Below are 41,076 nucleotides of genomic sequence, written 5' to 3'. Positions count from 1 at the left end.
TCTCTGGGGGAGTTACGCCGCCCGACGCCACCACCCCGCCCTACACGCCGGGCGGCGTAACTCCCCCAGAGAAGGACGATGCCGCCAGCCCGGCCGAAAAGACCACTCCGCCAGACAGCTACCCACCCAAACGGACGCCCTGACCAAAAGCAGCCGGTGAAACGCGGCGGCGGCGGAAGCGTATCGTGCCGCCGCGGTCATGAATCGGCGGTGCAGACTCTCCGAATTGCGACAGCATCCGTTCGCAGCTTATTTTCAGGCTTGCGGCGCTTCTTTTGTTGCGCAAGCGATGACATTCGCATTCCTGTGGCTCTATGCCGCATCTGCGAAGATTGCACTGCGCCCATTGTGTTTTCTACCCTTTCCATGAGGAACGCATGATGGACGCATCGGATGGTGACAGGCGGGAAACGCCGCGCCATCCCTGTCCACGCAGCCGGGAGCGGCGGTCCGTGTCCGCCCCAGCCTTCGCCCCGGACCGAAGGCGGGCGCGAACCACGGGCCCGTTGACATGGACGACTTCGGACGACTGCTTCCCGACGATTACCAGTTGGCCGGCCAGGTTCACCACCGCCTTCGCCGCGCCCATCAGCGTGCCTCGGCGATCTTCATAGACCTGATCGGCGATCAGCTGCTGACCCCCACCCAATGGGGGGCACTGGCCACGCTGCATGCCGAAGGCCCGCTGTCGCAGAACCAGCTTGGCCGCCTGACCTACATGGATCCCGCCACGACCCAGGGCGTGATCCTGCGGCTGGTGGAACGCAATCTGGTGGAACGCCAGCCCGACCCGCAGGACCGCCGCCGCACCAGCGTCCGGCTGACCCGGATCGGCCAGGCCCTGGTCATCGACCTGATGGCGAACGCCGCCGCCGCCCACGAACAGACGCTGACCCCGCTGAGCGAGGAGGAGCGGGTGCAGTTCATGTCGCTGCTGGCCCGCCTGATGTAGGCGGCACCCAAGGGAGCACCTGCGGGAAAACCCCGATCAGTCGGTGACTTTTGCGCCGGGTTTGCTATGAACGCGGTGTGTTGCGTCGCACCGCGACCGGACACGCCGCTGGTCTCTTACGAACCGGGGTCCCCGCAGGATGAAGCACCGCCACCCGACCGCCTCGCCGCTGGCGAAGCTCCTTCGCCCCGCCGCTCTGGGCGCCACCCTGTCAGTCGCACTTGCAGCGGCGGCTCTCACTGCCGGCCCCGCCGCGGCTCAGTCAGCGAAAGAGCCGGTGAAATTCTCCGGCGCACCCGTGCGGGTGGGCGAGATCAACAGCTACACCGGCCTGCCCGCCTTCACCATTCCCTACCGCCAGGGCTGGCAGTTGGCGCTGGAGGAGATCAACGCCGAAGGCGGCGTGATCGGCTGCTGCGAGCTTCAGGTCGTCTCGCGCGACGATGCCGGCAAGCCTGACGACGCCGTGCGCGTTGCGCAGGAGTTGGTGACGAACGAGGCGGTCGACGTGCTGGCCGGCACCTACTTCTCCCACATCGGGCTGGCGGTCGCCGACTTCGCCGCACGCAACAAGATGCCCTTCGTCGCGGCTGAGCCGTTGACCGACGCCATCACCTGGTCGAAGGGCAACCGCTACACCTTCCGCCTGCGCCCCAGCACCTACATGCAGGCGGCGATGCTGGTGGAGGAGGCGGCGAAGCTGCCGGCCAAGCGCTGGGCCACCGTCGCCCCCAACTACGAATACGGCCAGTCGGCGGTGGCATGGTTCAAGCAGTTGCTGAAGGAAAAGCGTCCGGACGTCGAGTTCGTCGCCGAGCAGTGGCCGGTGCAGGGCAAGCTGGAGGCCGGCCCGACGGTGCAGGCTCTGGCCGCCGCCAAGCCCGACGCCATCTTCAACGTCACCTTCGGCGCCGATCTCGCCAAGTTCGTTCGCGAGGGCGAGGGCCGCGGCCTGTTCCGCAACCGCAAAATCGTCAGCCTGCTGACCGGCGAACCGGAATATCTGGAACCGATGAAGGACGAGGCGCCGGAAGGCTGGATCGTCACCGGCTATCCCTGGGACCAGATCGACACGCCCGCCCACAAGGCCTTCGTCGCCGCCTACACCGCGCGCTTCAAGGAGTCGCCCAAGGCGGGTTCCATCGTCGGCTACATCACCATGAAGGCGGTGGCCGCGGCGATCACCAAGGCCAAATCGGCCAATTCCGAGCCGATCGTCGATGCGCTGGCCGGCCTGACCATCGACAGCCCGGTTGGCCCGGTAACCTTCCGCGCGTCCGACCATCAGGCGACCATGGGCGCCTATGTCGGCACCACGACCGTGAAGGACGGCCGCGGCACAATGAAGGACTGGCGCTACGCCGACGGTGCCAACTACCTGCCGCCCGACGACGCGGCGCGCAAGATGCGGCCGGCGGAGTAAGGCGCCGGGCTTCCGGCGCCTCACCCCCCATGTCCTTCCTTCTCGTCCAGGCCCTCAGCGGCCTCGCGACCGCGGCGACGCTGTTTCTGGTGTCGTCGGGGCTGACCATCGTGTTCGGCGTGACGCGGATCGTGAATTTCGCGCACGGCTCCTTCTACATGGTCGGCGCCTATGCCGGCTGGTCGCTGATCGAACGGTTCGGCGGTACGCCGGCCGGCTTCTGGGGTTCCGTCGCCGCCGCGGCGCTGGCGATGGGCGTGTTGGGCGCGGCGATGGAGGTCGGGCTGCTGCGCCGGCTCTACCGCTCGCCGGAGCTGTTCCAGCTGCTGGGCACCTTCGGCATCGTGCTGGTGGTGCAGGATCTGACCGCCTGGGCGTGGGGACCGGAGGATCTGCTGGGCCGACGCGCGCCGGGGCTGAAGGGCTCCATCGACATTCTGGACCAGCCCTTCCCGCTCTACGACCTCGTGCTGATCGGCCTCGGGCCGCTGGTGCTCGGGCTGTTGTGGCTGCTGTTCAACCGCACCCGCTGGGGCACCCTGGTGCGGGCGGCGACGCAGGACCGCGAGATGACCAGCGCGCTCGGCGTCGATCCGGCGCGGTTGTTCACCGGCGTGCTGTTCCTGGGCTGTGCGCTGGCCGGGCTGGGCGGCGCCCTGCAGGTTCCGCGTGAGTCGGTGACCTTGCAGATGGACATGGCCATCGTGGTCGAGGCCTTCGTCGTCGTCGTGGTCGGCGGCATGGGCAGCCTGACCGGCGCCTTCCTCGCCTCGCTGCTGATCGGGCAGTTGCAAGCCTTCGGCATCCTGGTCTTCCCGCAGATCACGCTGGTGCTGGTCTTCCTGTTCATGGCGGTGGTTCTCGTCCTGCGCCCGCACGGCCTGCTCGGCCGGGCCGAGGAGGTGCCGCCGACCGCAACGGCCGCGGTGACCGTGCCGCTGTCGGCCGGGCGCCATGCCGGGCCGTGGGCGCTGGCGCTGCTGGCACTTCTCGCCGCGGCACCGCTGGTCGCCGGCGATTACGCGCTGATCCTGCTGACCGAGGTGGTGATCCTCGCTTTGTTCGCTGCCAGCCTGCATCTGCTGATCGGGTTGGGCGGGCTGGTGTCCTTCGGCCATGCGGCATGGTTCGGGCTGGGAGCCTACGGTTCGGCCCTGCTGGTCAAGCATCTGGGCGCACCGATGCCGCTGGCGCTGGCCGGAGCGCCGGTGCTGGCCGGGTTGGGAGCCTTGGTGGCCGGCTGGTTCTGCGTGCGGCGCTCGGGGCTGTATTTCGCCATGCTGACCCTGGCCTTCGCCCAGATCGTCTGGTCGATTGCCTTCCAATGGTATGCGGTGACCGGCGGCGACAACGGCATCCTCGGCGTCTGGCCGCCGGGCTGGGCGGCGGGCAAGGCGACCTATTACTGGCTGACGCTGGGCCTGTGCGGCGGCACGCTGTGGCTGCTGCGCCGGGTGGCCTTCGCCCCCTTCGGCTATGCGCTGCGGGCCGGTCGCGACTCGGGATTGCGGGCCGAATCGGTGGGCATCGACGTGCGCCGCTTCCAATGGATGGCCTTCGTGCTGGCCGGCACCGCGGCCGGGCTGGCCGGCGGTCTCTATGCCTTCGCCAAGGGCAGCGTCTTCCCCACCCTTCTGGCGGTGCCGCAGTCGGTCGACGCGCTGGTGATGGTGCTGATGGGCGGCATCCAGACCGTCGCCGGACCGCTTGCCGGTGCGGTGGCGTTCCACCTGCTGGAGTCGGAGGTGATGAGCCTGACCGACTGGTGGCGGCTGGTGCTGGGCCTGATCATCGTCGCGCTGGTTCTGATCTTCCCCAAGGGGATCGTCGGCTTCCTGTCCGGCTTCAGGAGGCGGGCATGAGCGAGCTGGTGGTGCGCGACCTGCAACGCTCCTTCGGCGGGGTGCAGGCGGTGGGCGGCGTGTCCTTCACCCTGCGTTCCGGCGACCTGCTGGCGCTGATCGGTCCGAACGGCGCCGGGAAGAGCACCTGCTTCAACCTGCTGAACGGCCAACTGCGCCCCGACTCGGGATCGATCAAGCTGGACGGCACCGAGCTGGTCGGGCTGCCGCCCCGGCGCATCTGGGCGCTGGGGGTCGGCCGCACCTTCCAGATCACCGCGACCTTCGCCTCGATGACGGTGGCGGAGAATGTGCAGATGGTCCTGCTGTCGCGCGCCCGCCGGCTGTTCGGGCTGTGGCGCCCGGCCGCCGCCCAGTTCCGCGAACCGGCGCTGGCCCTGCTGGAGCGCGTCGGCATGGCTGCCCAGGCCGACCGTCCCTGCGGCGTGCTGGCCTATGGTGACGTGAAGCGGGTCGAACTGGCGATGGCGCTGGCGAGCGAGCCGACGGTGCTGCTGATGGACGAGCCGACCGCCGGCATGGCGCCAGCCGAACGCCTTGCCCTGATGGCGCTGACGGCGGAGCTGGTGCGCGAGCGCGGCCTCGCCGTTCTGTTCACCGAGCATGACATGGATGCCGTCTTCGGCCACGCCACCAGCGTGCTGGTGCTCGACCGTGGCCGGCTGATCGCGGAGGGCTCGCCGGATCGGGTGCGCGCCGACCCGCGCGTGCAGTCCGTCTATCTGGGAGGCGAGGCGTGAGCGACCCCCTGCTGACGGTGGACGGCCTCCAGGCCTGGTATGGCCGCGCCCACATCCTCGACGGCATCGCTTTGACCATCGGCCGCGGCGAGGTGGTGGCGCTGATGGGCCGCAACGGCGCTGGCAAGACCACCACGCTGAAGGCGATCATGGGACTGGTGGAGCGGCGTGCCGCGACCCTGCGCTTCGACGGACGCGACCTGTCCGCCCTGCCCGCCCACCGCATCGCCCGGCTCGGCGTCGGCTATGTGCCGGAGGACCGCCGCATCTTCGCCGATTTGACGGTGGAGGAAAATCTGGAGGTCGGCCGCCAGCCTCCCCGCCCCGGCGCCCCGGCCTGGACGCCGGAGAAGCTGTTCGCGCTGTTCCCCAACCTCGCGGAGATGCGCGGCCGCCGCGGCACCCGGATGAGCGGCGGCGAGCAGCAGATGCTGACCCTGGCCCGCACGCTGATGGGCAACCCGTCGCTGCTGCTGCTGGACGAACCGTCGGAAGGGCTGGCGCCGCTGATCGTCAAGCAGATGGCCGAGGCGGTGCGGCGGCTGAAGGCGGAGGGGCTGTCGGTGCTGCTGTCCGAACAGAGCCTGTCCTTCGCCTCATCCGTCGCCGACCGCGCCTGCGTCATCGAAACCGGCCGCCTGCGCTGGACCGGCACGATGGCGGAGTTGCTGGCGGATGACGGGGTGAGGGCGGCCTATCTGTCAGTCTGACCGCCCCGCCCCTTCTCCTCACTGCCCGGCGATGCTGAGATCCATCACCGACTTCGGATCCAGCGCCTTGTCGACCTGACCTTCCGACTGCCAGAACTTCACCTGATTGATCACGTCGTCCACCAGCAGGCGGGCCTGCGGATCGACATAGGGCAGACCGGCGGCGGCGATGTCCGGCTTCTGCTTGGTCGCTTCGGCGATGATGGTCAGCAGCTCGTCATAGCCCGGCCCCTTCACCAGATTGCCGGCGGCGTCCTTGCCGTTGAAGGCGGCATGGTATTCGGCGAGCGCCGTCTTGTAGGCGCGGACGAACTTCTCCACCAGCGGCCGGCGGTCCTTCATCGTCTTCGGCGCGGTGAACAGGGCGCCGAGCTGCCAGGGCGTCTCGTCGCCGACCCAGCCCAGCATCTTGCCGGCGCCGTCGGCCACCAGCTGCCGCGACACGGTGGAGGGCGCGATGATGGCGTCGACCTGCCCGCCCTTGAAGGCGGCGACCATCTTCGGCACATCCTGCAACGGCACCATGGTCACGTCCTTGACCGTGAAACCGTGCTTCTGCGCCAGCAGCCCGATCATGTAATGGAAGGTCGAGCCGACGGTGGTGATGGCGACCCGCTTGCCCTTCAGGTCGGCCGGCGCCTTCAGCCCGGCGTCATAGGCGGCGTTGGTCGCGAGATAGGCGCTCAAGGGAAAGCCCGGCTCGTCGCGGCTCTGCGCGGCAATGATCGTGACGGCACCCTTGGAGGCGAGGTTGTAGAAGCCGGCGGTCAGGCCGGTGACACCGAAATCGACATCGCCCGAGGTGACGGCGACCGGCACCTGCTGGGCCGAGGTGAACATCTTCAGCTCGACGTCCAGCCCCTCCTTTTCGAAATAGCCCTTTGCCTTGGCGATGAAAATCGGCCCGGAGGAAGACAGCGCCAGCACGCCGACCGTCGCCTTCTCCAGCGGCTGCGCCAGCGCGGCGGACATCAGGGTACCGGCGGCGAAGGCGGCCCCGGCGGCCAGGGACACAGTGGCGATCACGGCGCGCCGGGTGAGGCGGGCCACGGTCATGGCGGCGGTCATGGACGGAAATCCTCCCGATGTATGGTTCAGTTTCTTGGGAAAAAGCCGGTCAGCGCCAGTTCAGCAGGCGCCGTTCAAGCTGCGACAGCACCGTGCCGATGGCGAGCCCGAGCAGCGACAGCACCAGCACGCCGGCCAGCAACGTGTCGGTCTGCATCAGGTTGCCGGCCATCAGCACGAAGGCGCCGATGCCGTACTCCGCCCCGATCATCTCCGCCGCCACCACCAGGATCAGTGCGATCGACGCGGTGATGCGGAAGCCGGCCAGGATGCCCGGCAGCGCGCCCGGCAGGACGATGGAGCGCAGGATCGACCGCCAGGGCAGGCCGAAGCTCTGTGCCATGCGGATCAGGTTGCGCGGCACCGAATCGATGGCGCTGTAGGTGGCGATGACGGTGGGGAAGAAGACGCCAAAGCCGATGGTGGCGAATTTCGACGGCTCGCCGATGCCGAACCACAGGATGAACAGTGGCAGAAGCGCGATCTTCGGGATCGGGAAGAAGGCCGAAACCAGCGGCACCCCTACCGCGCGGGCCGTTGAGAAGATGCCCATGGCGAAGCCGACCAGCATGCCGCCCGCCGTGCCCAGCACCCAGCCGACGGCGATGCGCCCCAGCGACGCCTTCAGGTTCATCCACAGCGATCCGTCCGTCACCATGCCCGACAGCGCATGGGCGACGGCACTCGGCGGCGGCAGGAACAGCGGGCTGGCGAGGCCGAGACGGCTCGCCCCCTCCCACACCGCGATCAGCACGGCGAAGGCCGCCAGCGCCGCCCAGGGATGGCGTTTCACGGTAAAACCGCCGCCACGGAAGCGGACGGGCTGGCCCATCGTGGACGCGGCGGCTGCGGTGGGCGGGTTCAGGCTGTCAGGCACGGGCGATCTCCCGGTCGGCCATCTGGGCTTCGGCCTTCATCAGGTGCCACAGTCGGTCGCGCACTTCGGCAAGATGGGCCTGGGCCGACGGCTCCTGCCGGCGCTCCCGCGGCTCCTCGATGGTGACCAGTTCGCGGATGCGGCCTGGACGGCGGCTCAGCACGCAGACCCGGTCGGCCAGCCGCAACGCCTCGTCCAGATTGTGGGTGACATAAAGGGCGGTGGTCTTCTCCCGCCGCCAAAGTTCGAGGAAATCGTCCATCAGCAACTCGCGCGTCTGGGCATCCAGCGCCGACAGCGGCTCGTCCAGCAGCAGCATCGCCGGGCGCACCGCCAGCGCGCGGGCGATGCCGACCCGCTGGCGCATGCCGCCGGACAGCTGCTTGGGCAAGGCCTTGCGGAACTCCCACAACCCTATGCGGCGCAGGCCGCTGTCGATGCGCTCGCGCCGCTCGGCGGCGGACAACTTGTGGTGTTCCAGCACCAGGGCGACATTGTCCTCGACCGTGCGCCAGGGCAGCAGGGCGAAGTCCTGGAAGATGAAGGTGATCGGGTTGAGGCAGCCGTCCGGCACCTCCCCCTCCACCCGGATGCTGCCGGAGGTCGGGGCGACGATGCCGCCGGCAATGCCGAGCAAGGTCGACTTGCCGCAGCCACTGGGGCCGATCACCGCCAGGATTTCCCCCTCCGCCAGGGTCAGGTCGATGCCGTCCAGCACGGTCAGATCGTCATAGCGGTGGGTCAGATCGGAAACGAGAAGCCTCATCGCGCCCTTATCAAGCCTGCAGCGTTGTCGGTGAAGTCCGACTGTTCGTTGGGCCTGCCACTATAGCGCGGCGTTCCTTCGGCCGAGAGGGGAAAGGCGTTCCGCATCCCAGCCATACGGCAGTATGGTAGTGGCCGGAAGGCGTCAAGCCGCTGTCGGTTTCGCGACAGCAGTCGTCAGGCGGTTCCGCTGACTGGGCCACCACCGACCGGCAGGTCGAGCACCCGCAAAGCGGCGGCACAGCGGCCGACCGCCGCTTCCGCCAAAGCATGGCGCTCGCTCAGTCCCGCCTCGTCCACCTCGTCGGGGGTCATCGCCTGCAACAGGACACGCAAAGTGCGGACATAGGTGCGCAGGAGCGTGGCTTCCTCGGCATAATCGCCCAGCAGACCGGCCTGTCCGGCGGTGCGCAGAGCGACAAGCTCACCGTCCAACGACGCGGCGGCCATCTCAATGGCGAGCAGGGCCCGGGTCAGGCGGACATGCTTCAGAACGACGACATCGGCCATGCCCACCTCCCTTGCCGGCTGGAATGGCGAGGTGAAAGCAATGGCCGCGCCAGCGGCTTCGCGAGGCCCGTCAACGCCCCCGCATCGATGGATGCCAAGCCGTCGTCACGCGCTCCAGCAGCGCCAACGCGCCGTAAAGGCCGGAGCCGGTCAGCGCCGCCACGGCGATGGTGGCCCAGACGATGTCGAGATTCATCCGCGCCACTTCGGTCGAGATGCGGAACCCCATGCCGACCACCGGCGTGCCGAAAAATTCGGCAACGATGGCGCCGATCAGGGCCAGGGTGGAGTTGATCTTCAAGCCGTTGAACAGGAAGGGCAGTGCGTTGGGCAGCCGCAGCTTGACCAGCGTGCTGCCATAGCCGGCGGCATAGCTGCGCATCAGGTCGAGCTGGATGCGCTCCGAATTGCCGAGGCCGGCCAGCGTGTTGATCAGCATCGGGAAGAAGGTCATGACGACGATGACCGCGGCCTTCGACTGCCAGTCGAAGCCGAACCACATCACCATGATCGGCGCGATGCCGACCACTGGGATGGCGCTGGCGAGATTGCCGAGCGGCAGTAATCCGCGGGCAAGAAAGGGCACGCGGTCGGCAAGGATTGCCACGAGGAAACCGGCACCGCAGCCCATGACATAGCCGCGCAGGACGGAGGTCAGCACCGTCTGGCGGAAATCGTCCCACAGCACCGGTGCGTTGGCGGCCAGCGCCGCAGCGATGCGGCTGGGCGGCGGCAGCAGGATCGCCGGCACCTGGAAGCCGCGGACCAGCACCTCCCACCCCACCAGCAGGCCGAGCCCGAACAGGCCGGGCACGATGACGGAGCGGGTCCAGCCCGGCACGCCGGCCAGCACCCCCATCACCCGCCACAGCAGCAGCGTCGCCGCGGCCAGGAACAGCCACAGCCCCCAGCCGGCCGAGAGATCCAGCCCCTCGTTCAGCAGATGCAGCGGCAGAAGCCAAGCCAGCGCCACGCCGGCCAACTCCGCCCAGGCGCCCCAGACCCGCTTCGGTGCCGAGGCACCGGCGACGACCGCCAGCACCACCCCGATCAGGAACAGCGGCGCCATGGTTCCGCCGAACCAGCCAAGGACGGCGCCATTCCGGACGCCCACCGGCAGGGCCAGTGCCGCCAGCGTCGGCAGGGCGATGGCGACCAGCCCCCAATCGGCGGCCGTGCGCAGGCTGGTGCGGTAGGGGTCCGTCGTCAGATCGCTCATCGCGCACCCGCCCGGCCAAGCAGGACCAGCTCAAGACCGCGCACGACGGCGATCAGCGCCACCGACAGCAGAGAGGCCATGATCAGCGCCGCCCAGATCTGCACGGTCTGGCCGTAATAGGACCCCGACAGCAGCCGCGCGCCCAGCCCGGCCTGCCCGCCGGTCGGCAGCTCGCCGACGATGGCGCCGACCACGCTGATGGCGACCGACACCTTGAGACTGGCGAACAGAAAGGGCATGGAGGCCGGAAGCCGCAGCGACCAGAAGGCGCGCATCCCGCTGGCCGAATAGGTCCGCATCAGGTCGAGCCACAGCGGATCGGCGGACCGCAGCCCCTTCACCATGCCGACCGTGATCGGGAAAAAGCAGAGATACATGCAGATCACCGCCTTCGGCAGCAGCCCGGTCAGCCCGATGTTGCCGAGGATGACGACGATCATCGGGGCAATTGCCAAAATCGGGATGGTCTGCGACGCGATCACCCAGGGCAGCAGGCTTGCCTCCAGCGTCCGGGTATAGACGATGCCGGCGGCCAGCAGGATGCCGAGCCCCAGCCCCATCGCCAGCCCGGTCAGCGCCGCCTCCGCCGTCACCCAGGCATGGAACAGCAGGTTGCGCGGGCTAGACGGTGCGTAGCCGGTCAGGGAATTCCACAGTTCCACCACCACCTGATCGGGGGTGGGCAGGATCGGCCGCTTCATCGTGTAGGCCTGGGCCAGCACGTCCGCGAAGCCGGCCGGTTTGCTGGCGCGCGCCAGCGTCTCCGCCGCCTGCGGCCAGTTCAGCCACGCCGCCCCGATGTACCAGGCCGCCAGCAGGAGCAGCGTCATCACGGTGACGGGAAGCGCGCGCTTAGTCATCGTAGCTGTGCCCTTCCTTCAGCCCCTCGCGCACGCGGTGGGCGATGGCGGCGAATTCCGGCGACTCGCGGATGTCCAGCGTGCGCTCGCGCGGCAGGCTGTTGCAGTCGATGACATCGAGGATACGGCCGGGGCGCGGGCTCATCACCACGATGCGGGTGGACAGGAACACCGCCTCGGCAATCGAATGCGTGACGAAGACGCAGGTCTTGCCGGTCGCCCGCCACAGCTGGGTCAGATGCAGGTTCAGATGGTCGCGGGTGATCTCGTCCAGCGCGCCGAACGGCTCGTCCATCAGCAGCAGGTCCGGCTGCAAGGCGAGAGCGCGGGCGATGGACACCCGCTGCTGCATGCCGCCGGAGAGTTGCCAGGGAAACTTGCGCTCGAAGCCCGACAGACCGACGCGCTCCAACTGCTCGCGGGCCCGTGCCTGCCGTTCGGCGCGGGCGATTCCCATGATCTCCAGCGGCAGCATCACGTTGCGCTCCACCGTCCGCCACGGGTAGAGCGCCGGTGCCTGGAACACGTAGCCATAAAGCCGTTTCAGCCGTGCCTGCTCCGGCGTCATGCCTTCGATGGCGATCTGGCCGGAAGTCGGACGTTCCAGATCGGCGATCACGCGCAGCAGCGTGGTCTTGCCGCAGCCGCTGGGACCGATCAGCGACACGAAATCGCCTCTGGCGATGGTCAGGTCGACCTCGCTCAGCGCCGTGACGGGCTTGTCCGCCGTGGGATAGACCAGAGAGAGCTTGCGTGCCTCGACAACCACCGGGGACTTGGCCGAAGGAGCGGCCCGGTCCGAGCCTTGCCTGGAAGCGGTCGCCTCCCGGACATCGAGCGGATTTGGGAAGGTCACGGGCGGCGGTCCTTCACAGGGCGGATATGGGGCGGATTTGGAAAATGGATCTGACGGTTTGGTCAGAAATCATCCACCCCGCAAACTATCACCACCCCGATCAGGGCACCAGGGTTGCAAAAGCCCAACCTTCTCGTCCGAGGGCATCGGACCGCAACTTTGAGGGAAATTTCCACCGCGGCGAGATTGGCACGCACATGCGTGCCCTGTATTCTCGCGCCGCCGGACGCGCACAACGCGCCGATGGCAACCGAAAGGAGGTGACGCGAGTGAGAAAATTCCTGAAGTGGCTCGGCCGCTTCTGGTTCAAGCTGAAGTTCGAGTTCGAAGCCGGCTTCAACACGGACCAGGACAGGTAAGCCAACATTGGCGGGGCTGGGAAACCGGTCCCGCCATTCAGGAAAATGGCTCGCGTCACCTCCTGCCCCGCAGATTACCACGTCCCCCGCCATTTTCAAGGCACGGGCGAGGAGCCGACCCGCCCGGACACGCAGCGCGGGTGCGGATAAGCGGTGGAACGGGCAGGGCGAAAGGACTGGACGGGCGGCACCCCGCCGGAACAGGATCACGCCCCGTTCACGACCGCCCCAGCGACATGCCCGCCGCCAAGCCGCCCCCCAGTCTGGAAGTCACGCGCGAAGACGGCGCGGCCGGCGCCGTGTTCATGGCGACGCCGGTGCTGACGCCGGTGATCCGCACGCGCTATCTGCTGATCGCGGGACTGCTGGCGACCGGCTTCATCGCCGGAGCCGGGCTGGCGCCGGACGAGCTGTCCGGCATGCTGCAATGGCTGGCCGCCTTCTGCGCGGTGCCGGTGCTGCTGCTGTGGGTGGTGACCCTGTCGGAGACTGTGCAGCGCCGCGCCGTGCGGCTCGGCGTGACGGAACGCGGGTTGACGGTGGACGGCGCGCGCATCCATCCACACGAGACGATTCGGGATCTGGCGCTTTATCCGATGGTGGGTGGCAAGCCGCTGTTCGTCGCCTGGATCGATCCGGCGCACGACTACCGACACAAGGCGGAGATGACTCTCGTCGCCGGCAACGTGGCGCCCAACGATGCGGTGAAGGCGGAATTGAAGGCTGCCGGCAGCCGCAATGTGCGGCTGGTCATGCACCGGCGCGGCGGGCACAAGGCGATTGTCCTTGTCCGCGGCCTGACCCTGTCAGGCGGGCAGACCCTGCTGGCTGCCCTGGCAGCGGAGCTTCGCGCTCGTAGCCGCTAGATCGGATCGCATAAAATCGGACCCGATTTGAAGCGTGAATCCGATCGCCACACATAAAGCGACAGCGTCGTGCGTTTCATATCGAACGCACGACGCTATAGGGCGCCCCAGGGCGGAAAGCCGGAGAAGACCGGGAAATCAGCGGCGCGGAATGGCCGGCGGCTCCGGCAGGTCCTCTTCCAGAATGACGACGTTCAGGGCATAGGACACCTCGCCCTCGTCCTCGTCACGGTTCAGCGTGCCGAAAAACTCGCCATCCACCGTCACTTCGGCCGACTGGCCGGGCTTGGCCGGCGGCTCGATCACGATCTTGGGATTGCCCAGCGTCTTGCGCAGGTACATCTGCACGCGGGCGATTTCGGTGTCGGACATCCGGACGGCGGACGGCTTGGCGGGCGGCATGGCGAACCTCGTTGTCTGCGAAGGAGCGTCATATAGGCGGCTTCGCCGCGAAGGGAAAGCGATACATCGCCGGAACTGCCGCCGCCGCCGGAGGTGTGGCGCGTGCGCCAGAGCCGCCCCAGACCTACCTCGCCCACGCGGGGTAACGCCGGCACAGTCCGACGCTCCGAATGAGCGGCGCTCCCGACTGACGGAAAAGGCTATGCTCCCCGCGGCGGTACGCTTCCCGGCAACGGGCGGCGCCCAGGGTCATGTCCTTGGGGTCATGCCCATTGCCATGGCAAGAGGCTGCCGCGATTACGAAGGATGGAACGCCGTGACGAAGACCGCACTCCCGACCGCAAGCCATGCAGACCGCCGCCCGGCCGGCCGGTGGAGGCGCCGGCTCGAGGCGACCGTCCTGACGGCTGCACTGCTGGCCGCCCTGCCCTTCGGCGGTATGCAGGCGGGCGGCGCCCAGGCGGAGACCGGCAAGCGCGTGGCGCTGGTCATCGACAACGGCCGCTACATCGCGCTCGACGGCCGGTCCGATCAGGCGGCCGCCAACGCCTCGGCCATGGCGTCGGCCTTGCGCAGCGCCGGCTTTTCGGTGACGCGGGCCGACAATGTCGGACGGGTCGCCATGGAATCGGCGCTGGAGCGTTTCCGCGAGGCGCTGTCGGGGGCCGACCTTGGTTTCGTCTATTACACCGGCCTCGCCGTCGGGTTGGGGGAGCGGGAGTTTCTGCTGCCCGCCGATGCCGCCCCCACCGGAGCGGACGACCTGCCGCGCAACGCCCTCGACCTCGACAGCGTGCTGAGCGACCTGCGCGACAGCGGGCGCAAATCCATCGTGGTGATCGATCCCGGCGTCGCAGAGGCGCTGGCCCAGCGGGTCGGTGGCGGTGCGCTGGGCACGCCGATGGAGGCCGACGGCCTGTTCGTCGTCTATGCCCACCGTCCGGGCGTGCCGCCGGTGCCGCCGAAGTCGGGCAAGGGACCCGATGCCTTCACTGCCGCGCTGGCGCGCGAGATGGTCAGGCCCGGCGTCGCCTTCCGCGATTCGCTGGCCGAGGTCGCGCGTTCGGTCGCCGAACGCAGCGACGGCCGGCAGTTGCCCTGGCTCCAGGATAGGCTGGGCAGCACTCTGGTGCTGGTGCCAGCCGTCGCCGCCGCCCCTGCCAAACCACCGGCCACCCCGCCAGCCACGCCTCCGGCAGGGGCCGCGCCTTCCGCTACCGCTCCGGCGAAGGAACCGCCGGCGGTGACCGGTTCCAGCCTTCCGCCCGGCAATTATGAGATGGCGAAGCCGGGCGTCCTGTTCGACCGGCCGGCGGTCGGCGCCCGCGGTGTCGCCCAGTTGGCGGCGGGCAGTGCCGTGACGGTGCTGGAGGCGGTGCCGGAAGGAAGCTGGCTGCGCGTGCGCGACTTGGCCGGGCGAACCGGCTATCTCACCGCAGGGGCGTTGTCAGCCCGTTGGGCCGACCCGTCGCCGCAGGCTGCCCGTGGCCGTGGCCCGGTGGAAGCCGGACCATCCTTCGGCGATCCCGGTATAGAGCAAGGCGGCGAGCCGCCTGCCGCGGGCACATCCGACCCGGTCCTGACCGGGCAGCGCAGCTTCTCAACCCCGGACGGCCCGGCGGTGGAGGCGGAGCAGCAGGCGATGCGCGCGCTGGGCGATGCCCGCACCGCGGCGGAGCGGGCGCGCAGCCGCCCCGACAGCCGGTACTGGAGCTACGGCTTTTCTGGTGGCGACCGCTATGAAGGCGGCTGGGCACAGCCCTCGTCGAATTCGGGAAGCAACACAGCACTGGGCCGCCCAATCCGCCAGGGAACCGGCGTCTACCATTTCGCCAACGGCCAGACCTATGAAGGGGAATGGTCGGGCGACCTGATGTCCGGCTTCGGCGTGATGACTTTCAACGACGGCAGCCGCTTCGCCGGACGGTTCCGCAACGGCCAGCCGGACGGCCCCGGCATCTTCCACTACGCCAATGGCGGACAGAGCGCCGGGATGTGGCGCGGCTCCGTCCGCCTCGACCAGTAGACGCTACCGGGGGGATCCGCCGGTAGAATCAACGCGGCTTCGATCAGCGCGGCTTCAGGGCCTCCACCACCTGCACATGCCCCTGCAATGCGCCCAGCGTCAGGGCGGAGTTGCCGTTGGCATCCATGCGGTAGGGGTTCGCCCCGCTGTCGAGCAGCAGCTTCGCGACCGCCTCGTGCCCGTTGTTGGCGGCGTACATCAGCGCCGACCAGCCATAGGCGGTGGTGCGGTCGACCATCACCCCGTGCTGGATCAGCGTGCGCGCCACCTCCTGGTGGCCGCGGGCGGCGGCTGCCATCAGCGCGGTCTTGCCATCGCTGTTGGTGGTGTCGAGGTCGGCACCGCCGCTGGCCAGCGCCCGGACCACCCCGTCATGCCCGCCCCAGGCGGCATACATCACCGCGGTGGCGCCATCGGAGGTGCGCAGGTCGGTGCGGGCGTGGCGGTCGAGCAGCACGCGCACCGCGTCGGCAAGGCCCTGTTCGGCGGCGATCATCAGCAGGGTCTTGCCGTTGTCCAGCCGCGTGTCGGCACTGGCGCCCGCCTGGAGCGTGCGCGACAGCTCTGCCGGATTGCGCAACAGGGCCAGAACCGACTCGCGGTCGCCCAGCCCCGGCGTTGCGTTCACTGGCGCCGCGGAGCTTCCGGGCGCGGTGCCGCCAGCATTGCCGATAGCGGTCCCGGTGGCGGGGCCGACGGAGGGGCCGCTATAGACGCGCTGTTCGCTCGCGGCACGGATGCGCTCGGCCAGATCGGGGCTTTCCGGCGAGATCATCTGCGCCCGCTCGTAGAAGCGCTTCGTCTCCGACCAGTCGCCGTCCCGTTCGGCCAGCATCGCCCAGCGGCGATAGGTGTCCGTCATGGTGGTCACCAGTTCCGCCGCCTCCGGCGACGACGGCGCGATCTGACGGATGCGCTGCACCGTCTCATAGGCGTTGTCGCCCGGCGGGGTGGTCAGACGCTTGCCAGCGATCTGGCGGCGGGCCTGATCGACCATCGTCCGCACGCGCTGGGCGGTATCGGCATCCGGAACGGCAGCCTGGGGAGCAGGAGGAACCGCGGCGGTCGTCGACGGGTCTTCCAGCGGCGGCAGCGAGGCGACGCCCGGCGCCGCTTCCGTGTTGCCGGTCGCGGAGGTCTTGGCGGCGGATTGCTGCGCCTGGGCCGGCGGCAACGCCGCGGTTTCAATCGGAGCCGCCGCTGTCGGCACAGTCGTCGAGGCAGGCGTCGCCGGCTTCGACACCGTCTGGGTACCGGCGGGCGGCGCGGCGGGCAGCGCCTGAGCAGTTGTCTGCGTAGTCGGGGCCGTAGGTGCGGTGGAAGGAGTGACCGCGGGTGACACTCTCATTTCGGGAGCGGGGGCGACCGGCACGGTGACGGCATGCTGCTGCTCGGCCGGTGCTGCGGCCCCGGTCAGTCCCTGCACGGTCCGTTCGACCGCCTCGCGCGCCTTGGCCCAGCTCTCCTCGACCATGGCCAGGGCACGGTCGGGGAAGGCGCCCGGCATGGCGGTGGCAATGGCAGCACCGGCGGCCCCCAGCAGGACCAGCGTGGTCAGGGCCGCCCCGGCGTAGAGCGCGGTCCGCCGCGGCGCCCGCATGGCACCGGCCTGACCGCCGTCCGGCGACCAGCCCTGGCCCTCTGCGCCGGCCATCGGACCAGCAGTCGGCCCGGCGTCGCGGTCGGTCCAGCTCTGGTCGCCCTGCCAGCGCTCCTCCTGCGGCAGGTGTTCCCGGCGCTGCCCCACCGACCAATCGTTCGCCGGCGGAATCGCGGCGGATTGCACCGGCACCTGCTGCGGTTGGGGCTGGGGCGGTACCGCCAGCATCGGCCCAGGATGGGGTGCTGGCCGGGGCACGGGCTGAGGCGCCGGAGCAGGCTCCCGCACATCGTCGACGAAGCCGCCGCCCGCCGCCATCCGGTAGATCACGCCCATGTCGCGCAACTCGTCGCTCAGACCGGCGCGCGCCAATGTGCCTTCCAGTTCGGGCGTGCCGCAGAGCAGCACCTGCATGAAGCGGCCGGCCGGCGTCTCCGCCCGCGTCAGATCGACCAGATCGGCCAGCACCGGCGGCGCCAGCACGGCGGCGTTGTCCACCGCCAGCAGCCCCGATCCGGCAAGCTCCAGCCGCTCTTCCAGCGCCGCGATCAGCACGTCGAAATCGGTCTCGCCGTCCTCCCCCGGAACCAGATCGGGCAGGGCGCCGGTGCCGGCGGCGGCGACCAGATCCTCCACCTCCGATCCGACCGACGCCGCGACCGGCAGCGCCATGGCACCGTCGGCCTCGACATGCTCGACCAGTTGGCGGAACAAGGCGGGACGGCCCGAGCCGGCGTCGCCCACCAGCACCAGCAGCCTTTTGCGCGCCAGGAAGGCGAGCACCAGTCCATCGCGAATCTCGGCCGCCGTGACACCGGCGGACTCGGAAACGGGATCGTGGTGGCCCGGAGCGGCGCGCCGGGCGCGCGAGGAATGTTTCGGGGCAGAACGGTCCATGGACATCTCAAGACGCCGATCAGTGAAGGATGCGCTGATGAGACTCTAGTGATGCGCCCCCCAAGCCCCGACGGAGCAAAGGGCGGTTGCCCCCTCTCTTCCGGGGTGGGTGGATTGACCCTTCCGGCACGAAAGCAACCCTGGTCCGCCGGACGGGGGAGGGGTATAGGGTTGCCGCCGAAATTCGGTCATATTCCACCATCCGGACAGCGACAGTCATGCGAGTCGGAATCGATTTGGGCGGCACCAAGATCGCCGCCGTGGCGCTGGACCGCGACGGGACGGAACTGGCCCGCCACCGCCGTCCGACCCCCCGCGGCTATGACGCCACGCTGGACGCCCTGGCGGAGACGGTGAACGCCCTCGACCCGGCTGGAACCGGCGGTATCGGCATCAGCCTTCCCGGTCTGGTCGACGCCACGGCCGGACGGGTGCGCGCGGTCAATTTGCCCTGGCTGGAGGGCCATAGCTTCGTCGCGGACGCCACGCGGCGGCTCGGGCGGCCGGTGCGGATCGCCAACGATGCCAACTGCTTCACCCTGTCGGAGGCGACCGATGGGGCAGCTGCCGGAAGCGGAGCCGTGGTGTTCGGCGTCATCCTCGGCACCGGGGTCGGCGGCGGCATCGTCGTGGATGGCCGCATCCTGCCCGGCGCCACCGGGCTGGCCGGCGAATGGGGCCATGCGCCGCTGCCCTGGCGCGAGGAGGCGGACGGCCCGCCGGTGCCCTGCGGCTGCGGCCGGATGGGCTGCCTGGAAACCATGCTGTGCGGGGCCGGGCTGTCGCGCCTGCACTGCCATCTGACCGGTGAGACGCTAAACCCGCCGGAGATCGCCGCCCGCGCCCAGGCCGGGGATGCCGCCGCGGCCGGAACGCTGGCCCGGCATGCCGATGCTCTGGCCCGCGCGCTGGCGCCGGTGCTGAACCTGCTGGATCCCGACATGGTGGTGGTCGGTGGCGGCCTGTCCGCCCTGCCCGGCCTGTGCGAGGCGGTGATGCGGCGCTGGGGCGCCTGGACGCTGGCCGCCGATCCGCGCACCCGGATGGCCGTCGCCCGCCATGGTGCGGAAAGCGGCATGCGCGGTGCCGCCCGCCTGTGGCCGGACTGACCGTCGCCCCGGCCCCGGCACCACTTTCGAGACAGCAGCCGCAACCAGCGGTCACGGGTGGCACGGGACTTGCGCATTCTCCGCTCAGACCGAACGGGGGATATGCCCATGATGCGGAAGAAATTGGGGACGCGAGCCACGGGCAGCAGCGTTCATTTGCATTTTGCAAACCGGAACGCGACGCGGGCCGGAAAACCGGCTGCGCGTTTGCATTCTGCAAATGATCCCGGCGCAAGCGCTCAGCAGGCCGGCCTGGGCACCGGCCTCCATCTGGAGCATGCCTGTGCGCGTCTGCAGGACGCGGCGGTCGAACTGGAGACGGTTCTGGCGACCCTGCCCGGCGACGAGCAGGCCGACCTGCACGAGGCCATCGGCTCGATCATGGAGACGTTGCAACTGATCGCGTCGGCCCATGCCCGGCTGGAACCGCCCATCGCCGCCGACTGACGCGCCGTCCGGCCGATTGGTGGCATGGAATTGGCGACATGGAAAAAGGGCGGCCCGATGGGACCGCCCTTTCCGTTCGCCTGACCGTCGGATGCCGGTTCGGTCGGCAATGCGCTCAGTCGGTGATGGTCTGCCAGAAGAAGAATGCGACGGCGAGAACCATGATGGCGATGTCCATGGGAACGGCTCCTGTGGATGACGGCGGATAGGCGTTTCGCTTCGATCTATACGACAGTTCGCCCGCCGGCGGCAGTGCCTCCGTTCCCCCTGCGGCGGTTTTTCGCTCCCCTGCCCGCTCCGCACGAAAAAATCCGCGGGGCGCATGCTGGCCAACGATGCCGACAAACTTGGGGACGCGACCTTCCTGCTGGCATCCGCCGCCCGGCGGCCCGGACCGAAGAGCCGGAAAATCGTGCTTCATCTATTTGTAAACAAAAGGAGTTTTGAATTCGCCGGCCCCGCGCCGCTGCGATGGCCCCGCCCGGCTCTCGCGCCGACCTGCCGGCTCCAGACCGGAAGATCGCAGCGCTATGACTTTTGTCAGGGGTTGCCTTCCCAGGGGGCTTTCTGGCAAGAAAAAGGCCGCTGGAAACAGCGGCCTTGAGTTTAGGGAGGAAACGCCCAAGAAGGGCGAAGCAGCAATCGCTTGCTGCACTGCAACAGTACCAGAAGCAGGGGGCGCTGCAACCCCCAAAGCCGGCCCCTGCGTGGGGCCGCAGCTTTTGGAGGGGTCTGTTGCGCATCGGCCACAGCCGGGTCATTCCTTTTTCCGAAACGGAAGCCAGTCCCGCAGTCCGGCCGTTACACCAACGCGGCTTTCCGGCATCGGTCGGCCGCCGCATTCCGACCGGCAGCGGCGCTGAGGACCCAGCCTTGACCCTCCTTCCCCCCTCCGCCTTGGCGGAATTCGATGCCTTCACCGCATCCCTGGACGGCCGCACCCCTGCGCTGTTCCTCGACTATGATGGAACGCTGGCCGCCATCGCCCCGCGTCCCGAGCTGGCGGTGATGCCCGACGAGGCGCGCACGGTGGTGAAGCGGCTGTCGGCGCTCTGCCCGGTCGCCTTCGTCAGCGGCCGTGACCTGGACGATCTGACCGCGATGGTGGCGGTGGATGGCTTGGTCTATGCCGGCAGCCACGGCTTCGACCTGCGCGGTCCCGACCTGCGCCGGCAGGTTGGGGTGGAGTATGTCCCCGATCTCGACATCGCCGACGCCAATCTGCGCGACCGGCTCGGCGGCATTGCCGGCGCGCTGGTGGAGCGCAAGCGCTTCGCCATCGCCATCCACACCCGTCAGGTCGCGCCACCGGAGAAGCCCCGGGTCGCCGACGCCGTCCGCGCGGTGGTGGAGGCCCAGCCGCGCCTGCGCATGACCGGCGGCAAGGAACTGTTCGAGCTTCGCCCCAACCTGCCCTGGGACAAGGGCCGCGCCGTGCTCGCCCTGCTGGAGGCGCTGGGGCTGGAGGGGGACGGCACCATGCCGATCTATCTCGGCGACGACGAAACCGACGAGGATGCCTTCCAGGCCCTGGCAAGCCGGGGAGACGGCGGCGGGATCGGCATCCGGGTGATGGACGGCCCTGCGGAAACGGCGGCGACCTGGAGCCTGCACGACCCGGCGGAGGCCGCGGCCTTCCTGGGACGGCTGGCCGACTGGCTGGCGCAGGGGTGACGGCGGACAGTTGACGGTCTGGGGGAGCGCCTCCCCCATTCACCAACCCTAAACCCCCGCCGCCTTATGCTGACCGCTCAACCATCCGGACAGCGCGCCATGGACATCGGATCGGCTACCACCGCCACGCCCTACCGGCCGCAGGCCAGCGCCGTCGACGGCCTTCAGGACGCGCAGGCGCGCACCGAAGCGGCGTCGGAACAGATCGCCGCCGGCAACCTGGACCCCGCCGTGGTGCTGGACCTGACCTCGGCCCAGGTGGATTTCGCCGCGAACGCCAAGGTGCTCCAGGCGACGCAGGAAAACAGCCGGCGCCTGCTCGACATGCTGGCCTGACCTTGGCCTGAGCCCTGCCGACGGATCAGCGCGGCTTGTTGGGGCCGTAGATCTTGGGCTGGCTGAAGTTCAGGTGGTCGAGAAGACCCTGGGTGGCACAGCCGTCCACCGGCAGCTTGGCCGCGCGCTGGTAGGAGCGGATCGCCGTGCGGGTGCGCGACCCCATCTGGCCATCGACCGAACCGGCGTTGAAGCCATGCTCGTTCAAGGCCTCCTGGGCGCCGGAGATAAAGGCCCGGCGCATCTCGTCGGGCAGATTGTCCGTTTCGCAGGCGGCAAAGGCCGGGGTCGCCAGCAGCATGGCACCGCACAGCACGGCACCACTCAGGGCCGGAATAAGACGTCTGTTCATGGATCGGTCGCTCCGCATCGTTGGAGTAGCAGCCTGTTGAAACAGCCGAGCCTCACCTTCCATTCCATAAAAGGCCATTCCGGTCCGGCCATCCCGAAAACGCACCGAATCGAAAAGGGCGGCCGCAAGCGACCGCCCTTTTTCCGTTCCGACCGGTCAGCCCCCGGCGGCGTGCGCGTCGTCGCTCTGCCCCTTGATCCGGGAGGCGAGTGCGGCCTCCAGGAAGGGATCGAGCGCTCCGTCCAGCACCGCCTGGCTCTGCGAGGTTTCCACCTCCGTCCGCAAATCCTTCACCATCTGGTAGGGGTGCAGGACATAGGAACGGATCTGGTGGCCCCAGCCGATGTCGGTCTTGGTGGCTTCCAGCGCGGCGGCGGCATCCTCGCGGATCTTCAGCTCACGCTCGTACAGGCGGGCACGCAGCATGTCCCACGCCTTGGCGCGGTTCTTGTGCTGTGACCGTTCCTGCTGGCAGCTCACCACGATGTTCGTCGGGAGGTGCGTGATGCGCACCGCCGAGTCGGTCTTGTTGATGTGCTGTCCGCCGGCGCCCGACGCCCGGTAGGTGTCGATGCGGCAGTCCTTCTCGTTGATCTCGATGTCGATCTTGTCGTCGATCACCGGGGAAATCGAGACGGCCGAGAAGCTGGTCTGGCGCCGCGCCTGGCTGTCGAACGGGCTGATGCGCACCAGACGGTGCACGCCGGCCTCGGTCTTCAGCCAGCCATAGGCGTTGTGGCCCTTGATCTGAACGGTCGCGGACTTGATGCCGGCCTCTTCACCCGGCGTCTCGTCCAACCATTCCGTCTTGTAGCCGTGCTGTTCCGCCCAGCGGGTGTACATGCGCATCAGCATCAGCGCCCAGTCCTGGGCCTCCGTGCCGCCGGCGCCGGCATTCACCTCGACGAAGCAGTCGTTGGCATCGGCCTCGCCCGACAGCAGGCTTTCGATCTGAAGCTTGTTGGCGCGGTCGCGCAGGCCGTAGAGCTGAGCCTCCGCATCGGCGACGACGGTGGCATCCCCCTCCGCCTCGCCCATCTCGATCAGTTCCAGGCTGTCGGACAGGTCGCGCTCCAGCGAGCGATAGCCGGCAACGGAGGTGTCGAGCTGGGTACGCTCGCGCATGATGGTCTGGGCCCGCGTCGGATCGTCCCAAAGCTTGGGATCCTCGGCGAGGTTGTTCAGTTCGTCGAGACGCCGCAGTGCATTGTCCCAGTCAAAGATGCCTCCTCAGCAGCGCCAGCGATTCTCTGATCTCGCCGGCGGCCGCTTCGATCTCGGCCCGCATGGCGGTGCCTCCTCGTCAGCCAGAGTTGAAAGGTTTGTCGGCTGCATATGTAGCCGCTCGCCCCCCGCCTTGCACCCCCTTAATGAGCAGGGCCGCCCCGGACCGCACCGCCGCACCGGGACGGCTTGCCACTTTCGAATATGGCCGAGCCCCTGCTTGGAGGTCCTAGCCGTTTGGAATCATCGGACAGGTTCATTTCAGAGTACGTCCCATATCCGGCCGCACAACCCTACCGCGGCAGCCGGGATTCCCCGAAATCGAGCTTATCTTCTGCGTCGTTCTTCACCTTTCTTGCGCGATCTCGCCGGGCATCCCTTGCGCGATACCGCGCAGGGCATTCCTTGCGCGAACGCCTGGACGCGCGACACCTCTGCCGGGGGCACGATGAGCTTCACCAGCCTGAATTTCCTGCTGTTCATCACCGTGTTCAGCGCCGGCTTCATGGCGCTGGCCCGCACGCGCGCCTTCACGCCCTTCCTGCTGGTGGCCAGCTATATCTTCTACGGCTATTGGGATTACCGGTTCTGCGGGCTGCTGGCGCTCAGCACCTTCATCGATTTCTATTGCGGGTTGAAGATCGCCGACTCGCCCGACCGCAGCACGAAGAAGATGTACCTGTTCATCAGCCTGGGCGCCAACCTGGGCATGCTGTTCTTCTTCAAATACTACAATTTCTTCGCCGACAGCGCCGAGATCGCGCTGGCCTCGCTGGGGGTGGAGATCGGACGGCGGACGCTGGACATCCTGCTGCCGGTCGGCATCTCCTTCTACACCTTCCAGAATCTCAGCTACGGCATCGACCTCTACACCGGCGAGGTGAAGGAGCCGGAGCGCTCGCTGATGCGCTACGCCACCTTCGTCGCCTTCTTCCCGCAGCTGGTGGCCGGCCCGATCGTGAGGGCGCGCGACCTGTTGCCGCAAATCCAGCAGCGCCCGCGCGAGATCCCGTTCGAGGAACGCTTCGCCGGGCTGGAAAAGGTGATCTGGGGCTATTTCCTGAAGATCGGGCTGGCCGACAACGCCGCTGTGGTGGTCGACGCCCGCTTCCATCAGCCGGAGTTCTTCAACGCGCTCCAGCATGTGATCGGGCTGGTCTGCTTCTCCCTGCAGATCTACGGCGACTTCGCCGGCTATTCGCTGATCGCCATCGGGCTGGCGCAGATCTTCGGCTACACCATGTGCGAGAATTTCGCCCGTCCCTACTTCGCCACCGGCATGCGCGATTTCTGGCGGCGCTGGCACATCTCGCTGTCCACCTGGTTCCGCGACTATCTCTATGTGCCGATGGGCGGCAGCCGGACGCGCTGGCTGCGCATCCGCAACGTCGTCATCACCATGCTGATCTCCGGCCTGTGGCACGGCGCCAACTGGACCTTCGTGCTGTGGGGCGCGCTGCATGGCGGCCTGATGCTGGTGGAGGACGGCGTGCGCCGGCTGGCCGCCGCCAGCCCGGTGCGCCTCAGCGGCCCGATGCTGGCCGCCGGGCGGCTGGTGATGATCGGCTTGGTCTTCATCGTGGTGACGCTCACCTGGCTGCCCTTCCGCGCCGACAACCTGCAAACCGTCTGGACCATCCTCGGCATCATCGGCCATGGCGATTTCGGCCTCCAGCAGGGCAACCAGCAGGCCAGCACGCTGATCCGCGTCGCCGTCGCCGGCCTGATCGTGCTGATGGTTGACATGATGGTCGAGCGCGGCGCCGGCCGCCGCTATGCCGGAACCAATGTGATCGCACGCTCGATGGCCTGCTCGGCCCTGATCCTGGTGATGCTGCTGTTCGGCAGCTTCGCCAACCACGCCTTCATCTACTTCCAGTTCTGATCGGACGGAGACCTCCCCATGTACCGCCTTCTGGCTTGCATCGCGCTGATCCTCGCCACCGTCACCGCGATGGACCGGGTTCTGGCCTCGGCGCTGGGCGATCTGCTGCTGCGCTCCAGCGATCGCTTCATGACGGTCTACCGCCCGTTCGAGGCGGAGGCGCAGCCCGCCATCGGCCCAGGGACCAATCCGGGCGCCCAGCCGGGTGCCAAGCCCGGCATCAAGCCGCCCGCCGGCCAGGAGGAGCAGCCGAACGCCCTGTTGGTGAAGGCCGCCCTGACGACGCAGCCGCGGCCGGCCAACGGTCCGGCGACCGGCCCCGCCGCCAAGCCGGCCAGCGGCCCGGCCGACGTGCTGGTGCTCGGCAACTCGCGGGCGGACAATCACTTCCCGGTCTCCGCACTTCAGGACATGACCTGCGGCCGGGCGCTGAACCTCGGCATGGGTGGGGCGCCGACCGTCCTGTCGGCCCTGCTGTGGGACGATTACGTCGAGCGGCACGGCGCGCCTCGCCTGCTGGTGCTGGAGCCGACCGGCCTGGTCGACAACCCGCACGATCTGGCCGACCTGCCGCTGCTGGCCTACTACTCGCCGCGGATCGACGCCTTCGTCCGTCAGGAAAACCAGGAGCTGTGGATGGCCAACCACGCCTTCAACCTGATGACCTTCAACAACAACCAGACCATGCGGCTGATCGCCGGGCTGGTGAAGCCCGCCGCCGACCGCACCCTGGTGGGCGCCATCCCGGACCCGATGAAGGCGCAGCTCGCCGCCGCACCGGAGGAGATGATGACCGCCGACGCCGCCAACTGGCAGGCGCTGGACCACATCATCGCCAGCGCCCAGGCGCAGGGCACCCGGGTGGCGGTGGTCATCACCCCCTATTTCCCGACCTATGCCGGCAAGCTGAAGAATTTCGACGCCTTCTTCGCCGACCTGAAGGGCCGCCTGCCCGCCGGCGTCACCGTGATCGACGCCCGCCGCGCGGTGGACAAGGACGAGCTGTTCATGGACGCCCTGCATGTCAACGAGGACGGCGTGCGCGCGATGTTCGCGGCGATGGAACCCGACCTGCGCCCGCTCGGCAGCTGCCCGGTCGATGCAATGGCGTCGCTGTCGGGAACCGGAAACACGACGCACTGATCGCCTGAATATCGCAGCTGTGGCGAATGAAAAAGGGGCGCCCGCGGTGGGCGCCCCTTTCTCTTTTCGGCTCAGTACAGCCCGCCGGTTCCCAGCGTCGCCGCGGCGGGCGGGGCCGGTATGCCCGGCTGCTGGGCCCCGAAGCCGGCAGCGTTCGGGTCGCCACCCATCATGGCGCCGGCACCTTGCGAAGACCCGTCCAACACCACCTGCGGCTGGTCGGGGTTGGGCTCGGTGCCCGGCAGGAAGGCTTCCCAGATGGCGCGGCTGTCGCCGAACTGGGCCAGCTGGCCGTTGGCCGGGTTGACGCGGACGAGGCGCAGGCCGGGCGGCACGCGGAACGGCGTCGCCGGCTTGTCCTTCAGCGCCACCTGCATGACCTCCTTGAACACCGGGACGGCGGCGGAGCCGCCGGTCTCGTGGCCGCCCAGCGAGCGCGGCTGGTCGAAGCCGATGTAGGTGCCGACCACCAGATCGGGCGAGAAGCCCATGAACCAGGCGTCGTGGCTGTCGTTGGTGGTGCCGGTCTTGCCGGCCAGCGGCTTGCCCAGCGACTTCAGCGCCGCCGCGGTGCCGCGCTGGACCACGCCTTCCAGGATCGAGACGATCTGGTAGGTGGTGCGCGGGTCGTTCACCTGCTCGCGGGTGTCGGGAACGGCGGGCACCGCCATGCCATCCTTCCAGCTGACGTTGGTGCAGCCCTCGCACGCGCGGTTGTCGTGGCGGAAGACGGTCTTGCCGTTGCGGTCCTGCACGCGGTCGATGAAGGTCGGCACCACCCGCTTGCCGCCATTGTCCAGCATGGCGTAGGCGGTGGCGAGCCGCAGGACCGTCGTTTCGCCGGCGCCCAGCGACATCGGCAGGTAGGGCTGGAGGTTGTCGACGATGCCGAACTTCTCGACCAGCGCCTTGACCTTGTCCATGCCGATCTGCTGGGCGAGGCGGACGGTCATGACGTTGCGCGACTTCTCGATGCCAACGCGCAGCGGGGTCGGACCGTAGAATTCGTGGCTGTAGTTCTCAGGCCGCCAGACCGGCTGCCCGCCGCCCGGATCGAAGGAGAAGGGCGCGTCCATCACCAGCGACGACGGGGTGAAGCCCTGATTCAGCGCCGTCAGGTAGACGAAGGGCTTGAAGGACGAACCGGGCTGGCGCAGCGCCTGGGTGGCGCGGTTGAACACGCTCATCGCCGGGGAGAAGCCGCCGACCATCGCCAGCACGCGGCCGGTGTGCGGGTCGAGCGCCACGAGACCGCCCTGCACCTGCGGGATCTGGCGCAGGCCGTAGCTGCCCGGCGGCAGTTCCTTGGCGGCGGATTTGTCGTTCTTCTTGGCCGGCTTCTCGTCCTCGTCCTTGGCCGGCGGGCCGCTCACCGCCTCGACCAGCAGGATGTCGCCCAGCTTGGCCACGTCCGACGGCTTGCGGATCGCCGGTCCGGCGACGTCGCCGTCCTTGGAGGCACGAGCCCAGCGGAGTTCGGACAGCGGGATGCGGCCGCGGGTGCCGTCGGCCACCCCGATGTCCAGCCCGTCCGCCTGATCGTCCTTCAGCACGACCGCCAGCTTCCAGCCCTCGGACCCCGCGGGCGGCGACATGGCAGCCAGCTTCTTCGGCCAGTTGTCGAAATTCTCCATCTTGGCGACCGGGCCGCGCCAGCCATGGCGGCGGTCGTAGGCGATCAGCCCGTCGCGCAGCGACTTGGTGGCGGTGGCCTGCAGCACCGGGTCCATCGAGGCGCGAACCGACAGCCCGCCCTCGTACAGCGCCTGCTCGCCATAGAGCTTCACCAGCTCGCGCCGGATTTCCTCGGCGAAATATTCGGAGGTCACCACCTCCTGCTCGTCGCGCTTGCGGGTGACCAGCGGGCGCCCCTGGGCGGCCTTCGCCTCCTCCGGCGTGATGTAGCCGTCTTCCGCCATGCGGCCGATCACCCAGTTGCGGCGGGCGACGGCGGCGTCATGCTGGCGGTCAGGGTTGTAGTTGGACGGTGCCTTGGGCAGGGCCGCCAGGAAGGCGACCTCCTCGATGCTCAGCTCGTCCAACGCCTTGTTGAAATAGTTCAGCGCCGCCGCCGCCACGCCGTAGGAACGGTTGCCCAGGAAGATCTCGTTCAGGTACAGCTCGATGATGCGGTCCTTGGTGAAGGCCCGCTCGATGCGGACCGCCAGGATCGCTTCCTTGATCTTGCGGGCGAACGACACCTCGTTGGTCAGCAGCATGTTCTTGGCGACCTGCTGCGTGATCGTGCTGGCGCCCACCGGCCGACGCTCGCGGCCGAAATTCTCGATGTTGGTCAGGATCGCGCGCAGGATGCCGATGGGGTCGACGCCCTGGTGACCATAGAAATTCTTGTCCTCGGCCGCCATGAAGGCGTTCATCACCTGCCGCGGCATGGCGTCGATCGGCACGAAGATGCGCCGCTCCGAGGCGAATTCGGCCATCAGGCGCCCGTCGCCGGCATAGATGCGCGTGGTCACCGGCGGCTCGTAGTTGGCCAGCTTGGTGTAGTCGGGCAGGTCGTGGTCGTAATGCTCGAACAGGAAGACCAGCCCCCCGGCGCCGGCAAGAACCAGCATCACAAAGGCCATCAGCAAGGACAGAAGTAGGCGCATGACCAATCCCGCAAGAAACGACGAAGAGCGTGGCTGAAGCCCGCCCCTTTCCGGGTTGGGACCGCGAGCCATGCCTGACAGGGCGGCGCATCCTACACCGCCGCGCCGCGAAGCGCCGCCCCCGTTCCCGTCATGTCAGGAAAATGTGACGCGCAGAGGGCGCGAACAAGAAATCGCCGGCGCAGAAGGGGTAAGCCGCCCCCCCGCTGCCGCGTCTCAGCTGCGCTGCGAGCCGTGCAGCCAGCGGAAATAGCTGTCGATGGTCCGGGCCAGCGACTTGCCCAGCCGCTCGCGGTGCGCGCCGGAGGTCAGCAGGCCGACATCCTGCCGGTTCGACAGATACCCCATCTCGATCAGCGCCGACGGCACGTCGGGCGCGGTCAGCACGGCGAAGCCGGCCTGCCGGTGCGGCCGGCTGGAGATCAGCGGCACGTCGCGCCCCAGGTTCTGCAGAGCCAGCGTCGCGAAGCGCTTGGAATGGTTCATCGTGTCGCGCTGGGCCAGATCGATCAGGATGTTGGCAACCAGCTGGTTCTCGCCCGAAAGGTCGAGACCGACCAAGGCGTCGGCCTTGTTCTCCTTGGCGGCCAGCATTTCCGCCTCGCGGTCGGACGCCTTGTCGGACAGGGTGTAGATCGACAGGCCGCGCATATCGCCGCTGCTGATGCTGTCGGCATGCAGCGAGATGAACAGGTCGGCCCCGGCCTCCCGCCCGATGGCGACCCGGTCGCGCAGGCGGATGAACACGTCGCTGTCGCGGGTCAGCTTCACCCGGTAGCGGCCGGTCGCCTCCAGCTGGCGCTTCACCTCCTTGGCGGTGGCGAGCGTGATGTCCTTCTCATAGATGCCGCCGACGCCGATGGCGCCGGGGTCCTGGCCGCCATGGCCGGGATCGAGCACGATCAGCGGCTTTTCCGCCACCGTCGGCGGCTTGTTGTCCGGCAGCGGCGGAGCGACGGGCAGAGCGGCCGGGATCAGCTGGGCCGGCGGGATCGGCGGCAGCGGGGCGAAGGGCGGCGGTGCCGGAACCGTGCTGGCGGGATCGGCGGCGGGCGGCGAAGGTTGCGGGGCCGGAACCGGCGCCGGAACCGCCATCGCCGACGAGACGATGGACGACATCGTCAGCTGTCCCTTGCCGCCGACCTCCTTCGCGTCCTTGCCGGCCGCGGCGAGTTGACGGAATTCGGCCGGAGTCGCCTTTTCCAGGTCGAGGACAAGGCGCGGCTGGTGGCCGTCGCGCGCCGGGATCATGTAGCCCTCGCGCAGCCGGGCGGGACCGACCGTCTCGAAGGTCAGCCGCGTGCCGCGCGGACCTCCGGCATGGTGGTAACGCGCGACCACCCCCTTGCCCTCCACCGGCAGCGACCCGCCGGGCCAGATCAGGTCGGGCAGATCGACGACGATGCGGTAGGGATCGGTGGCGACCGACACGGTGAAGGATACCGGGTCGCTCAGCTCCAGCACGAAGCGGGTCTTGTCCGGATGGATGCCCAGCCGGGCATCGACCACCGCCGTGCGCGGCGGTGCCGACGGCAGGGCCGCCGTGGTCTGCGCCGTCGCCGGCCCGGCCGTCATCCCGGCCGACCCGAAGCCGAGCAGCACCAGCGCCAGCACAAGCACCCCGAGGACACGGGCAACCGATCTCCGCGGCGAACGGGCGGAACGCGGCTGGCGGTCGGATGCGGCGGGTGTCGGCAGGCTGGGCGGCCGTGGCATCAAATCTCCTCGGCGGCAGAGGGTGTGCGGCGATGGGCAAGCAGCGCGAGCGGGCGCCGGATGACCAGCTATAGCCCAGCCAATTCAACGCTCTCAACGCGGATCGTCAGATCCCGAGTCAATTCCGGCCGGGGGTGCCGTTCCTGCAACAGTGAACAGGACGGCGGCCTCGGCGCGGCCGGACCGTCCCCCGGACGGGCTGCCCCGGTGGAAGGTGGCAGCCCGGCTTCCCCGCGACGAACTTGTTCGCCGAATCGGCGCATTTCCGCGTTGTGCAAGAGGGATCGCTTGTCTATGGTATCTTTGCGACAGACCGCAATTCGCCAGACCAGGGTCGGACTCCCAAGGTGAGCGCCGATTCGCTGATCCCCGGACATCGATCCCATCGAGCCGAAGGTCAGCCGATCGCCGGTCACGGGGCTTACCCAAGGGGCTGCGGCGTCGCCCTCGACACCGCCTGTCCGGCCATCCGCGCCGGAGGGACGTCGCGGGGTGGCGCGTTCGGATTGGCGGTGAGAGGACGAAACCTCGAAGCTGGCTGTGGCCGCAAGGCGGCAGCCCGGCGCGTGTCGACCGGGCCGTCCTGGCTGCTCTCGTCAGCGCCGTTCGGCGGTTCCGGTCCGTCGTGCCGTATGCTTCGCCCACAACAGACGCTGCGTCCAGGCGGCCCGACCGGTCGCGCGGGTTCCCTGGGTCGCGCCGTTGAGGATCGTATATGGCCAAGCGCATGCTGGTGGACGCCACGCACCCGGAAGAAACCCGGGTCGCCGTGGTCAATGGCAACCGGCTGGAGGAACTCGACTTCGAGATCGCCAGCCGCAAGCAGCTGAAGGGCAACATCTACCTGGCGAAGGTGACGCGGGTCGAGCCTTCGCTCCAGGCGGCCTTCGTGGAGTATGGCGGGAACCGCCACGGCTTCCTCGCCTTCTCCGAAATCCATCCCGACTATTACCGCATTCCGATGGCCGACCGCGAGGCCCTGCTGGCCGAGGAACGCCGGCTGGAGGAGCAGGCGGAAGCCCGGGCCGAGGCCGCCGCCGACGGCGCCGTGATGGCCGAGCCGATCCGCCCCGAGCAGGTGGTCGAGGAATGGTCGCCGATGCCCTCCCCCATCGCGCCCGAGGCGTCCGATGAGGAAGACGGCGAAGACAACGGCGAAGACGCCGAGGCCGGCGACGAGCAGGCCGCCCCGACCGAGGGCGCCGCTCCCGACACGCTCGGCGGCGACGAGGACGAGGAGGCGGAAACCCAGCGCCGCCGTTCGCGCCCGCTGCGCTCCTACAAGATCCAGGAAGTGGTGAAGCGCCGGCAGGTCATGCTGGTGCAGGTGACGAAGGAGGAGCGCGGCAACAAGGGTGCGGCGCTGACCACCTACCTGTCGCTGCCCGGCCGTTACTGCGTCCTGATGCCCAACACCGGCCGTGGCGGCGGGATTTCCCGCAAGATCACCAACCCGGCCGACCGCAAGCGCCTGAAGGAAATCCTGTCGGATCTCGACATTCCCGACGGCATGGCGGTGATCCTGCGCACCGCCGGGCTGGAGCGCTCCAAGCCCGAGATCAAGCGCGACCTGGAATATCTCCTGCGCCTGTGGGACGACATCCGCGAACAGACGCTGAAGTCGTCGGCGCCCTGCCTCATCTATGAAGAGGCGAACCTGATCAAGCGGTCGATCCGCGACCTCTATTCCAACGACATCGACGAGATCTGGGTCGAGGGCGAGGCCGGCTTCCGCACGGCGCGCGAGTTCATGGACATGCTGATGCCGGGTCACTCCCAGCGCGTCCAGCTGTACCGCGACAGCCAGATCCCGCTGTTCCACCGCTATCAGGTGGAAACGCAGATCGACGCCATCCACAGCCCGGTGGTTCAGCTGCGCTCCGGCGGCTACATCGTCATCAACCCGACCGAGGCGCTGGTCTCCATCGACGTCAACTCCGGCAAATCGACCCGCGAGCGCAACATCGAGGAAACCGCCTACAAGACCAACCTGGAGGCCGCCGACGAGGTGGCGCGCCAGCTGCGCCTGCGCGATCTGGCCGGCCTGATCGTCATCGACTTCATCGACATGGAGGAGCCGCGGAACAACGCCGCCGTCGAGCGCCGCATGAAGGAGGCGATGAAGAACGACCGGGCGCGCATCCAGCTCGGCCGCATCTCCGCCTTCGGCCTGTTGGAGCTGTCGCGCCAGCGTCTGCGTCCGTCGCTGCTGGAGACCAACTTCGAGCGCTGCCCGCACTGCTCGGGCACCGGCGTCGTCCGGTCGGTCGAATCCGCCTCGCTGCACGTCCTGCGCGCCATCGAGGAAGAAGGCATCCGCAAGCGCTCGGCCGAGATCACCATCTTCGTCCCGACCTCCATCGCGCTGTACATCCTCAACCAGAAGCGCGGTGAACTGGCCAAGATCGAAGAGCGTCACGCCTTCAGCGTGATGGTCCAGGCCGACGACGGGCTGATCGCCCCGGATCACCGTCTGGAACGCAACAAGGCCCGTCTGCCCGACGAGGACGCTCCGCTGGTCAGCGCCGACCGCGTGATGGCCGAGACCGACCGCGCGCTCGCCGCCGAGCCGGTCGAGGCGGTGGAAGAGCCGGAAGCCGAGACCGAGGCCGTCCAGGTCGAGGAGACCGGCGAGCGCGCCGAAGCCAACGGCGAGGGCAATGGCGAGGATCGTCGCCGTCGCCGCCGCCGCCGCCGCGGCCGTGGCCGTGACCGCGACGAAGGCCGGACCGACGGCGACAGCGCCGAGGGCGATGCCGAGACGGACGAGGGCGATCAGGAGGCCGGCCAGGACGCCGATGAGAGCGTTCTGCCGGTTGCCGCCGAAGCCATCCCCGGTGCCGCCATCTCCGAACCTGCGGCCGACTCCGCCGACGCCGACGCTGAAGGCGACGACGAGGATGAGGATGACGGCGAGGACGAGACCGGTGCCGATGCCGGCGAGCGCAACGGCGATGGCCGCAAGAAGCGCCGCCGCGGCAAGCGCGGTGGCCGTCGCCGGTCGCGCCGCGAAGGTGCGGAAGGCCTGGAGGGCGGCGAGGACGCCGCCGGCCAGCAGCCCGCCGCCGCTCCGGCTCAGGACGCTCCGGCCCGGATGGCGCCGGCTCCGGCCGAGGCGAGCGATCTCGACTGGATCCTGGCCGGCGAAGCCGCTCCGGCAGTCGAGGAGGCTCCGGTTCCGGTGACCGCCCCGGCCGCGGCTCAGGCCGAGACCGCCGCCAAGGCGCCCGCCAGGAAGGCGTCGCGCAAGCGCAAGGCCGCCGCCGAGGCTCCGGTCGAAGCCGCCCCTGCGGCTGCTCCGGCGGTCGTCGCCGAAGCTCCGGCCAAGGGCCGCAAGCGCAAGGGCGCTGCCCCGGTCGAGGCGCCGGTTGAAGCGGTTGCCGAAACCGCGCCGAAGAAGGCGTCGCGCAAGCGCAAGGCCGCCGCCGAGGCTCCGGTCGAAGCCGCCCCTGCGGCTGCTCCGGCGGTCGTCGCCGAAGCTCCGGCCAAGGGCCGCAAGCGCAAGGCCGCCGCTGCGGTCGAGGCGCCGGTGGAGACCGTTGCCGAAGCCGCGCCGGCCAAGAAGGCGTCGCGCAAGCGCAAGGCCGCCGCCGAGGCCCCGGCCGAAGCGGCCGCTACGCCCGCGGCCGCCACGCCGGCCCCGGCTCCCGAGCCGGCTGCGGCTGACACCGATGCCGATGCCAAGCCGCGCCGCGGCTGGTGGAAGCGGTAAGCCCGACGGCCCAACCGGGACCTCTGGAACGGGAAAAGGCGCCGCAAGGCGCCTTTTCCTTTTCCCGGACGTTATCACCCCTGCCACAGGACAGGTCGGACCATGAGCAAGGCCTTCACCCGCGAGAACGACACGCAGGACGACGACGACCTCGACGATCCGGCACCGTTGCCGCAGGGCTTCAAGAACTACATGACCCCGCCCGGCTTCCAGCGCATGCAGGAGGAACTGCGCCACCTGCTGCGGGTGGAGCGGCCGAAGGTGGTGGAGGTGGTGTCCTGGGCCGCCGGCAACGGCGACCGCTCGGAGAATGGCGATTATCTCTATGGCAAGAAGCGCCTGCGCGAGATCGACCGCCGCATCCGTTTCCTGAACAAGCGGCTGGAATCGGCGGTGGTGGTCAATCCGCAGGACCAGAAGAACCGCGAACAGATCTTCTTCGGCGCCACTGTCACCTATGCCCGCGAGGATGGGGCGGAGAACACCATCACCATCGTCGGCGCCGACGAGGTCGACCCCGACCGCGGCCATGTCAGCTGGATCTCGCCCATGGCCCGCGCCCTGCTGAAGGCGCGGGAGGGCGATCTGGTGGATGTCCGCACCCCGGCGGGACTGGAGCAGGTCGAAGTGCTGGAGATCCGGTACGCGGACTGACGGAGGGGGCGGCGACCCGCCCCCCTGCCAGACTTCGCTCCGCCAGACCTCACTCCGCTGCCGGCTGGTAGATTTCCCCGCCCGACTGGCGGAACTTCTCCGACATCTCGGCCATGCCGGATTCCGCGGCGTCGCGGATTTCCTGCGTGATCTTCATCGAGCAGAATTTCGGCCCGCACATCGAACAGAAATGCGCGGTCTTGGCGCCTTCCGCCGGCAGGGTCTCGTCGTGGTAGGCCATCGCCGTGTCGGGATCGAGCGACAGGGCGAACTGGTCGCGCCAGCGGAAGGAGAAGCGGGCGCGCGACATGGCGTCGTCGCGCAGCCGCGCCGCCGGGTGGCCCTTGGCGAGGTCTGCGGCGTGGGCGGCGATCTTGTAGGCGATGACGCCGGCCTTCACGTCGTCGCGGTCGGGCAGGCCGAGATGCTCCTTCGGCGTGACGTAGCAGAGCATCGCCGTGCCGAACCAGCCGATCATCGCCGCACCGATGGCACTGGTGATATGGTCGTAACCCGGCGCGATGTCGGTCACCAACGGCCCCAGCGTGTAGAAGGGCGCCTCGCCGCACAGCGCCAGCTGCTTCTCGACATTGTGCTTGATCTTGTGCATCGGCACATGGCCCGGCCCTTCGATCATCACCTGCACATCGCGCGCCCAGGCGATCTTGGTCAGCTCGCCCAGCGTTTCCAGCTCGGCGAACTGCGCGGCGTCGTTGGCGTCGGCCTGGCTGCCCGGCCGCAGCCCGTCGCCCATCGAGAGCGCCACGTCATAGGTCCGGCAGATCTCGACGATGTCGGCGAAATGGTCGTAGAGGAAATTCTCACGGTGATGCGCCAGACACCATTTGGCAATGATCGAGCCGCCGCGCGAGACGATGCCGGTTACCCGCTTCGCCGTCAGCGGGATGTGGGCCAGCCGCAGGCCGGCATGGATGGTGAAGTAATCGACGCCCTGCTCCGCCTGCTCGATCAGCGTGTCGCGGAACAGCTCCCAGGTCAGGTCCTCGGCCTTGCCCTTCACCTTCTCCAAAGCCTGATAGATCGGCACGGTGCCGATGGGAACCGGGGAGTTGCGCAGGATCCATTCGCGGGTCTGGTGGATGTCGGCGCCGGTGGACAAATCCATCACGGTGTCGGCCCCCCAGCGGATCGACCAGACCATCTTTTCCACCTCCTCCTCGATGGAGGAGGTCACGGCGGAGTTGCCGATGTTGGCGTTGATCTTGGTCAGGAAGTTGCGGCCGATGATCATCGGCTCCGACTCGGGGTGGTTGACGTTGGACGGGATGATCGCCCGCCCACGCGCCACCTCGTCACGGACGAACTCCGGAGTGATGAAGTCGGGGATCTCGGCGCCGAAATCCTCGCCGTCGCGGACGGCTTCAAGCGCTGCGGCGCGGCCCAGATTTTCGCGAACGGCGATGTATTCCATTTCCGCGGTGACGATGCCGGCGCGGGCGTAGGCCATCTGCGTCACCGCCCCGCCGTCCTTGGCGCGCAGCACGCCGTTGTCGGCGGTCTCGACATCGCCGCGCGCCAGGATCCAGTCGCGGCGGTGCTTGGACAGGCCGGCCTGCACGTCGATGGCGACCGACTCGTCGGTGTAGGGACCGGAGGCGTCATAGACGGTCAGCGGCGGCTCGCCGCCCGACAGCGCGATCTCGCGCAGGGCGACGCGCAGATCGGGAAAGCGCGTGCCGGGCACATGGATTTTCCGCGACGACGGCAGCGGGCCGGTCGAAATGCGGATGGCGTTCTCGTTGAAGTCCTTAGGCATTGGGTTTCTCCGTCGGAGTTGGGCGGACAAACCCGGGACTGCGGACGGAGGTGCGGTATCTTCGTGCGGGCCGTTTCGGAATGGTTCCCCGGCATGGCGGGGCCGATACGGCCGGACGGGGCGAGATTCGGCCCGTCACGAGGTCCCTCCCTTCGCCGGTATGACCCGGATCAGGTTCGAAGGGTCACCACGCTGCCGGCTTGCGCAGTGCGCCGTCCGGCCGTTGGTATCTCAGCCCCCTGTCGGGACCCCCCTGGAATGCGGCCCATCCTGCCGCCGACGGACAGTCGTGTCAAAAGGAAAGCGCTGCGGACGATCCGCCTGCCATATTGTGGAAATGCGCTACATCCAGCGCTTCGACCGCACATAGACCATCGGCAGCAGGGCCGACAGCAGCATCAGCCCCAAGGCGCTGGCATAGCCGAAGGGCGAATGGCTGCCGGGCATGTCGGTGAAGTTCATGCCGCCGATGCTGGCGACGAGGGTCGGCGGATAGAGCAGAACGGTCAGCACCGACACGATCTTGACGATCTCGTTCTGCTCGACATTGATCTGGCCCAGCGCGGTGTCGAGCGCTAGGGCGACCTTGCCGGAGAGGAAGCGGGCATACTGGTCCAGACCGCGTAGATCCTGCAGCGTGGTCTTGGCCCAGCGCCGCGTCGCCTTGCCGGCGTTCCAGCCGTCGCCGCGCGCCAGGAAGTCGGTCATGCGGGTGAGGCTGGCCAGACTGATCCGTGCCTTCCCGATCAGGTGACCGGCATGGCCGATGCGCTTCAGCGTCTGCGCGTCGTCCAGCGTCTCGCCGCGGGAGCGCAGCTTGCGCCCGCGGAAATAGCGGCGGTTCAGTGCATCCATCTCCACCCCGGTCCGCCGCAGCACGACCGACGTGCGGTCGATCATCCCGTCCACCAGTGCGGCCAGCACCAGTTCGCCACGGGATGCGGAGACCTGCCCATGGGTGGCGCGGCGGCGGAAAGCCAGCAGCGCCTGCGGATCGATGTCGTGGATGGTCACCAGCCGCCGGCCGGCCAGCACGAAGCTGACGGTGGCGATGCGTGGCTCGTCGGTATCGGCCCAGACCAGGGCGGTGACGGTCATGGTCAGCGCACCGCCGGCAACGCGCAGACGGCTCGACTCCTCGATCTCCGCCATCTGCTCGCGGGTGGGCAGGCCGGTGCCGATCAGCGCCTCCGCCCGCGCCAGTTCGTCGGGCGTCGGGTTGATCAGGTCCAGCCACACGGCGGACTCCGGGAACGGGGCCGACTCGTCCGCTGCCTCCCTGTCCCAGCGCAGCAGACCGCCGTCATTGACGAAAACATGCAGCAAGGCTGTGCTCCTTGCGTGGGCGCGGCTCGGGCGCCCGGCCTAGGTCACCCGGCCACCGCGCCGCGGCTTCACCGGGGGCGGAGCCTTCTCCCCGTCGAGGTCGAGCGTCCCGCCCTCGGCCTTCAGCGCCTGCTCCAGCTTGCGGCGGAAGGCGCCGCCGTCCCGCTTGGCGTCGAGGAAATGGCCGACCGCCTCCTTCGCCGCATCGCTGTCATAGGGGACCTTGCCCAGAGCGGCCAGCCTGGCACGCTCCACCAGCTTCGGGTCCATCCTCTCCCGGATGGCCTTCATCTGGCGAAGCAACTCCTTGCGCAGATCGCTCATCGGCCCCCCTTGGCGGTTCCCTTCCGTGGCGTCAGGCCTTGCCGATCAGGGTGCCGGCGCCGCCCTCGGTGAAGATCTCCAACAGCAGCGCATGCGGCACGCGGCCATCCAGGATAACAGCGGCATCGACGCCTTGCTCCACCGCGCCGATGCAGGTCTCGATCTTCGGGATCATGCCGCCGGAAGCGGTGCCGTCGGCGATGGCCTTGTGGGCATCCTCCAGCGACATCTTCTCGATCAGCTTCTTTTCCTTGTCGAGCACGCCGGCGACGTCGGTCAGCAGGAAGAAGCGTGCCGCCTTCACCGCCGCCGCGACCGCGCCGGCCGCCGTGTCGGCGTTGATGTTGTAGGTGTCGCCGTTCACGTCGAAGCCGACCGGCGCGATCACCGGGATGATGTCCGACTGGGCGAGCGCGTGCAGGATCTGCGGGTTCACCTTGTAGGGCTCGCCGACGAAGCCGAGGTCCAGCACCCGCTCGATGTTGCTGTCGGGATCGCGCTGGACGCGCTCCAGACGGCGGGCGGTGATCAGGTTGCTGTCCTTGCCCGACAGGCCGACGGCACGGCCACCGGCGCTGTTGATGGCGGCGACGATCTGCTTGTTGATGGAGCCGGCCAGCACCATCTCGACCACCTCGACCGTCTCCTTGTCGGTGACGCGCAGGCCGTCGATGAAGCTGGACTTGATCTTCAGCCGTTCCAGCATTTGGCCGATCTGCGGGCCGCCGCCATGGACGACCACTGGATTGATGCCGACCTGCTTCAGCAGGACGATGTCGCGCGCGAACAGCTCCGCCAGGCTGGCGTCGCCCATGGCGTGGCCGCCATACTTGATGACGAAGGTGCTCCCGGCATAACGGCGCATGTAGGGCAGCGCTTCGGACAGGGTACGGGCCTTGGCGAGCCACTCGTCACGGGTGGGAGTCTGCACGGGAGGATGCCCTTTGTCGGGGTGGAGTGTCGGGCTTCTTTAACGGAAAGGCCGGCCGGTTGCCTAGGGGGCAATTTAACGGTCACACACCCCCGTGACGGCCTCCCGCGGCTGCGGCCGCCGTGCCGCCGGCCGGACGCCACAATCCGGCCAGCCGCGTCATCGGCTGCGTCAGCGCGGTCACCGCCACCGCCATCAGCACCATCGCCGAGAAACAGGGGCCGGACAGCACGCCCGCCTCCAGCAGGACGGTCAGGACGATGACCTCCATCAGCCCCTTGCACGGCATCAGCGTGCCGAGCCGGAGCGCATCCGGCCAGCTTTCGCCGGTCCAGCGGGCGGGCAGCGCGGTGCCGGCCATCTTGCCGGCGATGGTGGCGAGGCTGGCGAGGGCGAAGACGGTCCATTGCGCCGGATCGTCCAGCGTCAGGTTCACCTTCAGCCCGGTCAGGGTGAAGAAGAAGGGCAGCAGGATCAGCGTGGCGAAATGCTCCAGCCGGTCGAGGATCGCCGCCGCATAGCGGCGCGGCATCGCACTGCCGGCGATGAAGGCGCCCAGGATGTAGTGCAACCCGATCAGTTCGGTCACCGCGGCCGAGGCCAGCAGTGCCGCGCAGGTCACCACCACCGCGGTGTCGCCCATCCGCCCGTCCGGGGCCACCCGCTCCAGCAGGCGGTCGAGCAGCGGGCGCACGAGCAGGACCGTCGTCCCGACATAGGCGAAGCCCAACAGGCCGACCTTCGCCACCGCCCAGGCATCGCCGCCGCCGTTCCCCCCGTCGGCGGTCGACCAGGCCAACACCGCGGTGATCAGCAGCCAGAGCAGCGCGTCGTTCACCGCAGCATAGCCCAGCGCCAGCCGCCCCAACCGGTCGCCCAGCAAATCCATCTCGCGCAGGATGGCGCCCAGCACCGGCAGGGCGGTGACGCCGACGCAGATGCCGAAGCCGGCGGCGAACAGGCCGGGGGTGGCGTGATTTCCGGTCATGGTGGGAAAGGCGCCGGCCAGCCACCAGCCCAGCGCCCCGCCCAACAGGGTCGGCACCAGCATGCTCGACAGCGCCACGGTGGCGAAGGCCCCGCCCCGCCCGCGGAACTCGGCAGGATCGAGATGCAGGCCGGTCAGGAAGGCAAAGAACACCACGGCCATCAAGGCCAGCCCGGACAAGGGCGCAAGCGCGGCCGGCGCGAACAGCACGCCCCACAGATCGGGAGCCAGCCGGCCGAGCAGCGACGGTCCCAATGCCACCCCGAACAGGATCTGGACCACCACCATCGGGGCGATGTGACGGCCGCCGCCCAGCCGCCACAGCAGGAACGGCCCGGCGATCAGCAGCAGGGCCTGCATCAGGAACAGCAGCGCGGGAGACAGACCACCCATCGCTGCCGCCCCTTACTCGGCGCCGAGGGCGAGCGCCGCCAAACTGGCGCGCAGTTCCGCGATGCCGGTGCCCTTCTCGGAACTGGTGACGTGGATGTCGGGGAAGGCTGCCGGATGCTTCTTCAGCCCCGCCTGGGTGTCGCGGCGAATCCTGTCGAGATCCGCAGCCTTGACCTTGTCGGCCTTGGTCAGCACGACGACGTACGGCACCGCCGTGCGATCGAGCATGTCCATGATCTCATGGTCGTGGGGCTTCATCCCATGGCGCGAATCGATCAGCACCAGCGCCCGGCGCAGGGTGACCCGGCCACGCAGGAAGCGGCGCACCATGTCGTTCCACGCCTCCACCTTCTCCTTCGACTCCTTGGCATAGCCGTAGCCGGGCATGTCCACCAGCTTCAGACGGTTGCCGAGGTTGAAGAAATTGAGCTGCTGCGTGCGGCCCGGCGTGTTGGAGGTGCGGGCCAGCGTCTTGCGTCCG

General features: G+C 68.7%; 36 protein-coding genes and 1 riboswitch (1 of these 37 cut by a window edge). Of the genes, 16 read left to right on the top strand and 20 right to left on the bottom strand.

The genetic code is table 11. The features are described from left to right. Nucleotides 1-511: 511 nt before the first annotated feature. From GBZ48_RS20575 to GBZ48_RS20555, 5 genes are all read left to right on the top strand, one after another. The gene (locus GBZ48_RS20575) at nt 512-952 is read left to right on the top strand and encodes a MarR family winged helix-turn-helix transcriptional regulator (protein WP_174472707.1); all 441 of its coding nucleotides are present in this window, start codon (nt 512-514) and stop codon (nt 950-952) included. Nucleotides 953-1,091: 139 nt separating this feature from the next. Beyond that, nucleotides 1,092-2,375, top strand: a complete 1,284-nt coding sequence (locus tag GBZ48_RS20570; protein WP_174472706.1) for an ABC transporter substrate-binding protein — start codon at nt 1,092-1,094, stop codon at nt 2,373-2,375. Between the two features lie 29 nt (nt 2,376-2,404). After that, nucleotides 2,405-4,237 carry an ABC transporter permease gene (locus GBZ48_RS20565; protein ID WP_174472705.1) on the top strand — a complete coding sequence of 611 codons (1,833 nt, stop codon included), beginning with the start codon at nt 2,405-2,407 and terminating at the stop codon, nt 4,235-4,237. Further along, nucleotides 4,234-4,977, top strand: a complete 744-nt coding sequence (locus GBZ48_RS20560; protein ID WP_174472704.1) for an ABC transporter ATP-binding protein — start codon at nt 4,234-4,236, stop codon at nt 4,975-4,977. The genes GBZ48_RS20565 and GBZ48_RS20560 overlap by 4 nt, the downstream gene beginning before the upstream one ends. After that, nucleotides 4,974-5,687 (top strand): ATP-binding cassette domain-containing protein, encoded by a 714-nt coding sequence (locus GBZ48_RS20555; protein WP_174472703.1) that lies wholly within the window; start codon nt 4,974-4,976, stop codon nt 5,685-5,687. The genes GBZ48_RS20560 and GBZ48_RS20555 overlap by 4 nt, the downstream gene beginning before the upstream one ends. Before the next feature lie 18 nt (nt 5,688-5,705). Here the strand turns inward: GBZ48_RS20555 and GBZ48_RS20550 are convergent, their stop codons facing one another. From GBZ48_RS20550 to GBZ48_RS20520, 7 genes are all read right to left on the bottom strand, one after another. After that, complete coding sequence (locus GBZ48_RS20550; protein ID WP_246307341.1) at nt 5,706-6,755, bottom strand: ABC transporter substrate-binding protein; 1,050 nt, start codon at nt 6,753-6,755, stop codon at nt 5,706-5,708. Between the two features lie 49 nt (nt 6,756-6,804). Continuing rightward, the gene (locus GBZ48_RS20545; RefSeq protein ID WP_343049611.1) at nt 6,805-7,632 is read right to left on the bottom strand and encodes an ABC transporter permease; all 828 of its coding nucleotides are present in this window, start codon (nt 7,630-7,632) and stop codon (nt 6,805-6,807) included. Next, nucleotides 7,625-8,398, bottom strand: coding sequence for an ABC transporter ATP-binding protein (locus tag GBZ48_RS20540; RefSeq protein ID WP_174472702.1), 774 nt, complete (start codon nt 8,396-8,398; stop codon nt 7,625-7,627). The genes GBZ48_RS20545 and GBZ48_RS20540 overlap by 8 nt, the downstream gene beginning before the upstream one ends. A gap of 176 nt (nt 8,399-8,574) precedes the next feature. Next, nucleotides 8,575-8,907, bottom strand: coding sequence for a hypothetical protein (locus tag GBZ48_RS20535; RefSeq protein ID WP_109450016.1), 333 nt, complete (start codon nt 8,905-8,907; stop codon nt 8,575-8,577). A gap of 70 nt (nt 8,908-8,977) precedes the next feature. Then, the gene (locus GBZ48_RS20530; RefSeq protein ID WP_174472701.1) at nt 8,978-10,126 is read right to left on the bottom strand and encodes an ABC transporter permease; all 1,149 of its coding nucleotides are present in this window, start codon (nt 10,124-10,126) and stop codon (nt 8,978-8,980) included. After that, nucleotides 10,123-10,986 carry an ABC transporter permease gene (locus GBZ48_RS20525; protein ID WP_174472700.1) on the bottom strand — a complete coding sequence of 288 codons (864 nt, stop codon included), beginning with the start codon at nt 10,984-10,986 and terminating at the stop codon, nt 10,123-10,125. Before GBZ48_RS20525 ends, GBZ48_RS20530 begins: the two co-directional genes overlap by 4 nt. Then, nucleotides 10,979-11,842: an ABC transporter ATP-binding protein gene (locus GBZ48_RS20520; RefSeq protein ID WP_425486006.1), complete on the bottom strand. Its 864-nt coding sequence runs from the start codon at nt 11,840-11,842 to the stop codon at nt 10,979-10,981. Before GBZ48_RS20520 ends, GBZ48_RS20525 begins: the two co-directional genes overlap by 8 nt. Nucleotides 11,843-11,886: 44 nt before the next feature. Between GBZ48_RS20520 and GBZ48_RS20515 the strand changes: the two genes are divergently transcribed. Together GBZ48_RS20515 and GBZ48_RS20510 are read left to right on the top strand one after the other, a co-directional pair. Further along, a complete protein-coding gene (locus GBZ48_RS20515; protein WP_174472699.1) occupies nt 11,887-12,201 on the top strand; it encodes a hypothetical protein in 315 nt (104 codons plus the stop codon). A 236-nt stretch (nt 12,202-12,437) separates the two neighbouring features. Next, nucleotides 12,438-13,067 carry a hypothetical protein gene (locus GBZ48_RS20510; protein ID WP_174472698.1) on the top strand — a complete coding sequence of 210 codons (630 nt, stop codon included), beginning with the start codon at nt 12,438-12,440 and terminating at the stop codon, nt 13,065-13,067. Nucleotides 13,068-13,205: 138 nt separating this feature from the next. Here GBZ48_RS20510 and GBZ48_RS20505 read toward each other — a convergent pair whose 3' ends face one another. After that, nucleotides 13,206-13,469 (bottom strand): DUF3126 family protein, encoded by a 264-nt coding sequence (locus tag GBZ48_RS20505; RefSeq protein WP_098740518.1) that lies wholly within the window; start codon nt 13,467-13,469, stop codon nt 13,206-13,208. 316 nt (nt 13,470-13,785) lie between these two features. On the opposite strand from GBZ48_RS20505, the gene GBZ48_RS20500 reads away from it, so the two are divergent. After that, on the top strand, nt 13,786-15,495 hold the full coding sequence (locus GBZ48_RS20500) for a caspase family protein (protein ID WP_343049610.1): 1,710 nt from the start codon (nt 13,786-13,788) through the stop codon (nt 15,493-15,495). Nucleotides 15,496-15,538: 43 nt separating this feature from the next. On the opposite strand, the gene GBZ48_RS20495 is transcribed toward GBZ48_RS20500, so the two are convergent. Further along, nucleotides 15,539-17,992 carry an ankyrin repeat domain-containing protein gene (locus tag GBZ48_RS20495; protein WP_174472697.1) on the bottom strand — a complete coding sequence of 818 codons (2,454 nt, stop codon included), beginning with the start codon at nt 17,990-17,992 and terminating at the stop codon, nt 15,539-15,541. 218 nt (nt 17,993-18,210) lie between these two features. Here GBZ48_RS20495 and GBZ48_RS20490 point away from each other — a divergent pair, with 218 nt between their 5' ends. Next, nucleotides 18,211-19,101, top strand: a complete 891-nt coding sequence (locus GBZ48_RS20490) for an ROK family protein (RefSeq protein ID WP_174472696.1) — start codon at nt 18,211-18,213, stop codon at nt 19,099-19,101. A gap of 207 nt (nt 19,102-19,308) precedes the next feature. Further along, a complete protein-coding gene (locus GBZ48_RS20485) occupies nt 19,309-19,548 on the top strand; it encodes a hypothetical protein (protein ID WP_246307340.1) in 240 nt (79 codons plus the stop codon). A 115-nt stretch (nt 19,549-19,663) separates the two neighbouring features. Here GBZ48_RS20485 and GBZ48_RS20480 read toward each other — a convergent pair whose 3' ends face one another. After that, nucleotides 19,664-19,969, bottom strand: coding sequence for a hypothetical protein (locus GBZ48_RS20480; RefSeq protein ID WP_174472694.1), 306 nt, complete (start codon nt 19,967-19,969; stop codon nt 19,664-19,666). 452 nt (nt 19,970-20,421) lie between these two features. On the opposite strand from GBZ48_RS20480, the gene otsB reads away from it, so the two are divergent. After that, nucleotides 20,422-21,222 carry a trehalose-phosphatase gene (otsB, locus tag GBZ48_RS20475; protein WP_174472693.1) on the top strand — a complete coding sequence of 267 codons (801 nt, stop codon included), beginning with the start codon at nt 20,422-20,424 and terminating at the stop codon, nt 21,220-21,222. A 99-nt stretch (nt 21,223-21,321) separates the two neighbouring features. Next, nucleotides 21,322-21,558, top strand: coding sequence for a hypothetical protein (locus GBZ48_RS20470; protein WP_109450004.1), 237 nt, complete (start codon nt 21,322-21,324; stop codon nt 21,556-21,558). A gap of 25 nt (nt 21,559-21,583) precedes the next feature. Here the strand turns inward: GBZ48_RS20470 and GBZ48_RS20465 are convergent, their stop codons facing one another. Further along, a complete protein-coding gene (locus GBZ48_RS20465; protein WP_174472692.1) occupies nt 21,584-21,910 on the bottom strand; it encodes a peptidoglycan-binding domain-containing protein in 327 nt (108 codons plus the stop codon). A 156-nt stretch (nt 21,911-22,066) separates the two neighbouring features. Continuing rightward, nucleotides 22,067-23,198, bottom strand: a protein-coding gene (prfB, locus tag GBZ48_RS20460; RefSeq protein WP_174472691.1) for a peptide chain release factor 2 whose coding sequence is annotated in 2 segments (ribosomal slippage) — nt 22,067-23,128 and nt 23,130-23,198 — 1,131 coding nt in all. Because the reading frame shifts where the segments join, the coding sequence is not laid out codon by codon here. Nucleotides 23,199-23,582: 384 nt separating this feature from the next. Here prfB and GBZ48_RS20455 point away from each other — a divergent pair. Beyond that, complete coding sequence (locus tag GBZ48_RS20455) at nt 23,583-25,019, top strand: MBOAT family O-acyltransferase (protein ID WP_174472690.1); 1,437 nt, start codon at nt 23,583-23,585, stop codon at nt 25,017-25,019. A gap of 18 nt (nt 25,020-25,037) precedes the next feature. Further along, a complete protein-coding gene (locus tag GBZ48_RS20450) occupies nt 25,038-26,162 on the top strand; it encodes an SGNH/GDSL hydrolase family protein (protein WP_174472689.1) in 1,125 nt (374 codons plus the stop codon). 71 nt (nt 26,163-26,233) lie between these two features. Here GBZ48_RS20450 and GBZ48_RS20445 read toward each other — a convergent pair whose 3' ends face one another. Together GBZ48_RS20445 and GBZ48_RS20440 are read right to left on the bottom strand one after the other, a co-directional pair. After that, entirely contained in the window at nt 26,234-28,774 is a 2,541-nt protein-coding gene (locus GBZ48_RS20445) for a penicillin-binding protein 1A (RefSeq protein ID WP_174472688.1), read from the bottom strand. Between the two features lie 216 nt (nt 28,775-28,990). After that, entirely contained in the window at nt 28,991-30,490 is a 1,500-nt protein-coding gene (locus GBZ48_RS20440) for an N-acetylmuramoyl-L-alanine amidase (protein ID WP_174472687.1), read from the bottom strand. 715 nt (nt 30,491-31,205) lie between these two features. Here GBZ48_RS20440 and GBZ48_RS20435 point away from each other — a divergent pair. After that, nucleotides 31,206-34,202, top strand: a complete 2,997-nt coding sequence (locus GBZ48_RS20435) for an Rne/Rng family ribonuclease (protein ID WP_174472686.1) — start codon at nt 31,206-31,208, stop codon at nt 34,200-34,202. 102 nt (nt 34,203-34,304) lie between these two features. Beyond that, entirely contained in the window at nt 34,305-34,856 is a 552-nt protein-coding gene (greB, locus tag GBZ48_RS20430) for a transcription elongation factor GreB (protein WP_174472685.1), read from the top strand. 49 nt (nt 34,857-34,905) lie between these two features. Here the strand turns inward: greB and thiC are convergent, their stop codons facing one another. The 6 genes from thiC to yihA all read right to left on the bottom strand — a co-directional run. Then, nucleotides 34,906-36,633: a phosphomethylpyrimidine synthase ThiC gene (thiC, locus tag GBZ48_RS20425; RefSeq protein WP_174472684.1), complete on the bottom strand. Its 1,728-nt coding sequence runs from the start codon at nt 36,631-36,633 to the stop codon at nt 34,906-34,908. Nucleotides 36,634-36,763: 130 nt separating this feature from the next. Beyond that, nucleotides 36,764-36,898, bottom strand: a riboswitch (TPP riboswitch). A gap of 77 nt (nt 36,899-36,975) precedes the next feature. Continuing rightward, nucleotides 36,976-37,959, bottom strand: a complete 984-nt coding sequence (locus GBZ48_RS20420) for a magnesium transporter CorA family protein (protein WP_174472683.1) — start codon at nt 37,957-37,959, stop codon at nt 36,976-36,978. 39 nt (nt 37,960-37,998) lie between these two features. Beyond that, nucleotides 37,999-38,283, bottom strand: a complete 285-nt coding sequence (locus GBZ48_RS20415) for a hypothetical protein (RefSeq protein WP_174472682.1) — start codon at nt 38,281-38,283, stop codon at nt 37,999-38,001. A 31-nt stretch (nt 38,284-38,314) separates the two neighbouring features. After that, a complete protein-coding gene (argB, locus tag GBZ48_RS20410) occupies nt 38,315-39,214 on the bottom strand; it encodes an acetylglutamate kinase (RefSeq protein WP_098740533.1) in 900 nt (299 codons plus the stop codon). Between the two features lie 82 nt (nt 39,215-39,296). Beyond that, nucleotides 39,297-40,595: a cation:proton antiporter domain-containing protein gene (locus tag GBZ48_RS20405; RefSeq protein ID WP_174472681.1), complete on the bottom strand. Its 1,299-nt coding sequence runs from the start codon at nt 40,593-40,595 to the stop codon at nt 39,297-39,299. 12 nt (nt 40,596-40,607) lie between these two features. Then, nucleotides 40,608-41,076, bottom strand: partial view of a ribosome biogenesis GTP-binding protein YihA/YsxC gene (yihA, locus tag GBZ48_RS20400; protein WP_174472680.1) — the 3' portion only. 215 nt of this gene lie beyond the right edge of the window; 469 of the gene's 684 nt are visible here — the last part of the coding sequence; its start codon lies beyond the right edge, outside the window; the stop codon is at nt 40,608-40,610.

This window comes from Azospirillum melinis (assembly GCF_013340935.1).
Taxonomy (GTDB): domain Bacteria; phylum Pseudomonadota; class Alphaproteobacteria; order Azospirillales; family Azospirillaceae; genus Azospirillum; species Azospirillum melinis.
This window is presented reverse-complemented; position numbering and strand designations above follow the sequence as displayed.

Coding starts and splice junctions, on each gene's coding strand:
- GBZ48_RS20445 (WP_174472688.1), bottom strand. CDS start 28,774: ATGCGCCTACTTCTGTCCTTGCTGATGGCCTTTGTGATGCTGGTTCTT.
- GBZ48_RS20530 (WP_174472701.1), bottom strand. CDS start 10,126: ATGAGCGATCTGACGACGGACCCCTACCGCACCAGCCTGCGCACGGCC.
- GBZ48_RS20535 (WP_109450016.1), bottom strand. CDS start 8,907: ATGGCCGATGTCGTCGTTCTGAAGCATGTCCGCCTGACCCGGGCCCTG.
- GBZ48_RS20470 (WP_109450004.1), top strand. CDS start 21,322: ATGGACATCGGATCGGCTACCACCGCCACGCCCTACCGGCCGCAGGCC.
- GBZ48_RS20570 (WP_174472706.1), top strand. CDS start 1,092: ATGAAGCACCGCCACCCGACCGCCTCGCCGCTGGCGAAGCTCCTTCGC.
- GBZ48_RS20405 (WP_174472681.1), bottom strand. CDS start 40,595: ATGGGTGGTCTGTCTCCCGCGCTGCTGTTCCTGATGCAGGCCCTGCTG.
- GBZ48_RS20495 (WP_174472697.1), bottom strand. CDS start 17,992: ATGGACCGTTCTGCCCCGAAACATTCCTCGCGCGCCCGGCGCGCCGCT.
- GBZ48_RS20465 (WP_174472692.1), bottom strand. CDS start 21,910: ATGAACAGACGTCTTATTCCGGCCCTGAGTGGTGCCGTGCTGTGCGGT.
- GBZ48_RS20415 (WP_174472682.1), bottom strand. CDS start 38,283: ATGAGCGATCTGCGCAAGGAGTTGCTTCGCCAGATGAAGGCCATCCGG.
- GBZ48_RS20455 (WP_174472690.1), top strand. CDS start 23,583: ATGAGCTTCACCAGCCTGAATTTCCTGCTGTTCATCACCGTGTTCAGC.
- GBZ48_RS20440 (WP_174472687.1), bottom strand. CDS start 30,490: ATGCCACGGCCGCCCAGCCTGCCGACACCCGCCGCATCCGACCGCCAG.
- GBZ48_RS20450 (WP_174472689.1), top strand. CDS start 25,038: ATGTACCGCCTTCTGGCTTGCATCGCGCTGATCCTCGCCACCGTCACC.
- GBZ48_RS20550 (WP_246307341.1), bottom strand. CDS start 6,755: ATGACCGCCGCCATGACCGTGGCCCGCCTCACCCGGCGCGCCGTGATC.
- GBZ48_RS20540 (WP_174472702.1), bottom strand. CDS start 8,398: ATGAGGCTTCTCGTTTCCGATCTGACCCACCGCTATGACGATCTGACC.
- GBZ48_RS20515 (WP_174472699.1), top strand. CDS start 11,887: ATGGATCTGACGGTTTGGTCAGAAATCATCCACCCCGCAAACTATCAC.
- GBZ48_RS20575 (WP_174472707.1), top strand. CDS start 512: ATGGACGACTTCGGACGACTGCTTCCCGACGATTACCAGTTGGCCGGC.
- GBZ48_RS20565 (WP_174472705.1), top strand. CDS start 2,405: ATGTCCTTCCTTCTCGTCCAGGCCCTCAGCGGCCTCGCGACCGCGGCG.
- GBZ48_RS20480 (WP_174472694.1), bottom strand. CDS start 19,969: ATGAAGCACGATTTTCCGGCTCTTCGGTCCGGGCCGCCGGGCGGCGGA.
- GBZ48_RS20560 (WP_174472704.1), top strand. CDS start 4,234: ATGAGCGAGCTGGTGGTGCGCGACCTGCAACGCTCCTTCGGCGGGGTG.
- GBZ48_RS20490 (WP_174472696.1), top strand. CDS start 18,211: ATGCGAGTCGGAATCGATTTGGGCGGCACCAAGATCGCCGCCGTGGCG.
- greB (WP_174472685.1), top strand. CDS start 34,305: ATGAGCAAGGCCTTCACCCGCGAGAACGACACGCAGGACGACGACGAC.
- GBZ48_RS20505 (WP_098740518.1), bottom strand. CDS start 13,469: ATGCCGCCCGCCAAGCCGTCCGCCGTCCGGATGTCCGACACCGAAATC.
- GBZ48_RS20435 (WP_174472686.1), top strand. CDS start 31,206: ATGGCCAAGCGCATGCTGGTGGACGCCACGCACCCGGAAGAAACCCGG.
- GBZ48_RS20525 (WP_174472700.1), bottom strand. CDS start 10,986: ATGACTAAGCGCGCGCTTCCCGTCACCGTGATGACGCTGCTCCTGCTG.
- GBZ48_RS20510 (WP_174472698.1), top strand. CDS start 12,438: ATGCCCGCCGCCAAGCCGCCCCCCAGTCTGGAAGTCACGCGCGAAGAC.
- thiC (WP_174472684.1), bottom strand. CDS start 36,633: ATGCCTAAGGACTTCAACGAGAACGCCATCCGCATTTCGACCGGCCCG.